Raw genomic sequence first — 57,671 nt, 5'->3', positions numbered from 1 at the left:
AGATCGGGCCGGCCCGCGAAACTCCGGGCGATGGAGACGCGCTGCTTCTGCCCGCCGGACAGCTGCGCGGGGCGGCGGTCCAGGAGGTCGGGGTCGATGCCGGTGCGGTCCAACAGGGTCTCGAGGGACGCGGCGGAGGGATCCGCGAGCGTGGCGAGCGATCTCCTCAGGACGGTGCGCACGGTGTGGCTGGGATTGAGGGAGGCGTGCGGGTTCTGGAAGACCATCTGGATGCGCGGGCGTACCTCGGCATCACGCCGGCTCAGGCGCGCGGGGAGCGGTTCGCCGCGTAGGCGCAGTTCACCCTCGCCGTCGGGGCCGAGCCCGGCGACGGCCCGGGCAAGGGTGGTCTTGCCGCTGCCCGACTCCCCCACCAGACCGAGAACCTCACCCTCGCGGATCGTGAGATCGACATGGTCGACGGCGACGGTGCTCCCGAACCGCCGCACCAGGTCCCGCACTTCGACGAGGACGGCGGCGGACTCGCTCGGTTGTGCGCCGCGCACTGCCGGACGCGCCCCCGTGCCGGCCTCCCCCGGATGCAGGCAGCGCACCGCCCGGCCCGGTACCGCCTTCGCCTCCAGCGCGGGTTCCGCGGCCCTGCAGGCGTCCTCCGCGAGCGCGCAGCGCGGCGCGAAGGCGCAGCCCGTCGTGGCCTCACCGGGTAGCGGCAGCCGGCCGGGGACGGGCCGCAGCGGGCGTTCGGCGCGTGTCGCGCCGAGCACCGGCACGGCCGCCAGGAGGCCGGCGGTGTACGGGTGGGCCGGGGCTGCCAGGACCTCGCTCACCGGCCCCACCTCCACCAGCCGCCCCGCATACAGCACGCCCACCCGGTCGCACATCCGGCCGATCAGACCGAGGTCGTGGCTGACGAACACCACGGCGGCGTCGAGCCGGCTCCGCAGCTCCTTCAGCAGGCCCAGCACTTCGTGCTCGACCGAGGCGTCGAGGCCCGTCGTCGGCTCGTCGAGGATCAGCAGGCGGGGCTGTGCGGCGAGAGCGGCGGCGATGACGACACGCTGCTGCTGGCCGCCGGAGAGCTGGTGCGGGTAGCGGCGGGCGAGCCGCTGCGGGTCGGGCAGCCTCACCGTGCGCAGGAGGTCGACGACGCGCTCGGCGGTCTCGGCACGCGACAGACCGCTGCCGCGCAGGACTTCGGCCAGTTGGGTGCCGATCCGCATCGTCGGGTCCAGCGAGCCCGCGGCGTCCTGGTGGACGAAGGCGAGCCGGGAGGCCCGCCATTGCCTCAGCTGCCGCCCGCCGAGGTCCAGTACGTCGGTGCCGTCCAGCCGTACGGCACCGCCCAGCGCCCTGCCTCCGGGTTCGAAGTGCCGGGCGAGCGCGTACGCCAGGGTCGACTTGCCGCAGCCCGACTCGCCGACCAGGCCGAAGATCTCGCCAGGAGCCACTGTGAAGGACACGTCGTGCAGCACCTGATCGGGGCCGTAGGCCGTGCTCAACTCCTCGACGACAAGACCCCGTTCGGCCGTACTCATGTCTCGCCCCCTGCGGCCCGTCGTGAGGTGTCCGCGACCAGCGCGACCCCGACCACCAGCGAGACGATCGCGAGGGCGGGCGCGAGGACAGTCCAGGGTGCGTTGCCGAGCCAGACCCGGTTGTCGGCGACGGCGGCGCCCCATTCCGGTGAGCCCGGAGGCCGGCCGAGGCCGAGGAAGGAGAGGGTCGCGGCGGCGAACACGGCGTCGCCGAGCCGGGAGGTGGTCTCGACGTACACGGTGCGGCGGACGTTGGGCAGGATCTCGCGGCCGAGCAGCGACCACAACGGCTCACCGCGGAGCAAGGCGGCCTCGACGTACGGCTTCTCACGCTCGGCGAGGGTCGCCGCCCGTACGCTGCGCGTGACCAGCGTCGTCAGCGCGGCCGCGACGACGAGGACCAGCACCCCGGTGGAGCGGCCGAGCAGCGCCGCGAACAGGACGGCGGCGATCACGGCGGGGAAGACGACCAGCGCGTCGACGATCCGCATCATCACCTCGTCCAGCCAGCCGCCCACGCCCCCGGCGAGCAGCCCGATCACGGTGCCGGCGAGGACGGCCAGCGCGGTCGCGGCGGGCGCCACCTCCAGGACGGGGCGTGCTCCGGCCAGCATGCGGGAGAAGACGTCGCGACCGAACTGGTCGGTGCCGAGCAGGTGTTCCCCGCTCGGCCCCTGGAACCGGTCCTGGGGGCGCTGGACGTCCGGGTCGTACGGCACCAGGTGCGGCCACGACAGCGCGACGGCGGTCCACAGCACGATCAGGGTGGCGCCGACAACGGAGGCGAGAGGCAGCCGCCCCACCCGTCCCAGCGGCCGCAGAGCGACGGTCACGGTGGTCAAGCGGCACCCCCGAGGCGTATCCGCGGATCGAGCAGCCGGTAGACCACGTCGGCCAACAGCACCACCAGCATGTACAGGACCCCCAGCATCATCGCGCTCGCCTGCAGCGTCGGCAGGTCCTTGTCCTGCGCGGAACTGAGCAACAGAGCACCGGCACCCGGGTAGTTGAAGAGCAGCTCCACCACGACGACGCCGCCGAGCAGGTACTGCAACTGGACCCCGAGGGCGCTCGTGGCCGGCACCGTGGCGTTGCGCAGGACGTGCCGGACGACGATCCGGGCTGATCCGGCCCCGCGCAGCCGGGCCGCGCGCACGTAGGGGCCGTCGACGACGGCGATGGTGCTGGCGCGCACGTGCCGGGTGACGTAGCCGGTGCACACGAGCACCAGCGAGATCGCCGGCAGGAGCAGGTGCCACAGGGTCTGGCCCAGGCCGTCGGCCCCGGGCCGGGTCTGCGCGGACGCGGGCAGCCAGTTCAGTTGCACCGAGAACACCACGAGCAGGACGACCCCGGTGACGAACTCCGGTGTGGCGCCCAGCGCCAGGGTCGTGGCGGTGATCGTCCGGTCCAGCACCCGGCCGTGGTACAGCCCCGCGACCAGGCCGAGCGTGAGCGCGACGGGTACCAGCAGCGCGAACGCGAACAGCGCCAGGAACAGCGAGTGACCCAGCCGCTCCAGGAGCAATCCGCGCACGGGCACGTGCAGGGTGTACGACGTGCCCCAGTCGCCGGTGACGAAGTGTCCGAGCCAGCTGCCGTACTGCATGACGAGCGGCTGGTCGAGGCCGAGTTCGTGATCGAGGGCGCGCACGGAGTCGTCGGACGCCTCGCGGCCGAGGACGGTGCGGGCCACGTCGCCGGGCAGCACCTGGGTGGCGAGGAAAACCAGGAGCGAGACCCCCAGCAGCGTCAGCGGTATCGCGGCGAGCCGCCGCAGCAGGAACCTGGTCATGTCTCAGACCCGGGAGACGGTGGTGAAGTCGACGTACTGGCTGGGGTGGGCCTCGACGCCCCGGAATTCGTCGCTGTTGTAGGCGCGCGCCGCGCCGCTCCAGTACGCGATGACGATCGGCACGTCCTCGTGGAGGGCCTTGGCGATGATCTCCGCCTGCCGGCGTCGTTCGGCGTCGCTGGTGGCGGTGTCATAGGCCTCGGCGGCCGCGTCGAGGGCCTTGTTGGCGTACTTCGAGCCGTTCCAGACGCCGTTGCTCTTCACCATCGGGATGATGAACTGGCTGGGCACGGCTCTGCCCGCCCAGCCGACCAGGTTGGCGGTGGTGAACAGCCAGGGCGTGTCCTTGGCCTGGTCACCGCCGTAGAACTCCTTCGAGGACCGCTGGTCGAGGTCGACGGTGATGCCGACCTCCTTCAACTGGCTCTGGACGGTGACCGCGTAGTCCTTGTTGGGCGGGTCGAAGGTGAGCGTGAAACGCAGGCTCTTCAGGCCGGCCGCCCTGAGCAGTTCGGCGACCTTCGCCTTGTCCTTGGCACGCTGCTCGATGTCGGTGGGCGCGGCCGGGAACAACGGAGCGAAGAGGTGATCGTTGCCGAGGTCGCCGAGTCCGCTGCCGGCGGCCTGGCGGACGGCGGGCCGGTCGAGGGCGTAGGCGACGGCCTGGCGGACCTCCTTCCGGTCGAAGGGCGCCTTGTCGACGCGGAGGGTGAGGACGGTGGCTCCGGTCCCCCTGACCTTGTCGACGGTGATGCCCCCGCTGTTTCCCAGGGGTTCGACCAGCGCCGGCTGGCTGAGGAACTGGGCGTCGATGTCGCCGGACTGCAGGGCGACGAGGTCGGCCTGGTCGTCGGCGTAGAACTTCACGTCCACCCCGTCGAGGTAGGGCCTGGGGTTGTCCCAGTACGTAGGGTTGCGGACGAAGGAGGCGCCGGTGGAGACGTCGTACGACGTGAGGGTGAAGGGGCCCGTGCCGATGCCGTCCTTGGCGAAGTCGCCGGCGTAGTCCGTCTTGAGGATCACCGCGTTGTAGTTGCCGGCCGACACCAGGTACGGGAAGTCGGAGAAGGGTCGTTCGAGGGTGAAGACGACGGTGGAGTCGCCTTGGGTGCTCACGCCGCCTGCCTTGAGTACGGTGTCGAACGCGGACAGGGCCGCCGACTTGTTCTTCGGGTCGAGCAGCCGGTCGAACGAACCCTTCACCGTCGCGGCGTCGAGCTTCGTGCCGTCGGAGAAGGTGACGCCCTCGCGCAGGGTGAAGGTCCACTTCCGGGCGGACGTGTCCGAAGCCCACTTGGTGGCCAGCCGCGGTACCAGCTTGAAGTCCTTGTCGAGCCAGATCAGGTATTCGGCGACCAGTTGGTAGAGGGCGATGGCGGTTCCGTCGTACGCCGTGACCGGGTCGAGGGCGGTGGGCGGCGGCGGGGCGCCCACGCGCAGGGTGCCCCCGCGCCGGGCCGGGCCCGTGGCCGGCGCCGTCGCCCGGGCCGACGCGTCGTCCCCTGCGCCCGGCGCGCAGGCCGAGAGCAGGGCGGCCAGGGCGCCGCCGGTCAGAGTGAGGAAGCCGCGGCGAGAGGGGCCGGCCGGCAGGACGTCCTGCCGGCTCTGGGGCGGTGCGTCGGCATCGGATGCAGGCATGGGTTCTCCAGGGAACGACCGACGGCACGGCACAACCTGGGGAGCTGTACACGGGCGTGTGCGGTACAGGCAGAAAAGTGACGGGTGACGAAAGGCGGAACGTGAAGAAGCGCGGGGTCCAGGGACGTCAGAAGGCCGGCGCGGTGCGCTCGGTCGGACGCCTCAGCGCTGCGGACAGGCGCACGTGCCGACGCGCACCAGATCCACGTGGATCCTCCTGGTCAGCAGCGTGTTCGCGGTCACGACTCATTGATAACAGCGCGGCTCGGCGGGAGACAATGCGGGATCTGTTTCAGAATCGAGAAACTCTGCCGCAAAACTCCGCCCGTAGACTTCCCGGCATGACCGACTCCCGCCGCGCGCCCTCGCGTCTCGCCGCTGACTGTCGTCGCCACGGTTGTGACGACCACCGGCCGTCTCCGAGGCGCGACGAGGGAGTTGCTCGCAATGCAGTCACCGGCGTACACACGGCCCGATGGCCCTTCGGGCGGCACACCTGACATCCATCACTCGTCGATCGACGAGTTGCTGGCCCGCGCCCGCACCCGCCTGCGGCGGCTGGCTCCCGAGGACGCGGCCGCCGAACTCGCGGACGGCGCTCTGCTGGTGGACGTCCGCGCGGACCTGGTGCGGCGCGCCGAGGGCGAGATCCCCGGCTCCCTCGTCATGGACCGGAACGTGCTGGAGTGGCGGCTGGACCCCTGCAGCACCTGGCGCATCGAGGAGGCCACCGACCACTCCCTGCGCGCGATCATCATGTGCTCGCAGGGGTACATGTCGAGCATGGCCGCCGCGGGCCTGCACGATCTCGGACTGGTGCGGGCCACCGACGTCGCCGGCGGCTACGAGGCCTGGCGCGCCGCGGGTCTGCCGGTGGTGCCGGGCGGCACGCTGCCAGGCTCCTACGTGGCCGCCGCGCCGTCCCCGATCAGCCTCGACCCGGGCGGCCAGCGCATGCTGGTGGACGGAGCTCCGGTCGCTCTGACCCCGCTGGAGTTCCGGCTGCTGACCGCCCTCCTGCGCGGCAACGGCCGGGTCGTCACCCGGGAGGACCTGCGCTCGGGGCTGGGCGAATGGGCGGGCAGCCGCAGTCGCTCCGTCGACCTGCACATCCACCGCATCCGCCGCAAACTCGGCCCGCGTGCCGCGGTTCTGCTGACGACGGAACGAGGCGTCGGCTTCCGTCTGCGCGCGACACCGGCACCGGCCGAGAGCGGCTGACGGCACAGGTCACGACCGCTGCGGCAGTCCCGGGAGCGCGGACCCGCCAGCGCGCCCTGGCCGAACCAGCGGGGAACGCGAGCCCGTTGCACCTGGCGAAGATCACCTCTCACGCCTCGCGGCCCTGCTCCGTGCAGGAAGTCGGCGTTGAGGGTGCGCTCGGCGCCCGCGCCGCACAGCACGAGAGAGGTCTCGTGGTGGGCGCGTCGACGGGCAGGTGCAGGTAGTCCGGTTCCGGCGCGGCGATGCGCTGCACGGACGAGGCCGGTCGGAAGGTCGTAGCCCCTACCGGTGGCAAGGTCACGCGGGCGTGGTCATGGCCTGCCTCAGCCGGCGCGCGGTACGCGCAGTGGCATGTGCGCCGGGTTCGAGGCGGGCTGACCGGGTCACGCCGCACCCGGCACCGGATACACGAAGTTAACGCCCGGGACTCGGGCGCGAGACCGGTGCGGTCGAGCATCGCCATACCTGTCAGACGACAGGTAACCGCAACCGATCGGAGGTGCGGCGAATGAGCCGGCCCGAATTCGTCTCTCGGCAGCGCCCTGACGGTGACGTCACGACCAGTCCCGCCGACGTCGGCTACCAGCAGGAACTTCGCCGCGGAGTCGGCGGCTTCGCGTCCTTCGCCGCGGGCTTCTCCTTCGTGTCCATCCTCACCACCGTCTTCCAGCTCTTCGGTCTCGGCTACGGCCTCGGCGGCGCGGCCTTCTTCTGGACCTGGCCGCTGGTCTTCGCGGGCCAGTTGCTGGTCGCGCTCTGCTTCGCCGAGCTGGCGGCGCGCTGGCCCATATCCGGGGCGATCTACCAGTGGTCGAGCCGGCTCGCCGGCACCACGGCGGGCTGGTTCACCGGCTGGATCATGATCATCGGGCAGATCCTGACGGTCGCGGCGGCAGCGATCGCGGCGCAGGCGGTGCTGCCGGGCATCTGGTCCGGCTTCCAGCTCGTCGGCGGGCCGGGCGCCGATCCCTCGCTCGGTTCCCCGACCGGCGCGCGGAACGCGGTCCTGCTGGGCTGCCTGCTGCTGGTGGTCACCACCGTGGTGAACATCCTCGGCATCCGCCAGACGGCCGCCGCCACCAGCTTCGGCGTCACCGTCGAGATCATCGGCGTGGTCGTGCTGGTGCTGGTGCTCTTCTTCCTGCCCGAGCGGGGTCCGCAGGCCGTGCTGCACCACACCGGCTGGTCCGGCCACGGCGGCTACGCCGGTGCCTTCCTCGCCTCCTCGCTGATGGCCGCGTACGTCATGGTCGGCTTCGACTCGGCGGGCGAACTGGCGGAGGAGACCCACAGCCCGCGCCGGACCACTCCCCGGACCATCCTGCGGGCGCTGATCACCTCGGGTGTCGGCGGGGCGCTGCTGATCCTCGCGGGGCTGCTGGCGGCGCCCAGCCTGACCGACGGCAAGCTCGCCGCCGGCGGCCTGTCCTGGGTGCTCACCGACCGGCTCGGCGGCGTCCTGGGCCGACTGCTGCTGTGCTGCGTCGCGGTGGCCGTGTTCGCCTGCACCCTGGCCGTGCAGAGTTCCGGCGCCCGGATGATGTACTCCATGGCGCGCGAGGGCGCCCTGCCGTTCCACCGGCACCTCGGCAAGGTCTCCGCACGTACCGGCACACCGGTCGTCGCGTCGGTCGTCGTGGGCGTGGGCGCCGCGATCGCCCTGCTGGTCAACGTCCGCCAGTCGGCGATCTTCACCGCCCTCTCCAGCCTCTGCATCGCCATGCTGTACCTGGCCTACCTGGGCGTGACGCTGCCGCTGCTCATCGCCCGGATCCGGCACCGGCGCACCGGCGGCCTCCCCGGCGGCGTCGACGAGACCGGCCGGCCGCTGTTCTCGCTGGGCCGCCGGGGGATCGCGGTCACCACGCTCGCCGTGCTCTACCAGACGGGCATGACGGTCAACCTGGCCTGGCCGCGCCCGGAGATCTACGACCTCACCGGCGGGACGTGGTGGCTGCGGTGGAGCGCCCCGCTGTTCATCGGGTTGAGCCTGGCCGCCGGTGCCGGCTACTTCCTCGTCCGCCGGCTGCACCGCCGTATCGAGCTGAGGCACGTACCCCACACGCACGTCGAGCCGCCGGCCGAGGCCCGGGTTGTCACCGAGCCGGCGTGACGCCGTCCGCCCGCCGACCGCCTGATCGCCCGACGTACAGACGAATCACCGACGAGAGGATGACGGGACATCCATGAACACGGCCGAAGGGTCGACGGCCGGCGCGCCGCCGTACGACCAGCACCCCACCGCACCGCTCACCGCACCGTTCTCCGGGCAGCCGACCGAGGGGCGGGCCGCCGCCCGGGTCCGGGATCTGCACCTGACCGACAGTGTCCGCAGTGCCCGCGTCGACGCCCGCGCGCAGGGCGGGCAGGCCGGCACGTGGATGCCGTACCTGCCCGCGTCCGGCAGCCCGTACCGCCCTCCGGGGGTGGACCCGGCCGCCCTCGTGTGGGCGGAGACGGTGGCACCCGGCGGCTACACCCACAAGGTCCTCGCCCGCGGCACCCGGCTGCGCTTCGACGACCCGACCGGTGACGCCTGTGCCCACCTGCTGCTCTTCAACGCGCTGGAGCCCGTCGAGCGGCTCAACGTCGCCGACACCCAGAAGATCCCGTGGCAGGCGTACCTGGGCGAGAACCATCCGTTGCTCTCCGGCGACGGCCGGGTCCTGGCCGTGGTCAGCGGTGACTCCTCCGGCCGGCACGACGCCTTCTGCGGTACGAGCACCGACGCGTGGAACGCGCGCAAGTACGGTGACGCCCGCCCGGAGGGTCCGTCGCCGTCCGGCCGCGGACTCTTCCTCAAGGCCGCCGCCAAGCACGGTCTGAGCGGCCGCGATCTGCCGCCCGGCGTCTCCTTCTTCCAGGGCGTACGCGTCGAGGCGGACGGCACCCTCGCCTGGCAGGGCAGCGCCGGTCCGGGCACGTATGTCGAACTCGTCGCGGAACTGCCCCTGTTGGTGCTGGTCGCCAATGTCGCCCACCCGCTGGACCCGCGGCCCGGCTATGTCGTCGGGCCGCTGCGGGTGCACGCCTGGCGCGGCGAACCGACCGGCCCGGAGGAACGGCGGTTCACCACCACGCCGGAACTGCACCGGGCGTACCTCAACACCGCCGACTACTGCGAAGCCAGGGGGCTGTGACATGGCGACCACGACTCGGACCGAGAACGCACCGACCACCCGTCCGACCGCCGCGGGCGGCACCCTCGCCTCCACCGTGCCGGTGGGCGCCGTGTACGCGGAGGGCTCCGCCCTGGACTGGGGAACGAGCCTGGTCGGGGGCGCCGTCGTCCTGGACGAGGTGGTGGCCCCCAACGCGCCGTGGTCGGCGGTGGTGGCGAAGGGCCACGTCCTGACCATCGTCGACGTGGGCGGGAACCAGTCGGCCGACTGTCTGCTCTACAACGCCGCCGATCCAGCGGAGCGCTACAGCGTCCCCGACACCCTGGCCTGGCAGGGCAACGCCTACGTGCGCACGGGGACCGTGCTGCGCAGCAACGAGGGGCGCCCGCTGATGACCGTCGTGGCCAACGAGATCGACCGCCAGGACACCATCGGCGGCGCCTGCGGCAAGGAGTCCAACACCCTGCGCTACGGCCACCACGTGATGTTCCAGCACGGCTGCCGCGAGAACTTCCTCGCCGAGGCAGGCCGGCGCGGCCTGGGGGTGCGCGACCTCGTCTCCAATCTCAACTGGTTCATGAACGTGCCCGTCGAGGCGGACGGCGCGCTGGGCATCGTGGACGGCATGTCCGCACCGGGCCGCCGGGTCGCGGTGCGCGCCGACATGGACGTCCTGGTGATCGTCTCCAACTGCCCCCAGATGAACAACCCGTGCAACGACTTCAACCCGACCCCGCTGCGCATGATCGTCACGGACCCGACGGAGGGCGAGGAGCCGGGCGGCCGGGATGGGGGTGGGCCGGGTGAGGCAGGCCCGGAAGGGGGTGGTCCGGGCAGGGAAGGGCCGGTGGCCGGGGGCCCTGACCCGGCGGCCCCCGCTGGCCTCGGCGTGTTCGCCCCACCGTGCCCGCACACCGCGCGCACCACCTCGGAGGAGGCCGCGTGACCCGCCCCACCGTCGTTCTCGTCGCCAACCGCGGTGAGATCGCCCGACGTGTCATCCGTACCGCCCGGAAGATGGGCCTGGGCACCGTCGCCGTGTTCTCCGACGCCGACCGGGCCGCCCCGCACGTGCGCGAGGCCGACCATGCGGTCCGTCTGGGGCCGGCGCCGGCCCGGGAGTCGTATCTGCGCGGCGACGCGATCATCGAGGCCGCGCTCGCGCACGGCGCCGGCATCATCCACCCCGGCTACGGCTTCCTCTCCGAGAACACCGCCTTCGCCCGTGCCGTGGAGGAGACCGGACTGCGTTTCGCGGGACCGACCGCCGACCAGATCACCGCCTTCGGCGAGAAGCACACCGCCCGCGCCCTGGCCAAGGCGGCCGGAGTCCCGCTGCTGGCCGGCACCGAGCTGCTCGCGACCGCGGAGGAGGCCGTCACCGCGGCCGGGTCGATCGGGCTGCCCGTGATGGTCAAGGCCACCGGCGGTGGCGGCGGCATCGGCATGCAGGCCTGCGCCACCGCGGACGAGGTGCGCGAGGCCTTCGCCCGCGTCGCCGCCCTCGCCGAGTCCAACTTCGGGTCGGCCGGGGTCTTCCTGGAGCGCCTGGTACGCCCCGCCCGCCACGTCGAGGTGCAGGTCTTCGGCGACGGCACCGGCCGGATCGCCGTCATCGGCGACCGCGACTGCTCGCTGCAACGCCGTAACCAGAAGGTGATCGAGGAGGCCCCGGCCCCCGCCCTGCCCGCCCGTGTCCGCGCGCTGCTGCACGACTCCTCGCGGCGGCTGCTCGCCTCGGTCGGCTACCGCGGCGCGGGCACCGTGGAGTTCGTCTACGACCCCCTGCGCGAGGAGGCCGCGTTCCTGGAGGTCAACACCCGGCTTCAGGTCGAACACCCGGTAACCGAGCAGGCGTACGGTGTCGACCTCGTCGAACTCATGCTCACCCTGGCCCGGGACGGCGCGGTGGACGACGCGGTGTTCACGAGGGAGTGGACGCCCACCGGGCACGCCGTGGAAGCGCGTGTCTACGCGGAGGACCCCGGCCGGGACTCCCAGCCCTCCTCGGGCCTGATCACCCGGGCGGCCTTCCCCGGCCAGGGCGCCGACGGCATGCCCGGCGTCCGCGTCGACGGCTTCGCCGAGACCGGCCTGGAGGTCTCTCCGTACTACGACCCCATGCTCGCCAAGGTCATCGCCCAGGGCCCCACCCGCGACGCCGCGTTCGACGTCCTGGGCTCGGCCCTGGCCGCCAGCCGGGTCAACGGCGTCGTCACCAACCTGGGCCTGCTGCGGGCGCTGACCGTACGGGGGGAGGTGCGCGAGGCCGTGCACAGCACCAGCACCCTCGCCACCACCGCCGATCCCGATCCGCGCATCGACGTCCTGGTGCCGGGAGCGATGACCACCGTCCAGGACCTTCCCGGCCGGCTCGGCTACTGGCACGTGGGCGTACCGCCGAGCGGCCCCTTCGACCCCGTCTCCTTCGCCGAGGCCAACCTGGCCGTCGGCAACCCGGCCGAGGCGCCCGCACTGGAGGTCACCGCGGGCGGGCTGACCCTGCGCTTCTCGGACGCCACCGTGGTCGCCGTCACCGGGGCGCCCGTCCCGGTCAGCGTGGACGGCACCGCGGCGGCCCTGTGGGAGCCGGTGCCGGTCCCGGCCGGCGCCACGCTCGTCCTCGGCGCCTGCCACGGTCCCGGCCTGCGCAGCTATGTAGCCGTCCGGGGCGGTATCGACGTACCCGAATACCTGGGCAGCGCCTCGACCTTCACCCTCGGCGGCTTCGGCGGCCACGGCGGCCGGGCCCTGCTCGCCGGAGACGTCCTACGGCCCAGGGCCGACGCGGACGCGGACACCACCACCGGTGCCCCCACCCCACCCCACCGCCGCCCCGCGATCACCCCCCACTGGCGGATCGGTGTCACCGAAGGACCCCACGCCGCACCCGAGTTCTTCACCCGCGAGGACATCGACACCCTCTACGCCACCGACTACACGGTGCACCACAACTCGGCCCGCACCGGAATCCGGCTGATCGGGCCCAAGCCCCGGTGGGCGCGTCAGGACGGCGGTGAGGCCGGACTGCACCCGTCCAACATCCACGACACGCCCTACGCGGTGGGCGCCCTGGACTTCACCGGTGACACGCCGATCATCCTGGGCCCCGACGGGCCGTCCCTCGGCGGATTCGTCTGCCCCGCGGTGGTCGCCAGCGGCGAGCTGTGGAAGCTGGGCCAGCTCCGCCCCGGCGACACCGTCCGCTTCGTACCGGTCAAGGAGGCCGAGGCCGCCGCCCTCGACGCCCGCCGTGCCTCACCCACGCTGATCAGCGGCGGCGGGGACGGCGACGACGGCATACTCGGCCGCCTGGCGGCCACCGACGCCCGCCCGAGCGTCACCTACCGCCGGGACGGCGACGACAACGTCCTCGTCGAGTACGGCCCCATGGAGCTCGACCTCGGCCTGCGCATGCGGGTGCACGCCCTCCAGGAGACCCTCGTCGCGCACGCGCCCGCCGGCGTCCTCGACGTCACCCCGGGCATCCGCTCCCTGCAGATCCACACCGACGCCCGCCGGCTGAAGGCCCGCGACCTCGCCGTCCTGCTGCGCGAGCTGGAGGACGAGGTCCCGCCCAGCAACGAGCTGGTGGTTCCCTCCCGCACGGTCCGGCTGCCGCTCAGCTGGGACGATCCGGCGACCCGGCTGGCCATCGAGCGGTACATGGCGGGCGTGCGCGACGACGCCCCGTGGTGCCCGTGGAACATCGAGTTCATCCGCCGGGTCAACGGCCTGGAGAGTGCCGACGACGTCTACCGCACCGTCTTCGACGCCTCCTACCTCGTCCTCGGCCTCGGCGACGTCTACCTCGGCGCCCCCGTCGCCACCCCCCTCGACCCGCGGCACCGCCTGGTGACCACCAAGTACAACCCGGCGCGCACCTGGACCGCGGAGAACTCCGTCGGCATCGGCGGCGCCTACCTGTGCGTCTACGGCATGGAGGGCCCCGGCGGCTACCAGTTCGTCGGCCGCACCGTACAGATCTGGAACCGCTTCCGCACCGGCGGCCTCTTCCAGGACTCCCCGTGGGCGCTGCGCTTCTTCGACCGCATCGAGTGGTACCCCGTCACAGCGGAGGAACTGCTCGAACTGCGCGCCGAGACGGACGCCGGCCGCGGCGCCTTCCCGACCGAGGAGGGCACCTTCTCGATCGCCGAGTACAACGCCTTCCTGGCCGCCAACGCCGGCTCGATCGCCGCCTTCCGCGCCCGGCAGAGCGCCGCGTTCGAGGCCGAGCGGCAACGCTGGCGGGCCGCCGGCGAGTTCGACCGGGACGACGATCCCGGACTCGCCACGGCCACCGGCGAGGACGGCGCCGTCACCGTCCCGGACGGCGCCGTCCCGGTCACCGCGCCGTTCACCGCCACCGTCTGGCAGACCGTCGCCGAGCCCGGCGCCACCGTCGCCGAGGGCGACCCGATCCTCTCCCTGGAGGCGATGAAGATGGAGTCCAAGGTCAGCGCCCCCGCCACCGGAAGGCTGCTGGAGATCTACGTGAAGCCCGGTCAGCAGGTCGCCCCCGGCCAGGTCCTGGCGGCGGTGCGGGCATGAGCGCCATGACACCGGCCGCACGCGTCGAGGCCGCCTACGACCGCATCCGCAGCGCCGGCCGGCCCGAGATCTGGATCCACCTCAGACCCCGCGACGAGGTGCTCGCCGAGGCCGCCGGGATCGATCCGGCGCTGCCGCTGGCCGGCCTGGTCGCGGCCGTCAAGGACAACATCGACGTCGCCGGCCTGCCCACGACCGCGGGGGCCCCGTCGTACGCCTACCGGCCCGCGGCCGACGCGCCCGCGGTGGCGCGGCTGCGCACGGCCGGCGCGGTCGTCCTCGGCAAGACCAACCTGGACCAGTTCGCCACCGGCCTGGTCGGCACCCGCAGTCCCTACGGCGCCGTACGCAACGCCTGGGACACCACCCGCATCTCCGGCGGGTCGTCCTCCGGTTCGGCCGTCGCGGTCGCCCTCGGCATCGCCGACCTCGCGCTCGGCACCGACACGGCCGGCTCCGGGCGGGTGCCCGCCGCCCTCAACGGCATCGTCGGGGTCAAGCCCACCAAGGGCCTGGTGCCGGTGACCGGCGTGGTCCCCGCCTGCTACACCCTCGACTGCGTCACCGTCTTCGCCCGCGACCTGCGGCTCGCCCGCACCGCCGCCGAGATCGTCGAGGGCCCCGACCCGGCCGACCCGCTCTCCCGCACCGGCACCCAGCTCCCGCCGCCGCCCGCGCGTCCCAGGATCGCCGTCCCGGCCCCGGAGCACCTGGACGGCATGGCCGACGGGTGGCGCGAGGCCTTCGACACCACGGTCGCCCGCCTGGCGGCCACCGGCGCGGACATCGTGGAAACCGACGTCACCCCGCTGCTCCGGGCCGCGGAACTGCTGTACGGCGGTGCGTTCGTCGCCGAACGGTACGCCGCCGTCGGCGGACACGTGGACAAGCACCGGGACCTGATCGGTACGGATCTCGATGCCACCGTCGCCTCCATCGTGCTGGCCGGCCGGGAGAAGACCGCCGCCGACTGGGCCGCCGACACCGCCCGGCTCGCCGCGCTCGGCGCCGCCGGACGCGCGGCCCTCGACGGCTGCGCGGCGCTGCTCACCCCTACGACCACCTGGCACCCCACCCTGGAGCAGGTGGCGGCCGACCCCGTCGCCGCCAACGCCCGGATGGGCCGCTTCACCAACTTCGCCAACCTGCTGGACTACGCCTCGCTCGCCGTCCCCGCCGGATGCGTGGACGGTCTCCCCTTCGGCGTGATGCTCACCGGCCCGGCGTTCTCCGACCGCGCCCTGGCCGCCTTGGCCGAACGTCTCGCCGCCCCGCACCTCGACCTCTTCGTGGCCGGCGCCCACCTGACGGGACAGCCGCTCAACGTGCAACTGGTGCAGGCGGGCGGCACCCTGGCGGGCCCCGCCCGCACCGCCACCGGCTACCGCCTGTACGTCCTGCCCACCGACCCGCCCAAGCCCGGCCTGGTCCGGGTCGTCGACGGCGGGACGGGCCAGGGTCCCGGAGGGGGCACCGAGGGCGAGATCTGGCGTCTGCCGGCCGCCGGGTTCGCAGCGTTCGTCGCGGCCGTTCCCGCACCGATGGCCATCGGCAGCGTCGAACTGGCCGACGGACGGCGGGTCAGCGGCTTCCTGGTGGAGCCGTACGCCGTCCGGGGCGCGCCCGACATCACCCGCTTCGGCGGCTGGCGGGCCTACACGGAGTCCGCATGACGGCACCCTGCGACCGGACCGCCCAAGGGGAGGGGACGCGGCGGGATGGCAGCATGGAACCATGACCGTGACGCGTCCCCGCCAAGGCAGGCCCCGGCACACGCCCCCGTCCGACCCGGGCACTTCCGCCCGGGAACAGATCCTCGACGCCGCCGGAGCGCTGTTCGTCGAACGCGGGATCGCCGGTACCAGCACCCGGATGATCGCCGAACGGGTGGGCATCAGACAGGCCTCGCTCTACTACCACTTCGCCACCAAGGAGGAGATCCTCGCCGAGCTGCTGGCCACGTCCGTGCGGCCCAGCCTGCGGATGGTGGAGCAGATCCGGGCGCTGGTGCCCGAGCGGGCGCATCCGGCCGCGGCGCTCTACGCGGTGGCCGCGATGGACGTACGCACCCTCTCCCGCACCCCGCACAACATCGGCACGCTCTATCTCCTGCCGGAGGTGCGGGCCGGGCGGTTCGACGCCTTCCGCGCCGAACGAGGCCGGCTCCAGGCGAGTTACGGCGCCCTCGGCACCCTGGCGGCGGCCGAGGCCGTCACCCGCGGCATGAGCACCGAGCACCTCGGCGACCTGCTGATCCAGCTGGTGGAGGTCGTCATCCAGATACGGCGCTCCCGTGAGCCGGAACCGGCCGACGCCGACGCCATCGCCTCCTCCTGCCTGCGCCTGTGCGGCCTCCCCGAGCCCGCCGTGACCATCGCCAGATCAGAAGCGCGAACCCTGCTGGATCTCTTGACGTGACCACCGCCCCACCAGGCGGACCGCGCCCACCCACCCTGCCGTCACCCGGTCAGGGCCGGGTGAACCCGCTCCCACTGCGCCTTCGTGATCTCGTACCGCACACCCCCGTACTCGGAACCCTCGACCGCGATCATGTCGTCCGGCGTGGGGATGCTCTCCGCGAGCGTCATCCCGAGCTTCTCCATGACGTTGCGCGAAGGGCGATTCACGGTCATCGTCTCGGCCCAGACCATACGGATGCCGAGCTCGGCGAACCCCTTCGCCAGCAGCGCCCGCGAGACCTCCGTGGCGTAGCCCCGTCCCCAGGCCGCCTGGCGCAGGCGGTAGCCGAGCTCGGCCTGCTCACGCGGGCCGTTGCGCAGTGGACGCAGGCAGAACCAGCCGGCGAACGCGCCGCCGTCCTTCTCGTACGCGGCGAAGAGGCCGAGGTCGTGATCCCAGCGCTCGTAACCGGCGAGGATGCTGGGGATGACGAGGTCGCGGACCTCCTCAGGCGGGGTCGGAGCGCCGCCGGTCAGGTAGCGCATCACCGCCGGGTCGCTGTCCAACTCGACCAGTAGGTCCGCGTCGGCGGCGAGGAAGGGGCGCAGAGTCAGGCGCTCGGACTCGAGGTAGGTGGTCACGTGAGGATGATGACCGAGCCGGTTGGGAGGGTCCAGGGAGTTTTCGTGCCGCGTCCGTCACCAAGTGGGGTGCTGCCTGTCGGCCTTCGGTCGACGAAGCCGTTCAGACGGCGTTGTGGGCGCCCTGGTGGGCGTTGAGCGCGTCGGCGGTGCTCGGGTAGTGGGGCAGGAGGCTGTCCACTCCGGTGAGGGTGAGCATGCGCATCAGCCGGTCGGGGATGGCCGCCAGGGTCAGGGAGCCGCCGGCGTCCTGGGCGCCGTGCCAGATGCCGATCAGTGCGCTGAGGCCGGCGGAGTCGCAATAGCCCACACCGGACATGTCCAGGATCAATTGGCGGTGGCCCTGGTCGATCAGCTCCAGCGCGCGGGTACGCAAGCCGGGTGCGGTGTGCAGGTCGATCTCGCCGGTGACGCTGGCGACCGTTGCGGGACCGGGGGTGGCGGTCAGGGTCAGCTCGATGTCGTCGGTCATGGTGGTCAGTGCTCCTCGCCGGCGGGCGCGGCGGCGGTGTGTGCGGTGGATCCGGCCCCCGTCGCGGCGGCGGCCTGGTCGGGAGTGGGAACCGACAGAGCCAGCAGGGCGACGTCGTCACTCGCGCCCTCGGGCAGGGCGTCCAGCAGACCGACGGTGTCCTGGATCAACTGCGCCGCCCCGCACGAGGCGGGACGCGCGGTGAGGAAGGCCGTCAGGCCCTCGTCACCGAGCATGGTGCCGGTGCTGGTGTGTGCCTCGGTCAGGCCGTCGGTGTAGAGGAGCAGGGCCTGGCCCGGGGCGAGGTGGAGGGTGGTGGAGGCGAAGCGGGCGCCGGGGAAGGCCCCGATGAGCATGCCGCCCTTGGGATGGACCGCTTCCACCCGCGTGTGGGTGGCGGACCCGGCTTCGGGCGGGGCGGGGCTGAGGTGGTAGGCCGGGGGGTGCCCACCGGTGGCGAGCTCCACGCTGAAGCCCCCGGCCGCGTCGGGGGTGAGGGTGGCGAAGAAAGCGGTGCAGAACCGGCTGCCCGCCCACACATCGGCCAGCAGGGCGCTGTTCAGGGCCTCGAGTACCGCAACGGGATCGTCCGTGTGCTGGGCGGAGGCCCGCAGGGTGTAGCGGGCCAGGGAGGTGATGGTGGCCGCCTCGGCGCCCTTGCCGCACACGTCCCCCAGGAACAGTCCCCACTTCCCGGCGGGCAGCGGGAAGACGTCGTAGAAGTCGCCGCCCACGTCGTGCGCGGAAGCGGTGTGATAGTGACAGGCCAGCTCCAGGCCGGGCACCACCGGCAGTGCCGGCGGCAACAGAGTGCGCTGCAAGGTGGAGGCGAAGGAGGCGATCGCCGCCTTGTCCCTCTCCGCCTGCTCCCGGGCCGACCGCTCGGCCTCGGCGGCCCGCTGCTCCTGGCGCACGGTGCGCAGCGCGGACAGGCGCAGCTCCATCTCGTCCAACACGATCGCCGCCAGATCGGTCAGCGTGGCAGTCTGTTCGGAGGTGATGGAGCGGGGCTTGGTGTCCAGGACGTTGACCGTGCCCAGCTTGTGCCCGTCCGCGGTGGTGATCGGCGCGGCGGCGTAGAACCGAACCCCCAGCGGACCGGTGACCAGCGGGTTGCCGCAGGCGACGTCGTCGAGCAGGGTGTCGGGAATCACCAGCGCATCGTCGCGCAGCACCGCGGAACCGCACAGGCCCGGGTCCCGGCCGATCTCGCTGACCCCGTCCAGGCCGTGCGCGGCCTTGAACCAGATCCGGTCCTCGTCCACGATCGTCACCGTCGCCACGGGGACGTCGAACAGCCGGGCTGCCAGCGCAGCCACCCGGTCGAACGCTCCGTCGGGCGGGGTGTCGAGGATGTCGTAGCGGCGCACCGCCTCCATCCGGCCCACCTCGACGGCCTCGTCGGGCACCAGATGCAGGCGCGTGTCAGTAGCGCCGTCCTCGGATGCCGAAGCCTGCTCGGGCATCGGCCTTCCACCTCCTTGACGTCCCGCAGCCACTGGGCGCGACTCGGGCCGGCGGCAAGCCTATGCGGAACGCGTGTGCGAAGGCCATCGGGGTGGCTCTTCACAGGATCACCACCGGTGTCGACCCGCAGCGCCGCCCTCCCGTTGGGCCCCGGTCCGGCAGCCCCACCAGGCACGTTTCCTCCGCGTCCGTCTGCGGACGACGAAGGCGTGGCACCTCGCGCGGCCGACCACTCTCAGCGCCGGCCACGGTTCCACTGACACGCGAGGCCGCACGAGGAGCCGGAGGGCCCCGGGCGCAGCCCCGGTCGCGTTCCGCTGGTGCCCCACGCCGGGGGACGTGGGGCACCGGCCGTGGCGTGGGGGTCAGCGCAGGCCGAGGGCACGGGTGACGGTCTGGGTGACGCCGTCGCCGTTGCGCTGCCTGGCGGTGACGCGGAAGGACACGTAGCCGGCCCGGGAGGGGGCGTGCAGCAGAGTCCGCCAGGTGTCCTCGTCTCGCCTCAGGTCCTGCCGGTGCCAGGTCGCCCCGTCGTCGTAGGAGATGTCGAGGCGGACCGTGGTGACGGTGTCGTCGGTGGCGGTGCTGCCGAGGACGACGGGCTGGACGGAGAACGGCGAGGTGCGCTTGGCGCGCCCGGCGAGGTCCACGTCCGTGCCGTAGTCGAGCTGGACGAGTGGGAGGGCCTGGTCGTCGGCGGTGCCGGAGTGGAAGGTCCACTCGGTGTGGGTGGTCCTGGAGTACGGCAGGACGTCGCTGTCGGACCGGGTGTCGGCGACGAGCCGGTACGGAAGTGTCTGCGGCGGCAGGTCGCCCACGCCGAAGTCCGGTCGGGCTCCGTTCCGTACCAGCAGGGTGTCTCCCTGGTAGAGCGCGAAGCTGCGTGTCATGAGGTTGCCGTCGCCGCTGTGGGCGGATCCTCCGTCGCCGAAGCCCGCGAGCGTGCCGCCCATGGCGTTGCCGACGCGGTGGGGCACCTCGAAACCGACCATGCGTGGCCGGACGACGGGGCCGAACCAGTGCTCGTCGTGGACGCTGCCCGGGCGGTAGCCGACGACGTCGGTGAAGGTCGACCAGCCGTCGACGGCCGCGTACTGCTGCCACTTGACGCCGTTCCCGGTGGACACCCAGTCGGTGCGGTGGCCCGCGGCGACCGGCTCACGCGGGAAGGGCGGCACGCGCGTCATGCCGAACCCGGCGTAGGGGTAGGCGGCCGGCCAGTACTCGTACGGCGGGCTGTCCTCGCGGCTCTCGGTGACCTGCTTGCCGGCCGGCGGGGCGAAGGTGTTGTCGATGCGCGCGAGATGGCCGGGATCGGTCTTCGCGGACGGGTCGTCCGGCACGCCTCCCTGGTGGTAGTCGGCCAGGTCGTACAGGTAGGCGGGCGAGGGGTGTGCCTGGACTGCCAGCTTCAGCCGGTCGCGGCTCGCGTCGTGGATGCTGCTGATCAGATCCTCGCCCTCGTCCTGGGTGAGGGAGGTGACGGGGAGTTGTCCGGCCGTCCTGCCGTCCGGGTCGCCGTACCAGTCGAGTCCGCGGCCGTCGCCGTCGTTGACGACGAGGAGCATCGCCGCGCCCGCGGTGTGTGCCGCGGCGGCCTGGTCGGTGGCGGTCACCTCGGTGCTGTGCCGGACGACGACGGCCTTGCCGCGGGCGTCGAGGTTTGCGTACTCGGCGGTCGTGCCCGTGCCGGCGAAGACGGCGTCGACGTGGGTGGTGCCGTCCGGGAAGGGGTGGCTTCCGGGTTGTGTCAGCAGGGTGTCGTCGAGGGTGTGCCCGCCGCGGTAGGTGATCATCAGGGGGGTCTGCTCGGCGCGGATGCGGGTGGTGAAGACGAAGCTGCCCTTCTTCACCCGTCCCTTGGTGGGCAGCGCCCACAGGCTGTCGTAGGCGGCCGAGGGCATGAGGATCTCGTGCAGGGCCTGTCCGTCGCTGGGGGACGGGGTGTTCGAGGTGAAGGAGCGGAACAGGTCGATCCTGCTGGTGGTGACGGATGCGGGCTTGGGGGTGTCCACCTTGATCCGGCGGATGCGGGAGGCGTCGAGGACGACGTCCTGGTCGCCGGTCAGGTCGAGTTCGGGGTCGGTCAGTACGGCGTAGCCGAGGGAGTCGGGGCCGTGGCGTCCCTCGACGTCCAGGGTGGAGACGATCGTGTACGAGCCGGGGGCGAGGCGGGTGGTGAGCGTTCCGTTCGGTACCCACATGATGGTGGTCCGTCCGTCCGCGCCGGTGATCTCGACATCGTTGTCCACGGGCTTGCCGTGCCGGTCCTTGAGGTGGACCGTCAGGTCGTACTTCTCGGACTCGACGGACATCCCCACGACCGTGTGGACGGCACCCGTCGCGGAGCGGGCGACGACCTGTGCGCCGTACTGTCCCGGCGCCAGCCCGTTCGGGTCGGCGAGGAGACGGACCGTGGAGGTGCCGTGGGCCGGCACGGTGAGGCGCGAGGCGGCCGGTGTGAACACTCCGGCCGGCGCGGTGCCGGGGTCGACGGAGAGGGCGAGCGTGACGGCGTGGTCGGTGGTGTTGCGGTAGGTGAGGTGCCGCTCGACCGGCGCGTGCTGGTGGTCCGCCGACCAGCGGACGAGTCCGGCGTCCACCGAGCCGCTGGCGATGATCTGGTCGTCCAGGTAGGCGGCGGCGACGTCGACACGGCCGGAACCTGCCTGGTAGGGGCTGTAGGCGGGGGTCGGCGCACTGGTGCTCATCAGCGCGTTCTTGATGTCCGCACCGGTCCACTGCGGGTGTTTCTGGGCGAGCAGGACGGCCGCGCCGGCGACGTGCGGGGCTGCCATGGAGGTGCCGCTGTCGGTGCGGTAGTAGCCTTCGCCGCCTTGCGAGTACTGCGACCGCGCGGCCAGTACGTCGACGCCGGGTGCGGTGATGTCGGGTTTGAGGCCGTCGTCGTTCTGCCGCGGGCCGGTGCTGGAGAACCCGGCGAGCTGGTCGGAGGCGTCGACCGCGCCGACGGTGAGGGCGGCGTCGGCGGTACCCGGTGAGCTCACGCTGTACGGGTTGTTGCCGGCGTTGCCCGCGGCGATGACGAAGAGTGCCCCGGTCTCCGCGCTGAGCTGGTTGACCGCCTGGCTCAGGGGGTCGTCCTGGGTGTGCCAGACCGGTGTGCCCAGGCTCATGTTGATCACCTTGGCGTGCTCGGTGCGGGCCGCCCACTCCATGCCCGCGATGATCTGTGACATCGCGCCGGAGCCGGAGTCGTCGAGCACCTTGCCGACGAGCAGGTCGGCGCCGGGGGCGACGCCTCGTTCCTTGCCGCCGGACGCGGCGCCGGTGCCCACGACGGTGGAGGCGGTGTGGGTGCCGTGGCCGTTGTGGTCGATGACGTCCTCACCCGGGACGAAGCTCCGGGTGCCGATGACGCGCGGGGCGAGGTCGGGGTGGGTGGTGTCGACGCCGGAGTCCAGTACGGCGACCCGCACCCCGGCGCCGGTGCCGCCGGCGGTCCAGGCCCGGGGGGCGCCGATCTGCGCGGTGGTGTCGGCCAGGTCGGCGTGGGCCTTGGCATCGAGCCACACCTTGCCGACGCCGGCGGTGAACGACGGAGTGGTGGCGGCGCCGTCGGCGGACCGCCGGGTGTGGGGGTTCGCGATGGCGGTGAGGGCCGTCCAGAAGGCGGCGGCCTTCGTGTGCTGGGTGCGGACGGCCTGCGCCCGGATGGCGGGGAGTTGCGCGGTGGTCCGGGCGCCCGGCAGGTCGGTCCCGGTCCTGGCCGTGGCGGTGCCCTGCGCGCGGGTCATGATCAGGGGGAGGGCGCTGGTGTGTGCGTCGTCGTAGCCCTGGGCGATCAGCTGGGTGACGTTGAAGAGCTGCCGGTCGAGTCCGCCGGTCGCGATGTAGGCCATGGCTTCGTCCGGGTACACATACGTGTCACCGTTCTCCACGGTGACCCGCACCGAGCCGGCGGCTCCCGGTGGGCGCTGGACGCCTTGCACCGACACGGCGTTGCCCGGTCCTCGGGTCACCGTGACCTGGTCGCCGGTGATCAGCGTGAGGGTGAGAGGCGTGCCATGCGGCTGGCTGTGTTCCGTCGGGGAGACGGCGGCAGGGGCTGGGGGATCGGCGCCGTGGGCTGCTGTCGGAACCCCGAGCGCGGCAACGAGCAACGCAGCGGCTGATGTTACACATATTCGTGAAAAAGGGACGGGCACATGTCCTCCATGATCGTGATCCGTCGAATCCGACCATCTTCCGGCAGGCATGTAAAGCACTTGGATAGCTGGTGTTAACACGGCACGGGTTGACCCGGGGGTGTGGCCTGGGCGGGGCCGGGGTTTGTTCGGCCATCCGCACACGCGTGGGAGCGTGCCGTGCCCGGCGAGCCGAGTGCGGCCACGTCCTCGGCCTTGTCCTCGTCTTCCCCATAGGTGTCAAAGGGCAGTCGCCGCCTGGAGCGAACGCCCCATCAGTTGGGCTCGGGAACGGTACGTGGAAGGGTCACTGTGACCGTTCCACGCACGGAAGCCGTGAGGCGAACAGGGAGCCACCGCTCAGCCCGTCGGGCTGATGTCCCAACCCGACTCGTCCTGGACCGAATTCGTTGGCGCGAGCGCCCGTGGGTTCCTCAGCGATCCGGTCGCGTGACCGTCGGCTGTCAGGTCACTCGCAACCGCCGGCGCCGGCCCGTCACGGTTGTCCGGCGGTTCGGTCCGTCGGGGGCGGCGGAGCCGAAGAGCAGGTGGAGGCCGGCGACGTCCATGAAGGGCGTGTGCTGCAGGTTCCCCGTCAAGTCGGTCACGTGAGCCGGCAGCGCGTCGGCGGCGCGTAGCGAGGGCAGGGTGTCGTGATCTATGTCCCCGCGCGGTGTGATGCGTGCGGACGTGCCGGTGGCGGTGGTGATGTTCATGCTGGGCGCCCCCTTACGAGGGTTGATGAGCCCGAAGGCGAACCCCTGCGAGGAGGGCTCACGACAGTCGCAGAGGGAGTCTCATCCTCGGGCCCTGCTGCCGTACCCGCCGGTCCGGGCCGTCGGGCCTCGCGGCGCGCGGCGGCGCCGGGTTCGCTGCGGGGTATGTCCCGCGGCCCGAAGCTCTCGGCGGGACGCCTGTAGCGCTCGGAGCGGCGCCGAATGTAGTGACGTTTCTCCGCGGCCTTCCAGCCACGCAGACAGCGATATCCCGACAAACAAGCCTTAATGCTGCTTAACATGCCACTGTCATGCGCAACGTGACAGACATGACTTCTCCGAACACCGCGGTCTCCCAGCGGGGAGGACCGCAATGGGTCCAGATCGACCCGCTCAGCTTCGACCGCCCCCTCACCAGCGTCGACCAGCAGATCCCCGATGTCCCGGAACTCGAGATCCCCTTTCCCGGCGTGTGGCAGATCTCCTACAACGCCCGCGCGTCGATCTACCCCGGGTCGGGGGCCCTGTGGGTCACCACATCACTGTTCAAGAACGGCACGCTCCTGCGCGGCAGTGAGGCACTGGCCGGCATCCAGGGTTCGAGCGTGGGCTTGCAGAGCACCTGGGGTCAGACGGTCCTGGAGCGCTTCGACGCCGGGGACCGCGTGACGCTCCACGCGTACACCATCGCAGGGGGCAGCGGCAGCTCCGCCAACCTCATCAGCAACGACCACGGACGCACGACCGTCGCGGCACACTGGGTGAGCCCCACCTGACCCCGCAACGCGAGCCGCCGACACAGGACACTCACAGCCTGCGCCGGCGGCTCGCCCGTGGTCCTCCGCGTCGCCACATCGACGGCGCGAGGGACCACGGACACGTACCTGGGGACCTCGTCGCCCGCACGAACACGACCGCGGGCGGGTCACCGGGCACGGGGCACGGTGCGTGCGACAGAGGGGTCAGGTGGCGGGCAGGATCTTCCAGAAGGTGACGTTGGAGTTGGAGCGGTTGGAGTAGGCGTTGGTGTCGACGTCGTAGCGGGCGCCGGACGCACTGCTGCCTCCGTTGGTTTCCAGGAAGCCGCCGCGGTTGGCGTAGGTGTTCCACAGCTGGACGGTGTCGTTGAAGCGGACCAGGCCGTCGCCGGGAGACGAGGTGGTGTCGAAGATCTGCCAGCGACTGCTGTTGCCGTCGCGGTCCTTGCCGTAGGCGGTGGTGACGTCGTAGATGCCGCCGGCCTGCTGCTGGGCGCCGCCGGCGCCGCCGCTGACGTCGAGGTAGCCGCCGTTGCCGCCGTAGAGGTTGCGCAGGTAGATGATGTCGCCGCTCTTGACCGCCGTGCCCGGGGCCGCGCAGGCCCCGGAGACGATCTCCCAGGTGCCACTGGCCCGTCACGGTTGGCGACCGTGGCGGTGGACACCCCGTACTGCCCTCCCGCGGTGCCCGCCCCGCCGTTGACGTCGAGGTAGCCCCCGTCCCCCTGGTAGAGGTTGAGCAGGTGGATCCGGTCCCCGTAGTGCAGCTCGTTCGCCATGCGCTGAGTCCTTTCACCCTGAACGTCCAGCCGGAAAGGCGCTGTTGGGCACAGGTGCCGACCGATTCCGGCTGTGTCACATGCTTGTGGCAATCGCCACCGACACGCCCGGACGGAACGGACGACCATCCGTTAGTGGGCATATCCTTGACAATTTCCGCGATCCGGAACGTCGGAGCGGGGTGGGGCGCCCGGCATCTGCGGACTCTGCCCTCGCCCGTCCCGTCGGGCCCGCGTCACCACCGGCGGTCAGCTCGGCTGGTCTCCGGTGTACCGGTAGATCTCGTTGGCGCTGTTGACGTGCCACACGGTGCCGTCGGCTCCGGCGGCGATGTCGACGGCCTCACCGTCGATCCTGACCCACGGATTGGTGCCGCCGGCGTCGTTGTTGGTGTAGCGGTAGATGCTGCCGGCCGGGTCCACGCCCCACACGTTCGTCCGGGAACCCACCGCGATGCGCTTGAGACTGCCGGAGACACTCAGCCACGGAGCCGAACCGCTCTGGTCCCCGATGTACCGGTACACCTGGTTGGCGCCGTTGACATGCCACACCGTGCCGTCAGCCCCCGCGCCGATGTCGATGGCAGAGCCGTCGATCCTGACCCACGGATTGGTGCCGCCGGCGCCGTTACCGGCTCACCGCCTGGCTGTATCGCCTGCTGCACCGCATCGCCCCGAAGCACACCACGACCACCGGGCACCTCGGCCGCGCCATGCTCGCCGTCACGCGCCACTGGGTGGACGACCGCGTCGTGTTCGGCCCGGACATCAACCGCCTGGGCGCCCGAACCGTGCCGCGTCAGGCGCCGGCCTGTGCGGACAGGCCGATGAGCTGGGCCACCAGACCGGCGCGGAGGTTGGCTCGGAATGCCTCCTCGGGGTCGGGAAGGCCCATCTGTGCGCTCACCGCCGCAACGACGTCGGTGGGCCGGGCGTAGGGCCACAGGCCGGCGGTGATGATGAAAGCGGCTCCCGCGAACTGCTGCGCCGCGGCGGCTGACAGTGCCGGGAGCGTCGCAACGGTGAGATCCGCGAGCCGGTCGGTGTTGGCGGCGGCACGCTGCTTGAAGTCGCGGGCGAAGGCCATGTCGATGTTGCGCTCGAGAACGCCGGCCATGACGCTGATCAGGTCGCACAGGACCGGGCGCTGCGCCAAGGTGTCGGCGACGGCGGCCGCGAGAGCGCGCTCGGTGGCCCACGGTCCGCCGCATAGGGGCAGAGGGGACGCGTCGAGTATGTCGAGCCACTGCCTCCACTCACGGTCGAGGATCTCCAGGAAGATCGCTTCCCTGGTTCCGAAGTACCGCAGGAGCGCGGACTTGGCCAGACCGGTGCGTGAGCCGATGTCGCCGAGGCTGACGTCCGCCGATCGGCCGTCCGCGAGCAGGTCACGAGCGGCGTCGAGGATGGCTTCCCGCCGCGCCGCGACCTGCTCGGGCCGGCGCGCCCGCTGGAATCTGGCGGTACTGCTCATGGAGCGAAGCCTAGGCCCTGTCTCCTTGACTGTCTGCCGGCCGGGGCGCTTGCGGGTGGTCCATGGTGGTGCCGTCAGGATTCCGCCCGAAGGCGGCCTCTAGAACAGCGGGGAGGTCTGCCGCGGGGACCGTGGCACGCACCTCCGCCAGGACATGAGGGAAGGTGTCATCGTCTACGGCGCCCATGTGCTCCTGACGGAGTTGGTAAATGATCTCAACGAGTTCGGGCCTCAGCCGCATCCAGGCACGGGAGGTGCGGATCTCTTCGTCGACCTGGTGCATGAACCAGCGCATGACCTCGTAGGGAACTTCCACGTGTGGCTCATGCGGGTTGAAGCACACCGTCGGCTCCCGGGCCGGATCCTCGTCGGGGACGATTGCGGTCACGAGGTTCCGTTGCCCGGCCACAAGGTCCAGTTCCAAGTACCAGGCTTCATCGGGCACGGAGTACATCGCGGTGATCGTGTAGTCGCCGTCGGGGTGTCGGAAAGCCATTGCCGCATGCTGTCACGCTGGGCTGAGGGTGTGCCTCTCCCATTACGCGACCCGTTCCCGGGCCCATATGAGGAGGGCGGCGAGGTGGAGTGCTGCCTGGCAGACGATGGCGAGCTTGTCGGTTCGCATGGCCAGGCCTCGCCACTGCTTGAGCCGGTTGATGCATCGCGCGACCGTGTTGCGCTGCTTGTATGCCTCGGCGTCGAATCCGGGCGGGTGGCCACCGGCGCGCCCTCGGCGCAGACGGTGACCGACCTGGTCGGAGGGCTGGGGGATGACAGCTCGGATCCCGCGGCGGCGGAGATGCTTTCGGATCGCGCGGGACGAATACGCGCGGTCTGCCAGGACGGCCTCCGGCCGAGTCCTCGGTCTTCCGGGACCACTACGCGGAACACGGATGCCTGCCATGACGGCCTCGAAGGCCGGCGCGTCACCCGCCCGGCCTCTGGTGACGCGGGGGGACAGCGGCCGTGCACGGCTGTCGCTGGCGAGGTGGACTTTCGTGGGTTCGACGGTGATTGGCCCACCGCCGACCGCGGACCGGATCGCCTGGCATCAGCGGCTCGACCCGGTCCCACATCGCATCAGCGATCACTCATCGGACGGACACATCCGATCAACTGACCCACCGACCAAAGAGACACGCTCTAGACCTCCCACCGCTCACGCCCCTTCGGCAGGACGAGGCAGGCGGGCCATGCGCAGGAGGTTGTTGCGCGCGCGGTCCGAGCGGAACGGCGGGGCGGCGTTGTCACCCGCCACGCGCAGCAGGAGCCGGCTGGCACGGACGACGGCCTTGGTGTTGGAGAAGGCGTCGAAGCCGACGCGGCCGCCCTTGTAGCGGCCCATCCCGCTCGGGCCGACTCCCCCGAACCCGATGCTGCCCGACATGGCGTGCAGCGCCGCAGCGTTGACGGTGACGCCGCCGGTGGACGTGGAGGTGACGATGCGTTCGATGGACCGCCGGTTCCAGCCCAGGACGTAGAGAGCGAGCGCCTTCGGCTTGGAGTTGACCAGCTCGACGGCCTCGTCGACGGAGCGGTACGTGTAGACGGACAGGATCGGGCCGAAGACCTCCTCCTGGTCGACCCGGGAGCCCGGCCTGGGGTTCACGACGATGGTCAGGGGGAGCTGGCGGCGCTCGGGGCTGGGCTCCTCGGCGGCGTGGGCGGCCGGTTGCAGGACGCGGGCCCCCGAGGCACGGGCGTCGTCGACGAGGGCGAGGATCCGGTCGTACGCCGGCACGTTGATCATGGCCGAGTAGTCGCGGTTGCCCTGGACCGTGGGGAACACGCGGACGGCGGCGTCGAGCGCCGCGTCGAGGAAGTCCTCCAGGCGGTCGTCGGGCACGAGCGCGTAGTCCACCGACAGGCAGATCTGCCCGGAGTTGCCGAGCCGGCCCTGGACGATCTGACCGGCCATGGCGCGGATGTCGGCGTCGGGAAGGACGATCGCGGGGCATTTCCCGCCCAGTTCGAGGATGACCGGGGTGAGGTTGGGCGCGGCCGCCTCCAGGATGCGCCTGCCCGTGGCCGTACCGCCGGTGAACAGGAACTTGTCCCACGGCAGGGCCGCGAAGTGCGCCGACGCCTCGACGCCACCGGTGACCACGGCGAGCTCGCGCTCGTCGAAGGCATCCCGGACCAGCTGCCGGAACAAGGCCGCGGTGCGCGGTGTCAGTTCGCTGGGCTTCATGACGACCCGGTTCCCGGCGGCCAGGGCGTCGATGGCGGGATCGACGGCGAGGCTGACGGGGGCGTTGAACGGCGACATGATGCCCACCACACCCAGCGGCTCGACGTACTCCCGGGTGCGGACACCGACCAGGCCGAGCGCACCGCTGGACCTGCGCCGCGGCCGCATCCACCGACGCAGGTGGCGGCGCACGTGGGCCGCGTGAGCCATCCCCGGGTACATGTCCGCGGCGAGGATCTGGTCCGGGCTGCGGTAGCCGAAGTCCGCCTCCAGCGTCGCGGTCAGCTCCCGGTAGTGGTGCTGCAGGAGGCGCTCCAGGCGCTCGATGCGGTCGATGCGCTCCTCGGCACTGGGAGGGTCGGCCGGTGAGTAGGCGGCACGCTGAGCGGCGAAGACAGCGCTGATGCGCTCAGGGTCGTCGACGGGCAGGCCCGCCGGGTCGGTGACCTCGGCGAATGGGGTGAGCATGACTTCCTCCTCGGGTCGGCACATCCAGCCTAAGAGAACGACGTTCCATTATCAAGAGAACGCCGTTCTCTTATATGGAGGGCCGGCGACCGACGACGCCCCAGAGAAGGTCTTCACCGCGCTGCCCACCCAGATGCCGGCGTGCGCCGGCACGCGGCGCGGTAGGCCAGGCAGCCCGCGTGCCCGAGGTCGACGGTGTCCTTCAGCAGGGCCTCGACGACCAGGAGCCGGTCACCGTCGCGTGCGGGCGCCGCGAGGGTGCCCGCCCATCTGGCCGCGAGCCGGCGGTCCGGGCTCGCCTCCTCGGCCGGCATCCCGGTGGGGAGCCGGGCGGTGACGTGCGGGGGCCGCCGCCGGGTCTCGGCGGGGGCAAGGGCGCCGGCGTCGGCCAGGCGCAGCGGCGGGCCCAGCACCAACGGGCCGACGGCGGCGAACTGGACGGCGTCTCCGACCAGCCACGAGGAACGGGGCGGCCGGCCACACGCCGGCTGTCTCGTCGGCCGCGAGCAGGTGCAGGGTGTGCTCGTGTGAAGGAGCGGGAGCCAGGTGGTGGCGGCCGGGCCATGGCGGAAGAAGAACGCGGTGGCGCGCGGGTCCGCCCGGCCGGCCAGTTCCCGCGCTCGCCTTCGCCCGGCTCCCTCAGGCCGGCGCGCGGACCCGCGCGGCGCGGCCGGGCAGCGGCACCAGCAACCGCCGGGCCGCGGCCAGGAGCCTGCGGTAGTGGCCGCGGCCGGGGCCGTGTCGGCGACGCCGCCGTGCATAGTGTTCGACGTCTTGCCGTACGGCTCGCCCCACACGAGCCGACCTCAAAGTCACGGTCGACCTCGACCACGGGTTCAGCAACGCCATGGTGATCGACCTGATCGCCCCCGACGGCAGCGCCATCCACGTCAAGCCCTGGGGACCCTGGGTGCTCACGCCCGAACTCCACGAGACCTACACGGTCGACGCCTCGGCGGTCACCAGGGTTGGCACCTGGAAGCTGCGCGTGACCGACAGCACCCCCCGGCTCCGGGTCATCTCCAGCGCTGGAACCTGGACTTCTCCGGCGCCGGCCCCACGGTGGCAACCGGCACGTCCGCCCGGCGGAACGCGTAACGGCCACCGCTCGGCAACCCGGGATCGCCCCCTGAAGAACCACGCGGCACGGGCGTTGACGTCGGTTGCACGGTTCGGGGACCGGACTCCGATCCAGTGTGATCCGCTTCCTGGCACCCGGACCGGTTCTACGAGGCGCAGCGCCCGCCGGCGGACGTCGAGGGCGTCTCTGTGTTCACCCACTACCAGCAGTGCGCCGCCAAGGCGCCGCGCCTGCGCACGCGGAAGGCGCTGCCCGTCCGTTCGCCGCCACGAGCCTCCGCCGACCAGGTCGAGGCGGCCGTCGGCCGGCGGCCACCACGGCCGTCTGGAGATCCGGCGTCCGGTACGTGTGACCGCAACGGGCCGGAGCGCCCCCGACGGGGCCCCCGCTTCCCGCGGAAGTGCGGCCACTGTGGCCACACAAGCGTCTGAAACAACCAGTAACACGTCGTTAACTGACGTCAAGTTAGGTAGATCGCGCTCCCCTCTCACCTCCCGGGGGAGAGCATCAACGTCCATGGGATCGCTCCCATCAGGGAGCTACTGGAAGGAGTCTCGTGGCTACGAGCAGACGAACCCAGCGACGGAGGCTGGTCATACCCCTGCTGGCCTTCGTCCTGGCCGGCGGCGGCACGGTCGCCACCGGGGGTACGGCGACGGCGGCAGCCGCCGAGCCGGACACCTCGGCGGGAATCGGTGTCGGCTCTGGACTGCGACCCGGCGGAGATCGGGTCGACCTGACCGGGGGCGCCGGCCGGTTCAGACCGCGCCAGACCGGCAAGTCCGATGCGAAACACAAGCAGAAGCCCTCCGGCCGCACTCCGTACATCGTGCAGCTCGCCGAGGAACCTGTGGCGACGTACACGGGCCGGCTCTCGGGGCTGGCCCGGACCCGCCCTGCACCGGGCGAGCCGCTGGAACCGCAGTCGGGTGCGGCGAAGGCGTACCGGAAGCACCTCGGTACCCAGCGGACGGCCGTGGCCGAGGCAGCCGGCATCACGGTCAACGAGGTGTACACCACGGCCTTCAACGGATTCTCCGCCACGCTGACCGCCGCTCAGGTCGACGAGCTGAAGGCGGACAAGCGGGTCCGCTCGGTCACCAAGTCCCAGGTGGTCGGTACCAGCCAGGCGTCCCTGGGTGACACCACGCAGCAGCCGACGACCGGCACGGCGGCGGGCACCGCCGGAACAGCGAGGTCCGGGGCGTCCGCCACCGGCGCCCGGGCGACCGGCTCGCCGGCGACCAGCGCGCGGCAGTCCGCCGCGCGGAAGCCGGGCAGAAGCACCGGCGCCGGCGTCGTGATCGGCGTCCTGGACACCGGGATCTGGCCGGAGAGCCCGTCGTTCGCCCAGCGGATACCGACGGCCCCGGCGGGCTGGCACGGCACCTGCCAGACCGGCTACACCTTCGCCGCCGAGCACTGCAACGGCAAGATCGTCGGCGCCCGGTACTTCGCCGACACCTTCCTCGCGGCGTCGGGCGGCACGCTGCCCGAGGGTGAGGTGCTCTCCCCCCGGGACATGGTCGGGCACGGTACGCACACGGCGTCCACCGCGGCCGGCCTGCCCGTCGACAACGTCACCATCTCGGGGCGGAACTTCGGTTCTGTCTCCGGCGTGGCCCCGGACGCGCAGATCGCCGTCTACAAGGTCCTCTGGGGCGGCTCGGGATACGACGCCGACATCATCGCGGGCATCGACGCTGCGGTCGCCGACGGCGTACAGGTGCTCAACTACTCGATCGGAACGCAGTTCGGGGACAGCGAGCCCAACACCCCGATCGGCCAGGCCTTCCTCAACGCCACGCTGGCCGGAGTCTTCGTCACGGCCGCGGCCGGCAACTCCGGCTTCAGCAGCGCGGTCAGCAACACCCAGCCGTGGGTCACCACAGTCGGCGCCGCGGTGACCCACGTGAACGAGGGAACCGTCCGGCTCGGCGACGGCACCTCGATCACCGGCGCCTCGCTGGACGTGCTCCCCGGCGGCCGATCCCTGCCGCTGGTCTTCGGCGAGCAGGCCGGCACACTGGAGGAGGGCTCGGCCTACTGCGAGCCCGGCAGCCTGGACCCGGCGAAGGTGAAGGGCAAGGTGGTCGCCTGCGCCCTGGACAGCCCCTACGGCGCGGTGGAGGAGCTCAAAGCCAAGCACGCGGCGGCAATGGTCCTCTTCGACCCCAATGGCAACTTCCGGGTCAACAGCATCTACGACTTCCCGGTGCTCTATCTGAACACCAGGGACCAGGCCGGCAAGATCTTCAACTACCTGATGAGGCACCCGACCGACGGCACCGCGCGGCTCACTTCGAGCAGCCACGGCTCCGGTGCCCCAGGCGCGCCGACCGTCGCGGACTACTCTTCGACGGGGCCCGACAAGACGCACCCCGGGCTGATGAAGCCCGACCTGGTCGCCCCCGGCAGCGACATCATCGCGGCCGTCTCCCCGCCGGGAAACTTCGGCCGGCAGTACGACGCGTACTCGGGTACCTCGATGGCAACCCCGCACGTGGCCGGCGAGGCCGCGATCCTGCGGGCCGAGCATCCCGGCTGGTCGCCCGGCGCGGTCGCCTCGGCGTTGCACACGACGGCCGGCACCCTGGGCGACACCAGCCCGCTGGCCCAGGGCAGCGGACTGCCGTCGCTGAAGCGGGCCGCCGATCCGGGACTGGTCATCGAGCCGGACGCCAGGAGTCTGACCGCCTTCAGTGAAGAGGCTCAGCCCGACGGCCGCGAGCTGAACCTGCCGTCGATCGGGCTGCGCGATTACGACGGCACCAAGCCGGTGGTGCTGACCCGCAAGCTGACCAACGTCGGCGGCAAGCGGGAGACGTACCACGCCTCGACGAGCGGGCTGAAGGGCATGCGGGTGAGCGTCGCACCGGCAACGGTGACGGTGGCACCGGGTGAGACCGTCTCGGTCACCATCACGCTGCGGCGCGGCAGCGCACCGTGGGACCGCTACGTCACCGGCGCGATCACCTGGCGTGGCACCGCCCACCAGGTGAGGATTCCGGTCGCCGCGCGCCCGTGGGGCATCTCGCCCCGGCAGTACGACGACAACCTGGAAGAGTTCGGCCGGCTCGCCGACGGCACCTACGGCATGTTCGAGCCGGGCTTCACCGGCCCGGTCTCCGGCCGGTCGACCGGCTACGCCCCCATGCAGCGGGAGTCGTACTCGATGCGGACCGGGGTCAGCGGCGGGGTCTTCGACCGGAACGCCCTCGGCGTGCAGGCGCACTCCTTCAAGGTGCCGGCGGGCAGCGCCGGGATCGTCGTGGATACCTCGACCGACGACCCGGACACCAACCTCGACCTCTGGCTGTACAAGGGCGACAAGCTGGTCTACCGGAGCGCCGCCAGTTGGAGCAGCTCCGAGCGGGCCTGGGTCTTCATGCCGGAAGCGGGCACGTACACGGCGTACGTCTTCGCACAGGACGCCCGTGGCCCGGTCGTCGACTACCGGCTCGGCCATGTCGTCCTCAGCCGCAACGGTCACTACCTGCCCGCGACGCTGGAACTGCCGACCGCGGTGGAGCGCGGCACGACACCGCCGTACAAACTGCGGCCGAACGCTCCGCTGAAGCCTGACGTCGAGTACTGGGCGTACACCGAACTGAGCACCAAGGGTCAGGTGATCCCGGGTCAGTTGGTGTCCACGAACCAGGACTCCTGGGAGTGACGCGGTAATCCCCCGGGGGCCGTGGCCCCCGAGTGGCCGGTGGGGCGGGGCCAAACGACCCCCGCCCCACCGGCTCGCTCACGTTCGGGGCTCCACGGAGCCGGCGTCCCTGAGGCACCGTCGCGCGGGTGGTCTCGTACCGGACGACCACGTCCTCGCCTAGCCCACCTCACACGCCGGGGCGCACCTTCACAGCTCCGGCCGCGGGTCCGGTAACGGCTGCGGAAACCGGGGCGCCTTGCTGATGCTGTGGAAGTGGATACGCAGGTTCACCAGCGCCGCGAGAAGCGGCCGGGGCAGCAGTTTCGGCGTCATCGAACGGAACCGGGGGTTCAACGGCAGCACCGGCGGGATCACGGCGGCGAACAACGTCAGTGTGGCGTGATCCGTGTGCCGGACATCGTGGCGCAGGGCGCGGAGCATCTCGTCGCCGTGGCGCTTGAGGTGGTGCCCCGCTTCCGGCGGGTCGTACACCCATGTTGCCAGCCGGAAGACGTTGAACATTCCTTCGTCCCGGTCTTCGGTGTAGCTGGGCAGGTCGGTGCTGATCTCGTCGTGAGCGCTCAGGTGTCGGACGAGGGTGAAGAACCGTTCGTCCGGATCAAGGCCGGCCAGGCGGCAGCCGATGCGCAGGAGCAGCGTGGCGCCCGAGCACCGGGAATAGCAGGTCTCGGCGATCAGTTCGGCGCGCAGCGGCGTGCGGCCGGCCAGGATGTCGCTCTCCAGGTGGAAGTAGTCCTCCAGCTCGGCGAGCGCGGCCAGGATGCCAGGTTCCTCGATGCGGTAGGCGCGGAGGATCTCTTCGATGCCGGTGCGCCACTCCGGGCCCACCGGGGTGCCTTCCTGCTGCGCCGTCTCGTACTCGATGTCGCCCCGGTAGACGAGACCCTCGATGTGGAACAGCACGGGCGACAGGAAGTCGAGCACGTGTGGCCGCACGCCCGCACGCCGCAGGATGCGCAGGCACCAGATCGCCGCGCGGCTCCCCTTGAGCTGGTGGCGCAGGTCGATCGCCGTGTGGTGCCAACGCACCGGCTCGTCCAGGGCGAGCACGGCATGGACGCGGCGGCGCGCATCGACTTCGGTGCGCCTGGCGCTTCCGCGGTAGAAGTTGTGTTCCATCGGACACCTCCCGAACGTCGGGGTGGTCAGGTCAGGGCGAGGATTCGGTCGATCGTGGTCGGAGCGAACGCCTCCGCGGGCAGGGAGTCCGGGCCGAGCAGCGGCGCGAGCTGCGGACCGGCCAGCACGGGATCGGACTCCCAGACAGCGCTGTAGGCCCGGCGGCGGGCGGCCCCCGCAGGGGTGAAGGTGGCGGCCAGGTCGGTCTTCACCCGGGCCGTCACGCGCAACCGGCGCAGGCGCTCACGGCGTTCCTCCCCGTACGGGCGAAACTCTTCCGGCGACCAGACGGCGCTCGTGGCCAGGATGTCGCTCACCCACCGCACGTCCCGCATCGCGATGGCCAGGCCCTGGCCGATGATCGGGTCGTTCCAGCCCGCGGCATCGCCGATCAGGACCACGCCGGGCGCGAAGGGCACGTCGGTCCAGCTGTCGTTCAGCGGGTGGAACGCGCACTGCCGGACCGGCTGCGCCGCACCGAACATCTCACTGCCGGGGATGCACCGGAAGCCGAAGGCCTGGAGGAAACGCTCGTCCCGGCCGGCACCGGCGAACCGACCCTTCTGAGCGATGTCGTGCAGGAGGTACAGCCGGGCCCGGCCGTCCGTCCGGGGCAGGACGTAGAAGTGCAGGTCGCCTTCCGTGCCTTCGGCGAGCTGCCCGGCCGGCCACGCGTGCAGGCCGTCGACGAGGAGCCCGCCGCACATGGTGCGCGGAGTGGTCTCGTGCAGCGGGATCCGCCCCTGACGGCGTACCGTCGACCGCCGCCCGTCAGCGCCGACCACGAGCCGGCAGCGCAGCCGCCGCGTCGTGCCGTCGTGCGTGTACCGGACGGCCGGGGCCGGTCCGGGCTCGACCTGGACGTCGCCGGCGCCCCGGACCACCGTCGCGCCGGCGGTCGCGGCGGCCTGAGCCAGCGCTTCGCACGCCTCCGGGTGGCCGACGTTCAACGTGCCCGGGACGCCGGGCAGCAGCTGGTCCAGCGCCATGGCGCCGGCTTCGGCCTGCGTGGGGTCGTTCACCTCGTCGTACGGCACCGCACGAGAGGCGTAGCAGCCACCTGCGGCGAGCAGCGGCCTTTCCAACCCGAGGCGCTGCAGCTCGGCGACGCCCCAGCAGGCCATCACCTCGCCGCGGACCTTGTCCCGGTAGACGGTCTGGCGTTCGAGGACCGCGACCTCGTGGCCCGATCGGGCCAGCACGGCGGCCAGCGCCGAACCGGCGATCCCGCCGCCGACCACCACCACATCGGCCGTGCCGTTCATCGTCGTGCTCCTTCCGGGCGCAGTGAGATCGGGCAGGGTGAACGTGATGTCTTCGGGCGCCACCCGCGGTTTCTCGACCTCGATGCGGCCCGACACGCCCAGGACCGCGGGGACTTCGGCGACGAGCTGTTCCGGTGTCGACGCCGCCGCGGTGACACCGATCCGGGGCGCGCCGCGCAGCAGACCGGGGGTGAGCTCGGTCGCCTCCTCGACGGACACGGCCTGTGCACTCGGCCGAGTGGCGACCTCCACGTGCCGGCTGGCGTTCGGCGAGGTGCGGGAACCGACGACGAGCGCGAGATCGGCCCGGCCGGCGAAGCCGCGGACGGCGTTCCGGCGATGGGGCGTCGCCCGGCAGGTGTCCTCGACGCGGAGAGGCCTGCTGCGCCGGGGAACCGCGGTGCAGCGCGATGACGATCTCGCCGACCCCGTCGGCGGCCGGCGTGAACGCGATCTCGTACGGTTCGCCGGCCTGGAGGCGGTCGGCGTCTTCCGGCGTCTCGACCAGGTGCATCGACTCCGGCGCCTCTCCGAGCGTCTCCTCGGTTTCCTCGTGCCCGCCGTGACCGATGTGGGCGATGGTTCGCCCGACCCACACGTGCCGCCGCACCTCGGAGCGCACCGTGGGGATCGACTGGCAGGTCGCGTCGATCGTGACGAGCCGCCGTCCGGCCGCCCGGCGCACGGCCGGGGACACTCCGTGTGCGGAGAACACCGTTGCCGCTCCGAGCACTTCGTCAACCTCGTCGACGAACACCGCGCCCCGGGTGATCAGCTCGGCGGCGATGCGCTTGTTGTGCAGGATCTGCTTGCGTCCGTGGACCAGCGGTCCCGGGCGGTCGTGGGCCAGTTCGGCGATCTCGACCGTCGGGTCCGCACCCGCGCACGCGGACCGGGGCGCGGCCGGCAGGACGGTCCGGTCGGCGTGCGCGGACGACCACGCTACGATCGCGGCGGCGACCGCCTTCTCCGCCCTCGGCGGTACGATGCTGGTGGGAACCGGCGGCGAACAGGGTTCGGCGTGAGCCGGCAGACTGGCGGTACGCGACATCGCAACCGGCACGGCGTTGTTCGGCCGCGACGGCCAGCCTGCCCCGCAGCGCGAGGACCACCTCGTCGGCGAGCTGGGACACGTCCACCTGGGTCCGCCCGCGCGAGGGGTACGCACACATTTCGAGCTTGCCCGGCCGCAGGTCAAGCGACTGCGGCATCTCGCTGCCGACCTCCACCTGTTCGACCGGCGGCGCGGACGACGAGACGCGGATCGTGTGCCCGATGTCGTGGATGTTGCCGGGCTCGACGCGCACGCCGGCGCGGCCGGCCCCGGTCGCCACCAAGACGTGCTTCGGCTGGTCGTCGATGTCCGCGCTCACCGGGATCCGTGACTTCTTCGCGATCGCCGGCAGTGCCTGGGCGTGGTCGGCCGATGGGCACAGGGTGCGGACGTTCTCGCAGCCTGCGTCGGCCGGTTCGGCGATCTGCCGGAACGTGCGGTCGATGTCCGTGGTGACGGTGGTCGTCATCGACTGTGCCGGGACGGGGTGTTCGCTGCCCGCTCCAAGGTAGCCGACAGTCAGCCGGCGGGTCTTGCGGCGGAGTGCGGTGTCGGGCACGGGGGTCACCTCCCTGTGGTGGGTTGCGCGCCGACGTACCGGTGCGGCAGCATGCGGGCTTCCCCGGCGATGGCGGGAGCCGGTATCGACACGGAAACCCGTCCGAGGTGGTGGGGCGGCCGCTGCCGGGGAACCGCAACGACTGGTGCGCCTGGGAGCGGTCCGGAGGCAGGGTTCGCGCTCGCATCGAGCACGTCTTGGCACGGATGAAGTGCTGGAACATCCTGGGTGACTGCCGGCTGCGCGGCGACGGCGTCCATCAGGCTGTGCTCGGCGTGGCCCGCCAGCACAACCTCGCCGTCACCGGATAAGCCATCCATGCAGAGCCCTCACGAGCGAACCCCCACCACTTGGAAATCATGTGCGAGAGATCTGGTACCACTTGGCCGGGGTCGCCATTCCCCGGCTATCCCCACCGCGCCGAAGCTAGCACCGGGCAAAACAGGCTGCAAGGGGTTCTCCCGTCGAAAACCGGACGGCTCCTTCAGTCGAGTGTCCGCGTTTTCACTGTCGCCGGGTGCGCGAGGTGACCGATTATCCCCCGTCCGGTCAATCGCCCGGCGGCGCATGCTCCGCGCCATTCTCACCGGCTTGATCGAACCGGCCGTGTCACGTTCCTCAGACAATAGATCTTGGAAGAAATTACGCGGTGGTTCCGGCGGAAAAGAATGTCTGAAAAGCGATTCGTGGAACGTGTTCACAGGGACTGTGCAGGCGCGGCGCATGGTCAGAGAGCCGGCGGCGCGCCCCGGCGCGCCTGGAGCACCCCGGCCGCGCCGAGGACGAGGACCAGGGCGGTCGCGGCCAGGAAGGCCGTGCGGTAGCCGGCCGCGTCACGTGCGTCGTCGCTCGTCATCGCGACGACCGTCGCGTAGACGGCGACACCGATCGCGCCTCCGACCAGGTGGTTGGCCGTTTCGAAGATGCCCGACGCCAGTCCCCTCTCGTCCGGTTCCACGTCAGCGACCGCCTCGTGCGTGACGACGATGAAGATGGTGGGGAGCGCGACGCCCAGCACGACCAGCGGGGCCATCAGGTCGGTCAGGTAGTCGGCGGGCACCGGTGCCCGGGCAAGCCAGAGCAAGGCCAGCACGACGCAGCCGAAGGCGACCGACAGGACCGCGCGCGGCGAGCGCCGGGCGAGCAGCCCGCCTGCCGCCAGCGAGACGAGCAGCGCGACGACGTCGACGGGCAGCAGCGCCACCCCGGCCTCCAGCGGTCCGTACCCGAGCGTGTTCCGCAGGTACAGCGTGCCGGTGTACACGATCGAGATGAACGCGAGAGCGTTGGCACCCACCGCCAGCGACGCGGCACGCAGGCTGCGGATGCGCAGGATCTGGAGCCGTACCAGCGGCGCGGGTGCGCGCCCCTCCCAGAACACGAACGACCCGAGCAGCACCACCCCGGCGAGCAGGGAGAGCACGGTGGGAATCGCGGTGATCCCGTCGTGCTCCACTCGGGTCAGGCCGAACAGCACCGCCATCAGCCCGAGACTCAGCAGGACGGCCCCGCCGCCGTCGAGTTCGACCGCGAGCCCTTCGGCCCGGGCCTCGGGAAGCAGCACCCGGCCGGTGACGGCCGCGGCCGCCGCAGGCCCGGCCATCAGCAGGAAGACCCAGCGCCAGCCCAGGACGTCCGTGATGAGCCCTCCGAGCAGGAGACCGCTCATGATTCCCAGCGCCGCCATGGCGGCCAGCAGCGAAAGGGCTCGGGTGCGGGCCGGGCCGGGCGGATATAGGGAGCCGATGAGTGCGAGCGCGGCCGGGACCGCGGCGGCGGCCCCCAGCCCTTGCACCACCCGCGCGACGGCCAGCAGTACCAGGGTCGGCGCCAGTCCCGCCACCAACGAGCCGCCGGCAAAGAGCATCATCCCGCTCACAAGCAGGCGCCGCCGCCCGTACAGGTCCCCGAGGCGGCCGCCGAGGAGCAGCACCCCGCCGAAGGCCAGGCCGTAGGCGGTCAGTGTCCACTGTGCGTCGATCGCCGTGACACCCAGTTCCTTCTGCAGGTTCGGCAGGGCGATCGCCACGGCCAGCCCGTCGGCTCCGACAAGCAGGTGCGCGGCACAGACCACCGCCAGGCCGAAAGCCGCCCGCGCCCCACCGACCGAGGAATACGTCATTGATCCGGTGTACCCATCCCGGCGATACGGTTAACGGCGGCGGACAGGAAATTCTGCTTTCGTCCAACGGTGTCGCCGTGGACTATTTCCGCGCGGGTGACGTCGGCTATGGATGGTCGACGAGGCGGTTTTGCAGCGTGGCGTGTCTGAAAACCGGTAGACGGCGCCGACCGTGCTGAGGATGTGTCGTAATGTGCCTCCTTGAGCAATCCGAGCAGACGCAGCGTCGTCCGGTGCCGAGCAGTGAAGGTCGCCATCACCAACGCCAGTGGCAGCGCGAGTACGACTTCCACCTGCCGCACCGAAACCCCAGGGGTGGCGCGCGCGGGAAGCGGCCATGCGCGACTTCGAAGTGCCCGGCCATTGCCGACCGTGCCGGCCGTGCCGACGCGGAGCGCGCGGGGATGGGTGTCGGCCTGCTCCCGGATCGCGCGGCATCTGTCCCCGGCACCGAGCGGGCGGCGCCAACCGTCCGCTCGGGGCCGGGTTCCCCAGTGCGGCTCGGGTGACAGCGATGACCCGATCAGCGGCCGAGGCGGCGGAACTCGCCCTGCGGGCCGCCGAGGGCTGCTCCGGGACGGCGACGCGGGCCGGCGTCACGCCGCCGTAGGCGGGTTCTGGACGTCGAGGGTGACGAGGCGGTCGTATCCGTACCGTTCGTAGAGGGCGTCCCCGATGAGCGCCAGCTCGGGCGGCGGCCCGCCGAAGCCGCCACGGGGCTCGGTCCTCCAACGGACACGGCCGCTGGCCCGCTCGAGTGAGAGGACGCCTCCGCCGGGTGCGGCGAAGTACAGCGGCGCGTCCGGCCCGGCGGGGATCAGGGGCTCGGTGAGGTCCGCCAGCAACGTGGCACGTCTCCACAGTTCGCGGCCCGTCGCGGCGTCGATCGCGGAGACGTCGCCGTTCGGACTCACGCAGTACAGGACCGTGGCGGTCATAGCGGTGCAGTGCTGGTTGTTGTCGAGGGCCAACGGCACTTCGCGCACTTTCCGGCCGCGACCGGCCGCTGTAGGTCTGCTGAACGACCGGCCAGGCGCCGGCTGGCGGCGGGGGCGGCGCGTAGGTGCCGCTGGCGGCGAGACTGTGCAGGTCCGCTGGGTTCCCGAACGGCTGACGGCTGTTCACCGTGCCGGCTCGAAGACGCCCAGCACCGTGGAGGGCGCCGTCCCGGTGGCGTCGATGAACCATTCCCGCCCGAGGACACAGCCGAACACGGGGGCCGGGAGGCGGATCAGGGCCCGCATGACGGGTGCCAGCCGTCCGGGGCCGTTGACCTGGGACCGGTGGGCGGCGAGCGCCGCCTGCTTCTGGCGGGCGTAGGCGCGGACGTTCACCCGGTGGGTGATGGCGGAGCCGGCGCTGTAGGCGGTGCCCGGGGTCACGGCGTCGTGCCGCACCGGCAGTTTCAGCCGGTCCACCACCTTCAGCGTCCGGGCCACCACCTGGCGCGGGATGGTGGCTTCGAGTACCTGTCCGACACCGGCCAGGGCCGCGGCGTGCCGGCCGATCTCGTGCACTTTGACGTGATCCCGGTGCCCGTAGCCGCCATTGGCGTCATAGCTGAGCAGAACCTCGGCGCGCTCTTCCCGGAGGATCGCGGCGAGCCGCCCGGCGGCCTCCTCCGGTGCGGCCCGCGCGAAGCGGACACGGTCCGGTGGATCCGGGTACAGCAGCGGTCCGTTGCCGCTGTCCGCGTAACCCAGGTGCACCACCCGCGCCGCGCCCAGTACGGCGGCGCTCGCGCGCAGTTCCCCCATGCGCGGCGACCCGCCTGGCCCGACGGCGCCCATCGCGCCGTCCGTGGCGACCACGATCACCACGCGGTGTCCTTCGGCGGCGGCACGGGCCAGCGTGCCGCCCGTCATCAGCACCTCGTCGTCGGGGTGGGCGTGAAAGGCCACAACCGTTGCCATGACGACATCCTGCACCATCAGCCCGCTGCGGAGCGTTCGGTCGGCCAGGTGTTACGGCAGATACCAGCCGCCCAGCCGTCCGACCCGGCCCGGCAGTCCTCGGACCCGCATCCTGCTGTCCTGGGCGCGGGTTTCCCACGTGAGCAGCGCGTCGGGCGTCCCCCACGCCTGTGCGGCGAGGGCGTTGATGCGCCCCTCCACGTCCCGGAGGTGCCGGCCGATCCGTTGGATCGCCCGGTTGAACCCGCGCAGCCATAACAGCGCCAGCACGAGGACCAGGAGGGCGATGTACAACGCGGGACCGCTCGGAGCGATCCTGTCGGACGCGGCCAGCAAGGCGGAGACGACTCCGGCGAACCCGATCATCTGCATCCGTGAGGCCACGCGCTGCGTCACCTCCTCGCGCAGGGCGCGGTACTCCTCGAACAGCGCCGCTATCTCACGGTCGATCTGACGCTGCGGCACGGGTGCACCCGCGGGAACGGGAGGGTCGACGGAACCATCGGGCGGCATCTGTCCCTCCCCGGTGCGCACGGTCGGCGTTGCGGACATACCCACAACGGGCCCGGACCACACGAGTTCGGTCGTTCGTCATTTCCCGGCACCCGAGACACCGACGGACAGGGTCAGCCGGTCCGTCGGTGATCAAACGGAACTTCGAGCCGTACGTGCCCCGGTCCACAAAATTCGGTCCTGTCAGCTCTCCCTTTGCAGGGCTCGCACGTTCACGGAGTCGACTGCGCAGCGGGACCGGTCCAGCTCGACGCGAGAGCCAAGCTCGTCGAGGACCAGACGGTGGAGCTTCGCCCACACCTTGGCCTTCGACCACTCCGTGAAGCGCCGGTGAGCTGTCGGTCCCGACGGCCCGGGCGAGGCGGACGGCAGTTGCTGCCAGGTGCAGCCTTCCACGCGCGGGCCGAACCGGCTCCGGGGCCTCTTGCAGGGTGTGTCCTACCACGCCCGCGCGTCGTGGGTGCGCCCCGCAGGCATCTTCCTCAACCCCGAGACGGACGGCGGGGCCCCGCTGCCGTCAGCTGGGCCCCGCCGGGGTGCGGCGTCATCGGTGAAGGTCAGACGGGTGCCGGCCGGGATCGGTCGCCCGTGGGTTCGAGGCGGACGACGATGCCCTTCGACGTGGGCTGGTTGCTTGCGTCGGCGACGCTGTCGAGCGGCACCAGGACGTTCGTCTCCGGGTAGTAGGCGGCGGCCGAACCCCTGGCCGCCGGGTAGGACACGACCTCGAAGTTCTCGACCCGGCGCTCGGTGCCGTCCTGCCATACGCTGACCAGGTCCACGCGATCGCCCTGGGCGAGGCCGAGTTCGGACAGGTCGGCCGGGTTGACGAGGACCACGTGGCGGCTGCCGTGGATGCCGCGGTAGCGGTCGTTGTTGGTGTACGGGACGGTGTTCCACTGGTCGTGCGAGCGCAAGGTCTGCAGCAGCAGGTGGCCCTCGGGGGCCCGGGGGACCACCCGCTCGTTGCAGGTGAACCGGGCCTTGCCGGTCTCGGTCCTGAACACGCCCTCGTTGACCGGGTTGGGTAGCTGGAAGCCTCCCGGGCGGGTCACGCGGGCGTTGAAGTCGTGGAAGCCCGGCACGATCCGGGAGATGCTGTCGCGGATGGTGTTGTAGTCGCCCTCGAACTTGGCCCAGGGGATGTCCCCCTCGCCGCCGAGGGTCAGCCGGGCGAGCCGGCACAGGATGGCGACCTCGCTCAGCAGCATGTTCGAGGCCGGTTCGAGTCGTCCCCGGGAGGTGTGCACCTCGCTCATGGAGTTCTCGACGGTGACGAACTGCTCGCCGTCGGCCTGGACATCACGCTCGGTGCGCCCCAGCGTCGGCAGGATCAGGGCAGTGTCGCCGCAGACGGTGTGCGAGCGGTTGAGCTTGGTGGAGATGTGGGCGGTCAGCCGGCATGAACGCATCGCCTTCTCGGTGACCTCGCTGTCGGGCGCCGCGCGCACGAAGTTCCCGGCCAGCGCGAGGAAGACCTTGACGCGGCCCTCCAGCATCGCCTTGATCGAGTTCACCGAGTCCAGGCCGTGCGGGCGCGGCGGATCGAAGCCGAACTCCTTCTGCAGGGCGTCCAGGAAGGTGTCCGGCATCTGCTCCCAGATGCCCATGGTGCGGTCGCCCTGTACGTTGCTGTGGCCGCGCACCGGGCAGGCGCCCGTGCCGGCGCGCCCCAGATTGCCGCGCAGCATCAGGAAGTTGACGATCTCCCGGATGGTGGGCACGCCGTGCTTGTGCTGGGTGATGCCCATCGCCCAGCACACGATGACGCGTTCGCTGCGCAGGACCTCGTCGCGGACCTTCTCGATCTCCTCGCGGGTCAGTCCCGTCGCCGCGCGCACGTCGTCCCAGTCGACGGTGCGGGCGTGCCGGGCGAACTCCTCGAAACCGGAGGTGTGGGCGTTGATGAAGTCGTGGTCCAGGACGGTGCCGGGACGCGCGTCCTCCGCCTCCAGCAACAGCCGGTTAAGTGCCTGGAACAGGGCGAGGTCTCCGCCCGGCTTGATGTGCAGGAAGCGGTCGGCGATCTGGGTGCCCCGCCCTACGACACCACGCGGCTTCTGCGGGTTCTTGAAGCGTCGCAGCCCCGCCTCCGGCAACGGGTTCACCGCCACGATGCGGCCGCCGTTGCGCTTGGCCTCCTCCAGGGCCGACAGCTGCCGCGGGTGGTTGCTGCCCGGGTTCTGCCCCACCAGGAAGATCAGGTCCGCGTGGTGGAGGTCGTCGAGGCTCACGGTGCCCTTGCCGACGCCGAGCGTCTCGTTCAGGGCGAAGCCGCTGGACTCGTGGCACATGTTGCTGCAGTCGGGCAGGTTGTTGGTGCCGTAGGCGCGGGCGAAGAGCTGGAAGACGAAGGCGGCTTCGTTGCTGGCCCGCCCGGAGGTGTAGAAGACCGCCTCGTCGGGCGAGTCCAGCCCCTTGAGTTCCTGCGCGAGGACGCCCAGGGCGTCGTTCCAGCCGATGGGCTCGTAGTGGTCCGATCCGGGCCGTTTGATCATCGGCTCGGTGAGCCGCCCCTGCTGGTTGAGCCACATGTCGGAACGGGCCGCCAGATCGGACACGCTGTGCTCGCGGAAGAAGTCGGCGGTGATCCGGCGCGTGGTGGCCTCGTCGTTGATGTGCTTGGCGCCGTTCTCGCAGTACTCGTTGCGGTGGCGCCGGCCCGGGGCGGGGTCCGCCCACGCGCAGCCGGGGCAGTCGACCCCGCCCACCTGGTTCATGGTGAGCAGGTCGACCCCGGTCTTGCGCGGGGAGGTCTGCTCCAGGGAGTACTCCAGCGCGTGCACGACGGCGGGGACCCCGGCCGCCCACTTCTTCGGCGGTGTCACGGAGAGGGAGGTCTCCGGCTCCTCACCGGGCGGGTTCTGCATCGCTTGGCCTTTCTCTTGCCGTGTGCGGTACGCGGGTCAGCCGACGGGCCACTGGGCGACACGGCTCCTGGGCGGTTCCGGGGTGTCGTGCTGGACCCGGCCGTTGCGGATGGTGCCGCGCCAGGCGCCGCCCTCCTGGCCGAGCCCTTCGATGAAGTGCTTGAAGTTCACCAGTTCGGCGCGCACCAGTCGGGCGGTCAGCCCCGCGACCCTGGACGAGCGGGTGAGGTACTTCGCGGCCCCGTGCGGCTGGAGGAGCACCCGGACCGTGATCGCGGTGCCACCGGACTCCGTCGGCCTGAACTCGACCTCGCCCTGGTGGGTGGGGTGCTGCTCCAGGCCACGCCAGGCCAGGTAGGCGTCAGGGTCCTGTTCCACGATCTCGACCGAGAAACGGTGACGCAGGGGGCCGTAGCCGATGGTCCACGCGGTGACGGTGGGCCTGATCTGCTCGACGTCGCGCACCACGGTCGAGAAGCGCGGGAACGTCTTGAACTGCGTCCACTGGTTGTAGGCCGTGCGGACCGGTACCGCGATCTCGACCGTCTCCTCGACGTGCCGCTCGCGCAGCGGACGGCGGCGTGTGACGCCGTCGCCGTCGGAGCGCGTGCCCGGGGTGTTCGGCACGGCCTGCCCGCCGTCGTCTTCGTGCGCCATCATGGTCCTTCTTCCGGTGAGGGAGCCGGGTGTCCGGGCATCCGGCCTCTCCTCGAGGGTCAGGGCATCTCTTACGATTCCCCGATCCTGCGATTCGAGTCACCCGACCGCGTAGGCGTCCCGGGCGGCCCCGAGCGCGCGGCTCGCAAGAGGGGTGCCGAGCCGGGGCGTGGTCGGGGGCGGTCGGGGGGCGTTGGGCACGGGCTGCTCCGGGTGGCCGACGGTCACCTCCAGCTTCAGCCCGGGCACGGCCACCCGCCGCTCACCGTGACCCCGCAGGTGACGGGCGACCTCGCCGCGAGGATCGTCCAGCAGGGCTATGCGGACGGTGATGCGCCTGCCGACCGGCTCGCGCTGCACTGCACTGCACTGCGAAAGCCTGCGCGACGGCCGTGACGATCTCCAGGCCGTGCCGCCCGACCCGGCCGGCGTCCGCGGCCCGGGCTAGAGGAGCACCGGATTGGAGTCCCGGACCACGACCTCGACCGTGTCCCCGGTGATGCGCAGGTCCAGCAGGCTCGGGCCGGGAGCGTACCTGCCGGCGTTGGTGACCAGCCCGCTGACCACCAGCTGGGTCAGGTCCAGGGCGCGCTGAGAGACCGGCGGGCCGTGGTCGGCCTGCACGCGGGTGTGGAAGTCGGCGGCCGGGTGACGGACCTGGCCGATGACCGTGCCATCCCCTTCCAGGGCCACGGTGGCCCGCGGGGCCCGCGCGCCGCGCGGTCGACGGCATGGGGGGCCGTCACCGCGCAGCGCAGTCCGCCGTTCGGAGCGGCGTCGCGGATCGCCCGTCGGCTCCTTCAAGAGGCGGAGCGGAAAGAGGACGGGATGGGGATGTCCTCGTACGGGGTAGGCGAGCGGGACGACGCGGGGCGGCCGGCGCGCTGCTTGAGGGAGGTCAACGTATGCAATTCGACGACGATGCTGCTCTGGACACGTCCGAGGTCGAGGACGGCCGGGGAGGTGCGCTGGGCGGGATACCGGGCGGCGGGAAGACCATCGGGGGCGGGCTGGTCGGGCTCGTGGTGCTGGTCGCGTCCGTGCTCTTGGGTGTCGACCCGGGCATGTTCGGCTCGGGCAGCGGCGACACGTCCTCGTCCGGCAAGTCAGCCGCGGACCTCGCGGCGGACTGCCGGACCGGTGCCGACGCCAACCGCAAGGAGGAGTGCCGGATCGTCGCCGTGGTCGACAGCGTGCAGGCATTCTGGAAGCAGACGGAGACAGCCGCCGGCAAGCCCTACCAGCAGGCCCCGACGTTCCTGTTCACCGGCAGCGTGAACACCGGTTGCGGGAACGCGACTTCCGACGTCGGCCCCTTCTACTGCTCGGCCGATGACAAGGTCTATCTCGACCTCGGCTTCTTCAACGACCTGAGCAGCAAGTTCGGCGCCGAAGGCGGTCCGTTCGCCGAGGCCTACGTCATCGCGCACGAGTACGGCCACCACCTCCAGGACCTCAGCGGAACGATCTCCCGCGGCAGCGGAAAGGGCCAGAACAGCGGCTCGGTGAAACTCGAGTTGCAGGCGGACTGCTACGCCGGAGTGTGGGCCCACCACGCCACCACCACCCCCGACCCCAAGAGCGGTAAGCCACTGATAACCGACTTGACGAAGGACGACATCAACCGCGGGCTGGACGCTGCCGCCGCCGTCGGAGACGACCGTATCCAGCAGCGCTACCAGGGCAAGGTCACACCCGACACCTGGACCCACGGATCAGCGAGCCAGCGTCAGCAATGGTTCTCCACCGGCTACCGCACCGGCCGCGTCGCCAGCTGCGACACGTTCAGCTGACCAGGCCGACAACCACGGTCCGCCTCGACAGGTGACTGCTTCCAGGACCGTGCCGTCGTCGCGCCCGGGGGCAGCACGGCTGGGCCAGGTATCGGCCGGCATGGGCGGGGTGCCGCGACACAGCCGGCTGCCAACCACGCCCGCGCGACAAGGTACGGAGACGAAGTCGATCTGCTGGTGCGGATCACCGCAGCCACCCGCACCGCAGTCGTCTCCGCCTATGCCCAAGCGGCCACCGATCTTCTCGACGCCGCCCCGGCCGACCCGGAGCGGGCCGCAGCGGCGTTCCCGGCCTGTCTGCGGCCGACCCCCGGCAGCGGCCGGCACCGGTGACTCGTCGTGCGGGACGACCTTTCCGACCCCGCAGACTGCGCGACCAGTGACCGCCAGTCAGCCCGCACGGCCGCACCGCCGCTCTCACCGGCAGCGATCGACGCTTGGTGCCAGTGGGCCTGTGCACCGAAGACGAGACCCCGGCCCACCTGACCGCCACGCTGGCCGCCCACAGCCGCACCCATCCCGCCCGCAGCACTTGGCGGAGCCAGACCTTCGGGTCGACGCCGGTGCGACGAGCCCAATACCCCCAACGCGGGGACATCTGTGGCTCGGCGCCGGCCCGTCACGCTGGAGAGCCACCGCCGGCCGGACTCGGCAGAGTGTGTGCCAGGTAGGGGCCCGGGGGTCGTTTCGGCGGGGTGTTGTCCAGGCCGTCGCCGTGGGCGAGAACCCGGTCGGTGATCTCCTCGGCCGGCACGTGACGGCGGCGGAACGTCGTGCACCGCTGGGTCACCGCGGTGAGTTCCTCCTTGGCCGCCGGGCGATGTCGAGTCCCGTGAGGGCGGGCCGGTGGAGAGCGGCGGCCTGTGCGGTGACCAGCAGGTTGTCGAGCGTGCTGAGGTCGGGGGCCGCGATCGCCCGGTGCCGCCAGTGGGCGACCCGCTCGGGGAACCCGGCCAAGCGCTGAGCACCGAGTCGTCCGGTCGTCACCGACCGGTCAGGGGGCCGGTCACCCGGCCCGCTGGGTTGTCTCCCCGGCCTGGGCGGGTACCGCGGGCAGGGGGACGGTGCAGGAGGCGCAGCGTCGAGCCTGGGCCGGGACGGGGCTGAGGCACTCGGGGCAGTCCCGCTTGGGGGCTTGGACGTCGTGGTGGGGGGCGAGGCGCTCGTGCAGCTTGTTGATCGGGAGTACGACGAGGAAGTACAGCGCGCCGGCGAGGAGGAGGAAGCTGATGGCCGCGTTGATGAAGGTTCCGTAGGGGAACTTGGTGCCGCCTACTGTGAAGGTCTTGCGGGCCATGTCGCCGGTGGCGCCGGTGGCCAGTCCCACGAGCGGGGTCAAGAAGGCGCTGACGAAACCGTTGACGACGGCGGTGAACGCCGCTCCGATGACGATGCCGACCGCCAGGTCGACCACATTGCCGCGCAGGATGAAGCTGCGGAAGCCCTTCACCTTTTCACCCCTTCAAAGCCAGTGACGTCGACGGGCGGCCACCCCGGCTCCCCACCCCGGATGCCCTGCCAGGTCTCACCCATGCCTGCTGGGCGGCGGCACCACGGCAGCGCCGGCTCGCCGCGGCTTCCGTCCATGTCGCACCGGCCTTCCCGTCCCCTTCAGGCACGTCCGCCGGGCCTGGCTCCGGGACAAGGACGATCACAAGGCGCGACACGCGGTGGAGTGCGGGACCAGTCGGCTCAGGCGCCATCGCGCGGTCGCCACACGGTACGACGACCTCGCCGTCCGCTCCTACGCGAACCGCTCGCAGCCGTCAACGAGCAGCTATGACCAGCGCTCCTGCACTTCCCGGTGAACTACCGCGAGACACCCGTCACAGGATCCGCCCGCCGTGCAGGTCGTCCGCGAAGCCGGCCGTGTCCGTGAGTCCGAAGGCCACGCGCTGGAGCAGGAATCCGTGCAGCAGCCCCATCACCACGCGGGCCGCGCGGTCCGGGTCCGTGGCGGCGGGCACCGTGCCCGCGGCCCGGCCGCGGCGCAGAGCGTCGGCGATGGTGGCGCGGACCTTTTCGAAGCCCTCCGCGGCCGGGCCGCGTACCTCGTCGTTACGGAGCACCTCCGCCCACGTCTGCACGACGCAGCGCAGCAGCTCCTCCACTGCGACCTCGTGCCCCGTCGCGTCCTGCACCGTCTCGCCGCTGATCGTGTCGAGCGCGGCGGCCACCAGTTCCGCGACGGACGGGGCGTCCGCGCTCTCGGCCAGCCGCTCGACCGGTTCGAAGATCAGCCGGAACGCGTCGCCCGTGATAGCGAGGATGATCTCCTCCTTGCTGGTGAAGTAGCGGTAAGGCGCGCCGGCCGAGACGCCTGCCTCCGCGGCGATGTCCGGCATGGAGGTCTGGTGGAACCCGTCGCGGGCGAAGCAACGTCGGGCCGCAGCCACGATCTCCGCGCGCTTCGCCTCGCGGCGCTCGGCTGTGATGCGCGGCATGGTCACCTCCTTCATCGTGAATGAGCATTCATCTTGACAGCTCTGCCGTTCCGGGAACACCCTGAAAGTGAACGATCATTCACGGAAGCGGGCCACTCCACGGACTCCCGGAGAGGAGATCCACTGATGAGCACCGAGCTGAGCATCGGCGTCTACGCCTACGAACACACCGAGGCACTGTTCGACGGCCGGGTCACGGTCGACGGGGTGGACGCGACATTCGAGACGGCACCGCTCGTGTCGGACATCTTCCGCCGCGCCGTCGAGGGACGTTACGACCTCGCCGAGTTCGGTCTCACCTACTTCCTGCGAACCGTCGACCTCGACGACGCTCCGTTCCTGGCGCTGCCGATCCTGCCCAACCGCAACTTCCGCCACTCGGCGATCTTCGTGAACACCACCAGCGGGATCGTGAAGCCGCGGGACCTGGCTGGCAGGACCGTCGGCGAGTTCGCTCTCTACGGCCACGACGCCGGGATCTGGTCGAAGGGCATCCTGGCCGACGAGTACGGCGTGACCCCCGACCAGTGCCGCTGGGTCGTCGGCGGCACCAACCACCCCATCCCCGCCTTCGACTGGGTCCCGCAGCCGGTCCCGGACGGCGTCGACGTGCGCCACGCGGAGCACGGCCAGACCCTGGGCGCGATGCTCGAATCCGGCGAGATCGACGCACTGATCTCCGTCGACGTGCCGCAGGCGGTGCTGGACGGCTCCCCGAAGGTCGCCCGCCTGTTCCCCGACTACGAGGCCGTGGAGCGCGACTACCACCGCCGCACCGGGATCTTCCCCCCTATGCACATCATCGCGATCCGCAGGGAGCTTGCCCATCGGCCGGGCCTCGCACGGGCCGTGTACGACGCCTTCACGCAAGCCAAGGAACTCGCCGAGCGCAAGTACCTCGACGACGCCATGAAGCAGCATATGAGCGTCATCACGCCGTGGTTCAGCGCGCTGTTCGAGGAGAACCGCCGACTGCTCGGCGACGACTGGTGGCCCTACGGCGTCGCCGCGAACCGCAAGGCCATCGACACCTTCTTGCGCTACCACCACGAGCAGGGCCTGTCGAAGCGCAAGCTGACGTCCGAGGACATCTTCGTGCCGGAACTCCTCGACACCTGAGTCGAGCGGCAACGGCGTTCCGGGCTTGCCGATCCGAGAAGGCGACCCCGCGAAGACCTTTGCGCCGGGGTGGACGGAGGCCGCGACGGGTGCGGTTCCCCGCGGCTGGCCCCCTCCGCGTCGCAGCCGACGCACACGATGCGGGCCCGATCGACGCGGTGATCGCCCTCGGAGGGAACCACCTGCTGTGCCACAACCCCGTCCGCGTCCGGTCGTTGCCGCCAGCCACCTCGCCGCACGGGCCTGTCGGCTGGCCGGACCCGGATCCGGCCTCTTCGTCCTCGGCGCCACCGGACTGCCGCGCGAACGCCGGGCCATCGCACCCAGGCGGTACGCCGGTATCCCGCCCGTGGAGCAGACGAGGAGGTCGCAGACGCAGGTGTCGCGGCCTCGGTCCGCGGGCCGTTCGGACAGGGCGGCGACGTCGATCAGTGACGCCCCGTCCACCACGAGCATGCCGATCCCGCGATGTGTGGCCGCATCCGGGTTCAAGCCGTCCATGCCATGATCGTAATCCCCTTAAGTGACATGTCAATCATTACAGGCGCATCCGAAAGCAGTTGACACGTCATATAAATGCTTCCTAGGGTGTGCCGGGTACGGGCCGTCACCGGCCGCGCCGCCGCCCACGCGCACCGGGCGATTCCCGCGCTCGCACCGGGCGATTGCCGCGCTTTCAGCAGGAGATGAGGACCCGTGGACGTCAACGAAAAGATCATCAGGGACGCCTACCAGGTGGCCGAGGTCCAGGACATCCCCGGCTGGATCGCCTCCTTCACCGAGGACGGCACCTTCACGGACCAGTCGGTCGGCATCACCTACCGCGGCCAGGAGATCGGCGACCCGGTGAAGAACTACGCCCAGGCCTTCCCCGACATGCACCGTGAGCTGTACGACGTCTATGTCCAGGGCGACATCGTCATCGTGGAGCTGTCCCTGAACGGCACTCACCGGGGCCCGCTGAACACGCCGATGGGTGTCATCGCACCCACCGGAAAGGCCATCAAGGTGCCCTGCTGTGACGTGTTCCGGGTGCGCGACGGCAAGATCGAGTCGTTCAACTGCTACCCCTCCGGCACTGTTCTGTTCGGTCAGCTGGGCGTGCTGACCAACCTGGAGGCCGTGCTCGACCAGTGACCCGCCCGGCCTGCGCAGGGCGGGCCCCCGCCCCGCGCACCCGTGCGAAGTCCTCCTCACGCAGCCCGACCTGTGGGCTTCCCCTGGTCCGAGGGATCTTCGCCGGCACCGCACGGCAGTTTCATGGCTGTCCCCCATCACATCAACAAGGAGCACCACCATGGCCGGGAACCCCCGCAACATCGCTCTGGAGCCTGCCGCGCAGGCCTTCGTCGACGCCACGTCCGAGCCGCCCTTCCTCTACCAACTCCCCCCGGCCGAAGGCCGCAAGGCGGTGGACCAGGTCCAGGACGCCGAAATCTTCAAGCCCGAGGTCGACGAGGAGTGGGTCGACGTCCTGGGCGGCCCCACCGGGAGCGTCAAGGCCCGCATCGTGCGTCCCAAGGGCACGACCGGCACGGCCCTGCCCGTCATCCTCTACACACACGGCGCCGGCTGGGTCTTCGGCGACGCCCACACCCATGACCGGCTCGTACGCGACCTCGCCGTCGGTGTCGGCGCCGCCGTGGTCTTCCCCGAGTACGACCGCTCGCCGGAGGTCGGCTACCCCGTCGCCCTGGAGCAGAGCTACGCGGTGGCGCAGTGGGTGACGGCCAACGGCGCCGACCGCGACCTGGACGCACGGCGCCTGGCGGTGGCGGGCGACTCCGTCGGCGGCAACATGGCGATCGCCCTGACGCTGCTGGCCAAGGAGCGCCGCGACGTCCGCTTCGTCAAGCAGGTGCTGTTCTACCCGGTCACCGACGCCGCCTTCGACACCGACTCCTACCACGAGTTCGCCGAGGGCTACTTCCTCGCCCGCGAGGGCATGAAGTGGTTCTGGGACCAGTACACCACCAGCGAGGAGGAGCGCGGCCGGAGCACCGTCTCCCCGCTGCGGGCCGGCCTGGAGGAGCTCAAGGACCTGCCGCCGGCGCTGATCATCACCGCCGAGGCCGACGTGCTGCGCGACGAGGGCGAGGCCTTCGCGGCCAAGCTGCGCCGGGCCGGCGTGGCGGCGACCAACGCCCGCTTCGGCGGCATCGTCCACGACTTCGTCATGGTCAACTCGCTGCACGAGACCGAGGCGGCCAAGCACGCCATCCTGCTCGCGGTCGCCAGCCTCCGGGAAGCCCTGAACACCTCCGCCTGACACCCGGGCGGGCGGTCACCCGCTCACGTGCGTGACCGCCCCCCTCCCTCCGGGCAGCGCGCCCGCACAGCCCCGCACAGCACAGACAAGCCGGCACAGGCAGCGGGCAGAGCACCTTTCTTCGCGCCGGACGCGGGCGTGTGCGCCAGGCGTGGCGGCCTCCCGCCCGCGTCCGCCGGCCCGCAGAGACGGACCAGCACACCGCTTTCCCGCCCCCTTGCAGACGTCCCCTCGCGCCGTCCGTCCCTGTCGGCGCCCCTCCTGGAAGTCGGAGCACATCCATGCGTTCACCAGTTCATTCCGGCCCGGCCGCGGACCAGGCCTCCTTCAACCCGTCCCGGCGCAACCTGCTGCGCACCGCCACCGTCGCCGGCCTGGCAACCGCCGTACCGGCCGTCCTGGGCACGGACCTCGCCTCCGCCACCACCTCCGCCGGTGCCGTCGGCCCGCTGGACCTGCCCGCAGCCACCAGCCGGATCACCCCGCTGAACCTGCGTGTCCCGGAAGCCCTGCTCCAGGATCTGCGTCAGCGGCTCGCGCACGTCCGGCTGCCCGAGCAGGAGACCGTCACCGACAACTCCCAGGGCGTCCAGCTCGCCAAGCTGACCAGCCTGCTGCGGTACTGGCGCACCCAGTACGACTGGCGCCGTTTCGAGCGCCAGATCAACACGCTGGGCCAGTACCGCACGCAGATCGACGGCCTGGGCATCCACTTCCTGCACGTACGCTCCCGGCACACCAACGCCACCCCGCTCATCCTCACCCACGGCTGGCCGGGCTCCTTTGTGGAGTTCGTGAAGGCGATCGGCCCCTTGACCGACCCCACCGCTCACGGCGGCAGCGCGCAGGACGCCTTCCACGTGGTCGTCCCCTCGCTGCCCGGCTTCGGCTTCTCCGACCGGCCGAGCACCACCGGCTGGACCACCGCCCGCATCGCTGCGGCCTGGGCCACCCTGATGGAACGCCTCGGCTACACCCGCTACATCGCCCAGGGCGGCGACTGGGGCGGCGGCGTCACGACCCAGTTGGGCAAGCTGCGCCCCAAGGGCCTGCTGGGCGTCCAGCTGAACTTCCCCGAGTACACCTTCAGCCCGCCGGTCACCGACACCGTCACCGCCGCCGAGCAGACGGCGCTCGCCCAGATACAGACCTTCTCCAGCCAGCTCTCCGGATACTTCCAGGAGCAGTCCACCCGCCCGCAGACCCTCGGCTACGCCCTCGCCGACTCCCCTTCCGGCCAGGCTGCCTGGATCTACGAGAAGCTGCTCGACTGGACCGACAACACCGGCCGGCCCGAGGGTGTCCTCTCCCTCGACGACATGCTGGACAACATCACCCTGTACTGGCTCACCGACACCGCCGCCTCCTCCGCCCGCCTGTACTGGCAGAACTACGGCGCCTCGGACCTGACCAGGCTCGACCTGCCGGTCGGCCTGAGCGTCTTCCCCCACGAACTGGTGCGCAGCCCGAGGATCTGGGCCGAGCGCGCCTACAGCAACCTCGTCTACTTCAACGACCAGATCCCCTACGGCGGCCACTTCGCAGCCTTCGAGCAGCCCCGGCTGTTCGCCCAAGAGGTCAGGAAGTTCGCCCGGCTGGTGAAGTGAGCGCAATCCCCCGCGCACACCCGGGGCATGGGCCGCGGTGAGGGCGGCGACGGCAGGGCTGGACACGCCCGCCGTCGCCGCCCTCACCGGTGAACAAGCCGGTCGGACCGGGCCATGTCGCCGCCGTCCGCAGCGGACACCGGCCGCGCCCGGCCCGATCCGGCCCTGCAGGGCTGGGGCGCGCTGTGCATCCCCGGCCTCGGCGACGCCGAACGGCTCCTGCGCGCCGGCGAGTACGCCGCCGTCGTCATCGAGGTGCTGAACATCTGGCGGCACACCTCTGCGGACATGCCCGTAGGCCACGCACGCCTCCGCCCGGAGTACGGACACCGTCTCCTGCTCGGCCTCGGCGCCAGCGCCGCCGCCCAACGCGCCGGAGGCTCCTACCGTCCCCTGGCCGCGCTCGACACCTACCTCGGCGCCCTGGACCGGCACGCCGAACCCGTCCCCGCCGACGAGCGCCTCGTCGCCGCGATGGGCCCCAGCTCACCGAACTCGCCGGCCGGCGCAGCGCCGGCACCCATCCCGCTTCACCGAGGACGACCTCGCCCACGGCCGGCCGGAGCCGAAACGGCCTGGGACCGAAGCGGAACGGAAAGAGCGGGAGAAAGAACGGGCAGGCAGATACTGGAAGCGTCAACCTTCTCATATGGTGGACGCATGGATGAAGCACCTCACTGGCTGGACCCGGTCGAAAGCCGGGCCTGGCGCGGCATGCTGCGCATGCACGACCTGCTGGTCAACCAGACCGGCCGGACCCTGCAGCGCGACTTCGGCCTGTCGGCGACCGACTACTCGGTACTGGCCGAGCTGACCCGTGCCCCCGCGGACCGATTGCGCATCCAGGACCTCGCGAAGGTGCTCGGGTGGGAGAAGAGCCGGGTCTCACACCACCTCGCGCGCATGACCAGGCGCGGCCTCGTCGGCCGCGAGGAATGCGCCGACGACGGACGCGGCGCGTATGTGCTCGTCACGCAGGCGGGCCGTGAGGCCATCGAGGCCGCCGCGCCACGGCATGTGGAGGACGTCCGCCGTCTCTTCCTCGACCACCTCACCCACGGCCAGACCGCCCTGCTCGCGGAGATCACCGACGCGGTCATCGCGAAGAACGAAACCAGTCAGTGACACGGTGAGGCGCGGCGCTCACATCCGCGTCCGCGCGCACGGCGCCTGCCTCGTCGGCGATTCGGTCCGATCCTCCTGCTGACTTCACTCAAGGGCGACCTGGCGGCGCCGACGGAATACCCGGCTTCGGCTGTCCGCCCGGTCCGTCTGGACGGATGGCTCCACGCCGGAGTGTGCGGGGCCGTTCCGGTCGGGCCCTGCACACTCCGGCGTGTCCGGCTCCTCCTCGAGTGTCATCGTCCCTGCCGTGCGGTGCACGACGCGGACGGCCCTGCGGAGGCGGCCGCCGCGCTGTGTGACTGCGCTGCGGCACTTCCTATGCTGGAGCGCTGGTTGACGGAAAACCATCGGTGATTTGACCTATTTACTTAAGCCGATGCGTAGACCGTCCCCGCCCTTACCGCACGGGGGCCGTGCCTGCCCTCCGCCGCCGGCACCCCGCTGCTCACGGTGCCCAACGACGCAGCCGGTGGTGGACCGCACGAGGGTGTGAGATGACGACCGCACCGGGGTCGGCGGCACGGAGCCGTGTCAGGCCGCCGACCGCTGGCAACTCGGCCACCACGAGAGCGCACTCGCCTCTCCCGCCAGATGAACACCCGCAACTAGTTGACACGTCACCTTCTCGGTTCTATGTTCATTGAAAGCTAAACGAACGCGCCCGGCTGCAGAGGCCGGGCCACCCCGGGAGTTCAGGAGCAGATCATGGGACAGCTCACCGGCAAGACAGCGGTCGTCACCGGCGGCACCAGCGGCATCGGTCTGGCAACCGCCCGCCGCTTCCGCGAGGAAGGCGCCCGCGTCTACATCACCGGCCGCCGCAAGGACACCCTCGACAAGGCCGTCGCCGAGATCGGCGGCGACGTCACCGGCATCCAGGCCGACAGCGCCGACCTCACCAGCCTGGACCGCCTCTACGCCACCATCGCCGACGCCGGCCACCACATCGACGTCCTCTTCGCCAACGCCGGCGGCGGCGAGTTCGCCACCCTGGAGCAGGTCACCGAGGAACACTTCGACACCACCTTCGACACCAACGTCAAAGGCACCCTGTTCACCGTCCAAAAGGCACTGCCCCTGCTGAACGACGGCGCCTCCGTCATCCTCACCGGCTCCACCGCCGCCACCGTCGGCAACGA

44 protein-coding genes and 8 pseudogenes (1 of these 52 running past the window's edge) are annotated in these 57,671 nt (G+C 71.4%); 19 read left to right on the top strand and 33 right to left on the bottom strand.

Annotated elements, in window-relative coordinates; genetic code table 11:
* The 5 genes from AB0946_RS35895 to AB0946_RS35875 form a co-directional block, all read right to left on the bottom strand.
* A protein-coding gene (locus tag AB0946_RS35895; protein WP_366764890.1) for an ABC transporter ATP-binding protein crosses the window boundary here: on the bottom strand, window positions 1–1,496 show its 5' portion. Its footprint begins 487 nt before the window's first position; 1,496 of the gene's 1,983 nt are visible here — the first part of the coding sequence; the start codon lies at window positions 1,494–1,496; the stop codon falls past the left edge of the window.
* Complete coding sequence (locus AB0946_RS35890) at window positions 1,493–2,329, bottom strand: ABC transporter permease (RefSeq protein ID WP_366764937.1); 837 nt, start codon at window positions 2,327–2,329, stop codon at window positions 1,493–1,495. Before AB0946_RS35890 ends, AB0946_RS35895 begins: the two co-directional genes overlap by 4 nt.
* A 5-nt stretch (window positions 2,330–2,334) precedes the next feature.
* Entirely contained in the window at window positions 2,335–3,291 is a 957-nt protein-coding gene (locus AB0946_RS35885) for an ABC transporter permease (RefSeq protein WP_366764889.1), read from the bottom strand.
* A gap of 3 nt (window positions 3,292–3,294) precedes the next feature.
* The gene (locus tag AB0946_RS35880; RefSeq protein ID WP_366764888.1) at window positions 3,295–4,929 is read right to left on the bottom strand and encodes an ABC transporter substrate-binding protein; all 1,635 of its coding nucleotides are present in this window, start codon (window positions 4,927–4,929) and stop codon (window positions 3,295–3,297) included.
* A gap of 162 nt (window positions 4,930–5,091) precedes the next feature.
* Window positions 5,092–5,172: a putative leader peptide gene (locus AB0946_RS35875; protein WP_366764936.1), complete on the bottom strand. Its 81-nt coding sequence runs from the start codon at window positions 5,170–5,172 to the stop codon at window positions 5,092–5,094.
* Between the two features lie 204 nt (window positions 5,173–5,376).
* Here AB0946_RS35875 and AB0946_RS35870 point away from each other — a divergent pair, with 204 nt between their 5' ends.
* The 7 genes from AB0946_RS35870 (at window position 5,377) to AB0946_RS35840 (ending at window position 16,247) form a co-directional block, all read left to right on the top strand.
* Window positions 5,377–6,150 (top strand): winged helix-turn-helix domain-containing protein, encoded by a 774-nt coding sequence (locus AB0946_RS35870; protein ID WP_366764887.1) that lies wholly within the window; start codon window positions 5,377–5,379, stop codon window positions 6,148–6,150.
* A 511-nt stretch (window positions 6,151–6,661) separates the two neighbouring features.
* Complete coding sequence (locus tag AB0946_RS35865; RefSeq protein WP_366764886.1) at window positions 6,662–8,266, top strand: amino acid permease; 1,605 nt, start codon at window positions 6,662–6,664, stop codon at window positions 8,264–8,266.
* Between the two features lie 73 nt (window positions 8,267–8,339).
* Window positions 8,340–9,293, top strand: coding sequence for an urea amidolyase associated protein UAAP1 (locus AB0946_RS35860; RefSeq protein ID WP_366764885.1), 954 nt, complete (start codon window positions 8,340–8,342; stop codon window positions 9,291–9,293).
* A 1-nt stretch (window position 9,294) separates the two neighbouring features.
* The gene (locus AB0946_RS35855; protein WP_366764884.1) at window positions 9,295–10,221 is read left to right on the top strand and encodes an urea amidolyase associated protein UAAP2; all 927 of its coding nucleotides are present in this window, start codon (window positions 9,295–9,297) and stop codon (window positions 10,219–10,221) included.
* On the top strand, window positions 10,218–13,829 hold the full coding sequence (uca, locus tag AB0946_RS35850) for an urea carboxylase (RefSeq protein ID WP_366764883.1): 3,612 nt from the start codon (window positions 10,218–10,220) through the stop codon (window positions 13,827–13,829). The genes AB0946_RS35855 and uca overlap by 4 nt, the downstream gene beginning before the upstream one ends.
* A 5-nt stretch (window positions 13,830–13,834) precedes the next feature.
* The gene (locus AB0946_RS35845) at window positions 13,835–15,502 is read left to right on the top strand and encodes an allophanate hydrolase (RefSeq protein ID WP_366764935.1); all 1,668 of its coding nucleotides are present in this window, start codon (window positions 13,835–13,837) and stop codon (window positions 15,500–15,502) included.
* A gap of 61 nt (window positions 15,503–15,563) precedes the next feature.
* The gene (locus AB0946_RS35840) at window positions 15,564–16,247 is read left to right on the top strand and encodes a helix-turn-helix domain-containing protein (RefSeq protein ID WP_366764882.1); all 684 of its coding nucleotides are present in this window, start codon (window positions 15,564–15,566) and stop codon (window positions 16,245–16,247) included.
* A 41-nt stretch (window positions 16,248–16,288) separates the two neighbouring features.
* Here AB0946_RS35840 and AB0946_RS35835 read toward each other — a convergent pair whose 3' ends face one another.
* The 5 genes from AB0946_RS35835 to AB0946_RS35815 form a co-directional block, all read right to left on the bottom strand.
* Window positions 16,289–16,870 carry a GNAT family N-acetyltransferase gene (locus AB0946_RS35835; RefSeq protein WP_366764881.1) on the bottom strand — a complete coding sequence of 194 codons (582 nt, stop codon included), beginning with the start codon at window positions 16,868–16,870 and terminating at the stop codon, window positions 16,289–16,291.
* A gap of 103 nt (window positions 16,871–16,973) precedes the next feature.
* Entirely contained in the window at window positions 16,974–17,342 is a 369-nt protein-coding gene (locus AB0946_RS35830) for an STAS domain-containing protein (RefSeq protein WP_366764880.1), read from the bottom strand.
* A gap of 5 nt (window positions 17,343–17,347) precedes the next feature.
* The gene (locus tag AB0946_RS35825; protein ID WP_366764879.1) at window positions 17,348–18,808 is read right to left on the bottom strand and encodes a GAF domain-containing SpoIIE family protein phosphatase; all 1,461 of its coding nucleotides are present in this window, start codon (window positions 18,806–18,808) and stop codon (window positions 17,348–17,350) included.
* A gap of 366 nt (window positions 18,809–19,174) precedes the next feature.
* Complete coding sequence (locus tag AB0946_RS35820; RefSeq protein ID WP_366764878.1) at window positions 19,175–22,768, bottom strand: S8 family serine peptidase; 3,594 nt, start codon at window positions 22,766–22,768, stop codon at window positions 19,175–19,177.
* A gap of 653 nt (window positions 22,769–23,421) precedes the next feature.
* Window positions 23,422–23,673 carry a hypothetical protein gene (locus tag AB0946_RS35815; RefSeq protein ID WP_366764877.1) on the bottom strand — a complete coding sequence of 84 codons (252 nt, stop codon included), beginning with the start codon at window positions 23,671–23,673 and terminating at the stop codon, window positions 23,422–23,424.
* A 329-nt stretch (window positions 23,674–24,002) separates the two neighbouring features.
* On the opposite strand from AB0946_RS35815, the gene AB0946_RS35810 reads away from it, so the two are divergent.
* On the top strand, window positions 24,003–24,449 hold the full coding sequence (locus AB0946_RS35810; RefSeq protein WP_366764876.1) for a hypothetical protein: 447 nt from the start codon (window positions 24,003–24,005) through the stop codon (window positions 24,447–24,449).
* Window positions 24,450–25,459: 1,010 nt separating this feature from the next.
* On the opposite strand, the pseudogene AB0946_RS35805 reads toward AB0946_RS35810, so the two are convergent.
* From AB0946_RS35805 to AB0946_RS35780, 6 genes and pseudogenes are all read right to left on the bottom strand, one after another.
* Window positions 25,460–25,810: pseudogene (locus tag AB0946_RS35805) on the bottom strand (tectonin domain-containing protein); the annotation flags it as partial.
* Window positions 25,811–26,009: 199 nt separating this feature from the next.
* Window positions 26,010–26,684, bottom strand: coding sequence for a TetR family transcriptional regulator (locus AB0946_RS35800; protein WP_366764875.1), 675 nt, complete (start codon window positions 26,682–26,684; stop codon window positions 26,010–26,012).
* Window positions 26,685–26,694: 10 nt separating this feature from the next.
* Window positions 26,695–27,180, bottom strand: a complete 486-nt coding sequence (locus AB0946_RS35795) for a hypothetical protein (protein WP_366764874.1) — start codon at window positions 27,178–27,180, stop codon at window positions 26,695–26,697.
* A 42-nt stretch (window positions 27,181–27,222) separates the two neighbouring features.
* Window positions 27,223–27,760 (bottom strand): annotated as a pseudogene (locus AB0946_RS35790) (transposase).
* A gap of 83 nt (window positions 27,761–27,843) precedes the next feature.
* Window positions 27,844–29,343 (bottom strand): aldehyde dehydrogenase family protein, encoded by a 1,500-nt coding sequence (locus tag AB0946_RS35785; RefSeq protein ID WP_366764873.1) that lies wholly within the window; start codon window positions 29,341–29,343, stop codon window positions 27,844–27,846.
* A gap of 113 nt (window positions 29,344–29,456) precedes the next feature.
* The gene (locus AB0946_RS35780) at window positions 29,457–29,759 is read right to left on the bottom strand and encodes a hypothetical protein (protein ID WP_366764872.1); all 303 of its coding nucleotides are present in this window, start codon (window positions 29,757–29,759) and stop codon (window positions 29,457–29,459) included.
* 431 nt (window positions 29,760–30,190) lie between these two features.
* Here AB0946_RS35780 and AB0946_RS35775 point away from each other — a divergent pair.
* Window positions 30,191–30,289 (top strand): annotated as a pseudogene (locus AB0946_RS35775) (protease); the annotation flags it as partial.
* Window positions 30,290–30,980: 691 nt separating this feature from the next.
* Complete coding sequence (locus AB0946_RS35770) at window positions 30,981–34,100, top strand: S8 family serine peptidase (protein WP_366764871.1); 3,120 nt, start codon at window positions 30,981–30,983, stop codon at window positions 34,098–34,100.
* 189 nt (window positions 34,101–34,289) lie between these two features.
* Here AB0946_RS35770 and AB0946_RS35765 read toward each other — a convergent pair whose 3' ends face one another.
* The 5 genes and pseudogenes from AB0946_RS35765 to AB0946_RS35745 all read right to left on the bottom strand — a co-directional run bounded on the left by AB0946_RS35765 (window position 34,290) and on the right by AB0946_RS35745 (window position 38,100).
* Window positions 34,290–35,222 carry a hypothetical protein gene (locus AB0946_RS35765; RefSeq protein ID WP_366764870.1) on the bottom strand — a complete coding sequence of 311 codons (933 nt, stop codon included), beginning with the start codon at window positions 35,220–35,222 and terminating at the stop codon, window positions 34,290–34,292.
* Between the two features lie 26 nt (window positions 35,223–35,248).
* Window positions 35,249–36,487: an FAD-dependent oxidoreductase gene (locus tag AB0946_RS35760; protein ID WP_366764934.1), complete on the bottom strand. Its 1,239-nt coding sequence runs from the start codon at window positions 36,485–36,487 to the stop codon at window positions 35,249–35,251.
* 117 nt (window positions 36,488–36,604) lie between these two features.
* Window positions 36,605–36,844 (bottom strand): annotated as a pseudogene (locus AB0946_RS35755) (4-hydroxy-3-methylbut-2-enyl diphosphate reductase); the annotation flags it as partial.
* A 175-nt stretch (window positions 36,845–37,019) separates the two neighbouring features.
* A pseudogene (locus AB0946_RS35750) lies at window positions 37,020–37,337 on the bottom strand (4-hydroxy-3-methylbut-2-enyl diphosphate reductase); the annotation flags it as partial.
* A complete protein-coding gene (locus AB0946_RS35745) occupies window positions 37,225–38,100 on the bottom strand; it encodes a flavodoxin-dependent (E)-4-hydroxy-3-methylbut-2-enyl-diphosphate synthase (protein WP_366764869.1) in 876 nt (291 codons plus the stop codon). The pseudogene AB0946_RS35750 and the gene AB0946_RS35745, both read right to left, overlap by 113 nt.
* 107 nt (window positions 38,101–38,207) lie before the next feature.
* Between AB0946_RS35745 and AB0946_RS35740 the strand changes: the two are divergent.
* Window positions 38,208–38,411 (top strand): annotated as a pseudogene (locus AB0946_RS35740) (IS5/IS1182 family transposase); the annotation flags it as partial.
* A gap of 416 nt (window positions 38,412–38,827) precedes the next feature.
* Here the strand turns inward: AB0946_RS35740 and AB0946_RS35735 are convergent.
* The 9 genes and pseudogenes from AB0946_RS35735 to AB0946_RS35695 form a co-directional block, all read right to left on the bottom strand.
* Entirely contained in the window at window positions 38,828–40,222 is a 1,395-nt protein-coding gene (locus AB0946_RS35735) for an MFS transporter (protein ID WP_366764868.1), read from the bottom strand.
* On the bottom strand, window positions 40,219–40,515 hold the full coding sequence (locus AB0946_RS35730) for a hypothetical protein (RefSeq protein WP_366764867.1): 297 nt from the start codon (window positions 40,513–40,515) through the stop codon (window positions 40,219–40,221). Before AB0946_RS35730 ends, AB0946_RS35735 begins: the two co-directional genes overlap by 4 nt.
* 303 nt (window positions 40,516–40,818) lie before the next feature.
* Window positions 40,819–41,199, bottom strand: a complete 381-nt coding sequence (locus AB0946_RS35725) for a PQQ-binding-like beta-propeller repeat protein (RefSeq protein ID WP_366764866.1) — start codon at window positions 41,197–41,199, stop codon at window positions 40,819–40,821.
* A 144-nt stretch (window positions 41,200–41,343) separates the two neighbouring features.
* Complete coding sequence (locus AB0946_RS35720) at window positions 41,344–42,135, bottom strand: PIG-L deacetylase family protein (protein ID WP_366764865.1); 792 nt, start codon at window positions 42,133–42,135, stop codon at window positions 41,344–41,346.
* Between the two features lie 51 nt (window positions 42,136–42,186).
* A complete protein-coding gene (locus tag AB0946_RS35715) occupies window positions 42,187–42,600 on the bottom strand; it encodes a hypothetical protein (protein ID WP_366764864.1) in 414 nt (137 codons plus the stop codon).
* 135 nt (window positions 42,601–42,735) lie between these two features.
* A pseudogene (locus tag AB0946_RS35710) lies at window positions 42,736–43,038 on the bottom strand (IS5/IS1182 family transposase); the annotation flags it as partial.
* 167 nt (window positions 43,039–43,205) lie between these two features.
* Complete coding sequence (locus AB0946_RS35705; RefSeq protein ID WP_366764863.1) at window positions 43,206–45,518, bottom strand: FdhF/YdeP family oxidoreductase; 2,313 nt, start codon at window positions 45,516–45,518, stop codon at window positions 43,206–43,208.
* A 36-nt stretch (window positions 45,519–45,554) separates the two neighbouring features.
* Window positions 45,555–46,175, bottom strand: coding sequence for an SRPBCC family protein (locus tag AB0946_RS35700; RefSeq protein ID WP_366764933.1), 621 nt, complete (start codon window positions 46,173–46,175; stop codon window positions 45,555–45,557).
* Window positions 46,176–46,469: 294 nt separating this feature from the next.
* Window positions 46,470–46,868 (bottom strand): annotated as a pseudogene (locus AB0946_RS35695) (ATP-binding protein); the annotation flags it as partial.
* 212 nt (window positions 46,869–47,080) lie between these two features.
* Here AB0946_RS35695 and AB0946_RS35690 point away from each other — a divergent pair.
* A complete protein-coding gene (locus AB0946_RS35690; RefSeq protein WP_366764862.1) occupies window positions 47,081–47,968 on the top strand; it encodes a neutral zinc metallopeptidase in 888 nt (295 codons plus the stop codon).
* A gap of 177 nt (window positions 47,969–48,145) precedes the next feature.
* On the top strand, window positions 48,146–48,301 hold the full coding sequence (locus AB0946_RS35685; protein WP_366764861.1) for a hypothetical protein: 156 nt from the start codon (window positions 48,146–48,148) through the stop codon (window positions 48,299–48,301).
* A 453-nt stretch (window positions 48,302–48,754) separates the two neighbouring features.
* Here the strand turns inward: AB0946_RS35685 and AB0946_RS35680 are convergent, their stop codons facing one another.
* The 3 genes from AB0946_RS35680 to AB0946_RS35670 all read right to left on the bottom strand — a co-directional run bounded on the left by AB0946_RS35680 (window position 48,755) and on the right by AB0946_RS35670 (window position 50,412).
* Window positions 48,755–48,925: a hypothetical protein gene (locus AB0946_RS35680; protein ID WP_366764860.1), complete on the bottom strand. Its 171-nt coding sequence runs from the start codon at window positions 48,923–48,925 to the stop codon at window positions 48,755–48,757.
* 49 nt (window positions 48,926–48,974) lie between these two features.
* Window positions 48,975–49,418, bottom strand: a complete 444-nt coding sequence (gene mscL, locus AB0946_RS35675) for a large conductance mechanosensitive channel protein MscL (RefSeq protein WP_366764859.1) — start codon at window positions 49,416–49,418, stop codon at window positions 48,975–48,977.
* A gap of 376 nt (window positions 49,419–49,794) precedes the next feature.
* On the bottom strand, window positions 49,795–50,412 hold the full coding sequence (locus AB0946_RS35670) for a TetR/AcrR family transcriptional regulator (RefSeq protein WP_366764858.1): 618 nt from the start codon (window positions 50,410–50,412) through the stop codon (window positions 49,795–49,797).
* A gap of 126 nt (window positions 50,413–50,538) precedes the next feature.
* Here AB0946_RS35670 and AB0946_RS35665 point away from each other — a divergent pair, with 126 nt between their 5' ends.
* The 6 genes from AB0946_RS35665 to AB0946_RS35640 all read left to right on the top strand — a co-directional run.
* A complete protein-coding gene (locus AB0946_RS35665) occupies window positions 50,539–51,531 on the top strand; it encodes a 4,5-dihydroxyphthalate decarboxylase (RefSeq protein ID WP_366764857.1) in 993 nt (330 codons plus the stop codon).
* 696 nt (window positions 51,532–52,227) lie between these two features.
* Window positions 52,228–52,668 carry a nuclear transport factor 2 family protein gene (locus tag AB0946_RS35660; RefSeq protein WP_366764856.1) on the top strand — a complete coding sequence of 147 codons (441 nt, stop codon included), beginning with the start codon at window positions 52,228–52,230 and terminating at the stop codon, window positions 52,666–52,668.
* A 160-nt stretch (window positions 52,669–52,828) separates the two neighbouring features.
* Window positions 52,829–53,800: an alpha/beta hydrolase gene (locus AB0946_RS35655; protein WP_366764855.1), complete on the top strand. Its 972-nt coding sequence runs from the start codon at window positions 52,829–52,831 to the stop codon at window positions 53,798–53,800.
* A 281-nt stretch (window positions 53,801–54,081) separates the two neighbouring features.
* Window positions 54,082–55,407, top strand: a complete 1,326-nt coding sequence (locus AB0946_RS35650; protein WP_366764854.1) for an epoxide hydrolase family protein — start codon at window positions 54,082–54,084, stop codon at window positions 55,405–55,407.
* 660 nt (window positions 55,408–56,067) lie between these two features.
* On the top strand, window positions 56,068–56,532 hold the full coding sequence (locus AB0946_RS35645; protein ID WP_366764853.1) for a MarR family transcriptional regulator: 465 nt from the start codon (window positions 56,068–56,070) through the stop codon (window positions 56,530–56,532).
* A gap of 705 nt (window positions 56,533–57,237) precedes the next feature.
* The coding region (locus tag AB0946_RS35640; RefSeq protein WP_366764852.1) for an SDR family NAD(P)-dependent oxidoreductase at window positions 57,238–57,671 on the top strand (434 nt) is incomplete at its 3' end.

This window comes from Streptomyces sp. NPDC046870, assembly GCF_040704595.1.
In the GTDB taxonomy this organism is placed as follows: domain Bacteria; phylum Actinomycetota; class Actinomycetes; order Streptomycetales; family Streptomycetaceae; genus Streptomyces; species Streptomyces argyrophylli.
This window is presented reverse-complemented; position numbering and strand designations above follow the sequence as displayed.

What these genes read in the sequence shown, in the direction of transcription:
- AB0946_RS35885 (WP_366764889.1), bottom strand. Translation starts at nt 3,291, where the DNA reads ATGACCAGGTTCCTGCTGCGGCGGCTCGCCGCGATACCGCTGACGCTG.
- AB0946_RS35880 (WP_366764888.1), bottom strand. Translation starts at nt 4,929, where the DNA reads ATGCCTGCATCCGATGCCGACGCACCGCCCCAGAGCCGGCAGGACGTC.
- AB0946_RS35870 (WP_366764887.1), top strand. Translation starts at nt 5,377, where the DNA reads ATGCAGTCACCGGCGTACACACGGCCCGATGGCCCTTCGGGCGGCACA.
- AB0946_RS35865 (WP_366764886.1), top strand. Translation starts at nt 6,662, where the DNA reads ATGAGCCGGCCCGAATTCGTCTCTCGGCAGCGCCCTGACGGTGACGTC.
- AB0946_RS35860 (WP_366764885.1), top strand. Translation starts at nt 8,340, where the DNA reads ATGAACACGGCCGAAGGGTCGACGGCCGGCGCGCCGCCGTACGACCAG.
- AB0946_RS35855 (WP_366764884.1), top strand. Translation starts at nt 9,295, where the DNA reads ATGGCGACCACGACTCGGACCGAGAACGCACCGACCACCCGTCCGACC.
- AB0946_RS35845 (WP_366764935.1), top strand. Translation starts at nt 13,835, where the DNA reads ATGACACCGGCCGCACGCGTCGAGGCCGCCTACGACCGCATCCGCAGC.
- AB0946_RS35840 (WP_366764882.1), top strand. Translation starts at nt 15,564, where the DNA reads ATGACCGTGACGCGTCCCCGCCAAGGCAGGCCCCGGCACACGCCCCCG.
- AB0946_RS35830 (WP_366764880.1), bottom strand. Translation starts at nt 17,342, where the DNA reads ATGACCGACGACATCGAGCTGACCCTGACCGCCACCCCCGGTCCCGCA.
- AB0946_RS35825 (WP_366764879.1), bottom strand. Translation starts at nt 18,808, where the DNA reads ATGCCCGAGCAGGCTTCGGCATCCGAGGACGGCGCTACTGACACGCGC.
- AB0946_RS35815 (WP_366764877.1), bottom strand. Translation starts at nt 23,673, where the DNA reads ATGAACATCACCACCGCCACCGGCACGTCCGCACGCATCACACCGCGC.
- AB0946_RS35810 (WP_366764876.1), top strand. Translation starts at nt 24,003, where the DNA reads ATGACTTCTCCGAACACCGCGGTCTCCCAGCGGGGAGGACCGCAATGG.
- AB0946_RS35800 (WP_366764875.1), bottom strand. Translation starts at nt 26,684, where the DNA reads ATGAGCAGTACCGCCAGATTCCAGCGGGCGCGCCGGCCCGAGCAGGTC.
- AB0946_RS35795 (WP_366764874.1), bottom strand. Translation starts at nt 27,180, where the DNA reads ATGGCTTTCCGACACCCCGACGGCGACTACACGATCACCGCGATGTAC.
- AB0946_RS35785 (WP_366764873.1), bottom strand. Translation starts at nt 29,343, where the DNA reads ATGCTCACCCCATTCGCCGAGGTCACCGACCCGGCGGGCCTGCCCGTC.
- AB0946_RS35765 (WP_366764870.1), bottom strand. Translation starts at nt 35,222, where the DNA reads ATGGAACACAACTTCTACCGCGGAAGCGCCAGGCGCACCGAAGTCGAT.
- AB0946_RS35760 (WP_366764934.1), bottom strand. Translation starts at nt 36,487, where the DNA reads ATGAACGGCACGGCCGATGTGGTGGTGGTCGGCGGCGGGATCGCCGGT.
- AB0946_RS35735 (WP_366764868.1), bottom strand. Translation starts at nt 40,222, where the DNA reads ATGACGTATTCCTCGGTCGGTGGGGCGCGGGCGGCTTTCGGCCTGGCG.
- AB0946_RS35720 (WP_366764865.1), bottom strand. Translation starts at nt 42,135, where the DNA reads ATGGCAACGGTTGTGGCCTTTCACGCCCACCCCGACGACGAGGTGCTG.
- AB0946_RS35705 (WP_366764863.1), bottom strand. Translation starts at nt 45,518, where the DNA reads ATGCAGAACCCGCCCGGTGAGGAGCCGGAGACCTCCCTCTCCGTGACA.
- AB0946_RS35700 (WP_366764933.1), bottom strand. Translation starts at nt 46,175, where the DNA reads ATGGCGCACGAAGACGACGGCGGGCAGGCCGTGCCGAACACCCCGGGC.
- AB0946_RS35690 (WP_366764862.1), top strand. Translation starts at nt 47,081, where the DNA reads ATGCAATTCGACGACGATGCTGCTCTGGACACGTCCGAGGTCGAGGAC.
- AB0946_RS35670 (WP_366764858.1), bottom strand. Translation starts at nt 50,412, where the DNA reads ATGCCGCGCATCACAGCCGAGCGCCGCGAGGCGAAGCGCGCGGAGATC.
- AB0946_RS35665 (WP_366764857.1), top strand. Translation starts at nt 50,539, where the DNA reads ATGAGCACCGAGCTGAGCATCGGCGTCTACGCCTACGAACACACCGAG.
- AB0946_RS35655 (WP_366764855.1), top strand. Translation starts at nt 52,829, where the DNA reads ATGGCCGGGAACCCCCGCAACATCGCTCTGGAGCCTGCCGCGCAGGCC.
- AB0946_RS35650 (WP_366764854.1), top strand. Translation starts at nt 54,082, where the DNA reads ATGCGTTCACCAGTTCATTCCGGCCCGGCCGCGGACCAGGCCTCCTTC.
- AB0946_RS35645 (WP_366764853.1), top strand. Translation starts at nt 56,068, where the DNA reads ATGGATGAAGCACCTCACTGGCTGGACCCGGTCGAAAGCCGGGCCTGG.